47 protein-coding genes, 2 tRNA genes and 1 pseudogene are annotated in these 57,671 nt (G+C 71.0%); 16 read left to right on the top strand and 34 right to left on the bottom strand.

All coding sequences use genetic code 11. From position 1 onward, the window contains the following. Positions 1-143 precede the first annotated feature (143 nt). From ABD256_RS21805 to ABD256_RS21790, 4 genes are read left to right on the top strand one after another with little or no spacing between them, the layout of a single operon-like run. On the top strand, positions 144-581 hold the full coding sequence (locus ABD256_RS21805) for a helix-turn-helix transcriptional regulator (RefSeq protein WP_344421695.1): 438 nt from the start codon (positions 144-146) through the stop codon (positions 579-581). Beyond that, on the top strand, positions 574-1,383 hold the full coding sequence (locus ABD256_RS21800; protein WP_344421693.1) for an alpha/beta hydrolase: 810 nt from the start codon (positions 574-576) through the stop codon (positions 1,381-1,383). Before ABD256_RS21805 ends, ABD256_RS21800 begins: the two co-directional genes overlap by 8 nt. Then, entirely contained in the window at positions 1,380-1,925 is a 546-nt protein-coding gene (locus tag ABD256_RS21795) for a hypothetical protein (RefSeq protein ID WP_344421690.1), read from the top strand. The genes ABD256_RS21800 and ABD256_RS21795 overlap by 4 nt, the downstream gene beginning before the upstream one ends. After that, positions 1,926-3,071 carry an MAB_1171c family putative transporter gene (locus ABD256_RS21790; protein WP_344421687.1) on the top strand — a complete coding sequence of 382 codons (1,146 nt, stop codon included), beginning with the start codon at positions 1,926-1,928 and terminating at the stop codon, positions 3,069-3,071. A gap of 268 nt (positions 3,072-3,339) precedes the next feature. Here ABD256_RS21790 and ABD256_RS21785 read toward each other — a convergent pair. The 13 genes from ABD256_RS21785 to dnaA form a co-directional block, all read right to left on the bottom strand. Next, positions 3,340-3,412, bottom strand: a tRNA-Ala gene (locus tag ABD256_RS21785). A 31-nt stretch (positions 3,413-3,443) separates the two neighbouring features. Continuing rightward, positions 3,444-3,629 (bottom strand): DLW-39 family protein, encoded by a 186-nt coding sequence (locus ABD256_RS21780; protein WP_344421684.1) that lies wholly within the window; start codon positions 3,627-3,629, stop codon positions 3,444-3,446. Between the two features lie 96 nt (positions 3,630-3,725). Beyond that, positions 3,726-4,229, bottom strand: coding sequence for a hemerythrin domain-containing protein (locus tag ABD256_RS21775; RefSeq protein ID WP_344421682.1), 504 nt, complete (start codon positions 4,227-4,229; stop codon positions 3,726-3,728). 59 nt (positions 4,230-4,288) lie between these two features. Next, complete coding sequence (locus ABD256_RS21770) at positions 4,289-4,999, bottom strand: glycosyltransferase (RefSeq protein ID WP_344422045.1); 711 nt, start codon at positions 4,997-4,999, stop codon at positions 4,289-4,291. Between the two features lie 180 nt (positions 5,000-5,179). After that, a tRNA-Ile gene (locus tag ABD256_RS21765) sits at positions 5,180-5,253 on the bottom strand. Between the two features lie 50 nt (positions 5,254-5,303). After that, on the bottom strand, positions 5,304-5,972 hold the full coding sequence (locus tag ABD256_RS21760; protein ID WP_344421679.1) for a DUF3566 domain-containing protein: 669 nt from the start codon (positions 5,970-5,972) through the stop codon (positions 5,304-5,306). Between the two features lie 32 nt (positions 5,973-6,004). Beyond that, positions 6,005-8,569: a DNA gyrase subunit A gene (gene gyrA / locus ABD256_RS21755; protein ID WP_344421676.1), complete on the bottom strand. Its 2,565-nt coding sequence runs from the start codon at positions 8,567-8,569 to the stop codon at positions 6,005-6,007. 57 nt (positions 8,570-8,626) lie between these two features. Next, positions 8,627-10,597, bottom strand: coding sequence for a DNA topoisomerase (ATP-hydrolyzing) subunit B (gyrB, locus tag ABD256_RS21750; protein WP_344421673.1), 1,971 nt, complete (start codon positions 10,595-10,597; stop codon positions 8,627-8,629). A gap of 173 nt (positions 10,598-10,770) precedes the next feature. After that, positions 10,771-11,424, bottom strand: a complete 654-nt coding sequence (locus ABD256_RS21745; RefSeq protein WP_344421669.1) for a DciA family protein — start codon at positions 11,422-11,424, stop codon at positions 10,771-10,773. Between the two features lie 202 nt (positions 11,425-11,626). Further along, a complete protein-coding gene (gene recF / locus ABD256_RS21740; RefSeq protein ID WP_344421666.1) occupies positions 11,627-12,784 on the bottom strand; it encodes a DNA replication/repair protein RecF in 1,158 nt (385 codons plus the stop codon). A 19-nt stretch (positions 12,785-12,803) separates the two neighbouring features. Then, positions 12,804-13,694, bottom strand: coding sequence for a phosphogluconate dehydrogenase (NAD(+)-dependent, decarboxylating) (gnd, locus tag ABD256_RS21735; protein ID WP_344421663.1), 891 nt, complete (start codon positions 13,692-13,694; stop codon positions 12,804-12,806). Positions 13,695-13,752: 58 nt separating this feature from the next. Next, the gene (dnaN, locus tag ABD256_RS21730) at positions 13,753-14,886 is read right to left on the bottom strand and encodes a DNA polymerase III subunit beta (protein ID WP_344421660.1); all 1,134 of its coding nucleotides are present in this window, start codon (positions 14,884-14,886) and stop codon (positions 13,753-13,755) included. A gap of 891 nt (positions 14,887-15,777) precedes the next feature. Next, positions 15,778-17,421 (bottom strand): chromosomal replication initiator protein DnaA, encoded by a 1,644-nt coding sequence (dnaA, locus tag ABD256_RS21725; protein ID WP_344421657.1) that lies wholly within the window; start codon positions 17,419-17,421, stop codon positions 15,778-15,780. Positions 17,422-18,095: 674 nt separating this feature from the next. On the opposite strand from dnaA, the gene rpmH reads away from it, so the two are divergent. From rpmH to ABD256_RS21685, 8 genes are all read left to right on the top strand, one after another. Continuing rightward, positions 18,096-18,239 (top strand): 50S ribosomal protein L34, encoded by a 144-nt coding sequence (gene rpmH, locus ABD256_RS21720; protein ID WP_215548666.1) that lies wholly within the window; start codon positions 18,096-18,098, stop codon positions 18,237-18,239. A gap of 23 nt (positions 18,240-18,262) precedes the next feature. After that, positions 18,263-18,694, top strand: a complete 432-nt coding sequence (gene rnpA / locus ABD256_RS21715) for a ribonuclease P protein component (protein WP_344421654.1) — start codon at positions 18,263-18,265, stop codon at positions 18,692-18,694. Further along, positions 18,691-19,008 (top strand): membrane protein insertion efficiency factor YidD, encoded by a 318-nt coding sequence (gene yidD, locus ABD256_RS21710; RefSeq protein ID WP_344421651.1) that lies wholly within the window; start codon positions 18,691-18,693, stop codon positions 19,006-19,008. Before rnpA ends, yidD begins: the two co-directional genes overlap by 4 nt. Positions 19,009-19,012: 4 nt before the next feature. Then, positions 19,013-20,188, top strand: coding sequence for a membrane protein insertase YidC (gene yidC / locus ABD256_RS21705; protein ID WP_344421648.1), 1,176 nt, complete (start codon positions 19,013-19,015; stop codon positions 20,186-20,188). 30 nt (positions 20,189-20,218) lie between these two features. Next, positions 20,219-20,767: a Jag family protein gene (locus ABD256_RS21700; RefSeq protein WP_344421645.1), complete on the top strand. Its 549-nt coding sequence runs from the start codon at positions 20,219-20,221 to the stop codon at positions 20,765-20,767. 207 nt (positions 20,768-20,974) lie between these two features. Continuing rightward, positions 20,975-21,685 carry a 16S rRNA (guanine(527)-N(7))-methyltransferase RsmG gene (gene rsmG, locus ABD256_RS21695; protein WP_344421642.1) on the top strand — a complete coding sequence of 237 codons (711 nt, stop codon included), beginning with the start codon at positions 20,975-20,977 and terminating at the stop codon, positions 21,683-21,685. Between the two features lie 144 nt (positions 21,686-21,829). Continuing rightward, a complete protein-coding gene (locus tag ABD256_RS21690) occupies positions 21,830-22,750 on the top strand; it encodes a ParA family protein (protein ID WP_344421639.1) in 921 nt (306 codons plus the stop codon). Continuing rightward, complete coding sequence (locus ABD256_RS21685; protein WP_344421636.1) at positions 22,747-23,748, top strand: ParB/RepB/Spo0J family partition protein; 1,002 nt, start codon at positions 22,747-22,749, stop codon at positions 23,746-23,748. Before ABD256_RS21690 ends, ABD256_RS21685 begins: the two co-directional genes overlap by 4 nt. Positions 23,749-23,828: 80 nt before the next feature. Here the strand turns inward: ABD256_RS21685 and ABD256_RS21680 are convergent, their stop codons facing one another. Then, positions 23,829-24,779 (bottom strand): D-alanine--D-alanine ligase family protein, encoded by a 951-nt coding sequence (locus ABD256_RS21680; RefSeq protein WP_344421633.1) that lies wholly within the window; start codon positions 24,777-24,779, stop codon positions 23,829-23,831. Between the two features lie 51 nt (positions 24,780-24,830). Then, on the bottom strand, positions 24,831-26,159 hold the full coding sequence (locus tag ABD256_RS21675; RefSeq protein ID WP_344421630.1) for an aminotransferase-like domain-containing protein: 1,329 nt from the start codon (positions 26,157-26,159) through the stop codon (positions 24,831-24,833). 222 nt (positions 26,160-26,381) lie between these two features. Here ABD256_RS21675 and ABD256_RS21670 point away from each other — a divergent pair, with 222 nt between their 5' ends. Then, positions 26,382-27,026 (top strand): GNAT family N-acetyltransferase, encoded by a 645-nt coding sequence (locus tag ABD256_RS21670; protein WP_344421626.1) that lies wholly within the window; start codon positions 26,382-26,384, stop codon positions 27,024-27,026. 174 nt (positions 27,027-27,200) lie between these two features. Here ABD256_RS21670 and ABD256_RS21665 read toward each other — a convergent pair whose 3' ends face one another. From ABD256_RS21665 to ABD256_RS21625, 9 genes are all read right to left on the bottom strand, one after another. Next, entirely contained in the window at positions 27,201-28,349 is a 1,149-nt protein-coding gene (locus tag ABD256_RS21665) for an N-acetylmuramoyl-L-alanine amidase (protein WP_344421623.1), read from the bottom strand. Positions 28,350-28,618: 269 nt separating this feature from the next. Further along, entirely contained in the window at positions 28,619-28,942 is a 324-nt protein-coding gene (trxA, locus tag ABD256_RS21660) for a thioredoxin (protein WP_344421620.1), read from the bottom strand. Between the two features lie 31 nt (positions 28,943-28,973). Continuing rightward, positions 28,974-29,969: a thioredoxin-disulfide reductase gene (trxB, locus tag ABD256_RS21655; protein WP_344421617.1), complete on the bottom strand. Its 996-nt coding sequence runs from the start codon at positions 29,967-29,969 to the stop codon at positions 28,974-28,976. A 95-nt stretch (positions 29,970-30,064) separates the two neighbouring features. After that, positions 30,065-30,877: a hypothetical protein gene (locus ABD256_RS21650; protein WP_344421614.1), complete on the bottom strand. Its 813-nt coding sequence runs from the start codon at positions 30,875-30,877 to the stop codon at positions 30,065-30,067. Continuing rightward, entirely contained in the window at positions 30,874-31,512 is a 639-nt protein-coding gene (gene sigM / locus ABD256_RS21645) for an RNA polymerase sigma factor SigM (RefSeq protein ID WP_344421612.1), read from the bottom strand. Before sigM ends, ABD256_RS21650 begins: the two co-directional genes overlap by 4 nt. A gap of 82 nt (positions 31,513-31,594) precedes the next feature. Next, positions 31,595-33,187: a protein kinase family protein gene (locus ABD256_RS21640; protein WP_344421610.1), complete on the bottom strand. Its 1,593-nt coding sequence runs from the start codon at positions 33,185-33,187 to the stop codon at positions 31,595-31,597. A 74-nt stretch (positions 33,188-33,261) separates the two neighbouring features. Further along, positions 33,262-35,040 carry a murein biosynthesis integral membrane protein MurJ gene (gene murJ / locus ABD256_RS21635; protein WP_344422042.1) on the bottom strand — a complete coding sequence of 593 codons (1,779 nt, stop codon included), beginning with the start codon at positions 35,038-35,040 and terminating at the stop codon, positions 33,262-33,264. Positions 35,041-35,515: 475 nt separating this feature from the next. Further along, positions 35,516-37,648 carry a DUF6049 family protein gene (locus ABD256_RS21630; protein ID WP_344421608.1) on the bottom strand — a complete coding sequence of 711 codons (2,133 nt, stop codon included), beginning with the start codon at positions 37,646-37,648 and terminating at the stop codon, positions 35,516-35,518. Further along, entirely contained in the window at positions 37,645-38,175 is a 531-nt protein-coding gene (locus ABD256_RS21625) for an NUDIX hydrolase (RefSeq protein WP_344421605.1), read from the bottom strand. Before ABD256_RS21625 ends, ABD256_RS21630 begins: the two co-directional genes overlap by 4 nt. Before the next feature lie 220 nt (positions 38,176-38,395). Here ABD256_RS21625 and ABD256_RS21620 point away from each other — a divergent pair, with 220 nt between their 5' ends. After that, positions 38,396-39,787, top strand: coding sequence for a CCA tRNA nucleotidyltransferase (locus ABD256_RS21620; protein ID WP_425546495.1), 1,392 nt, complete (start codon positions 38,396-38,398; stop codon positions 39,785-39,787). A gap of 39 nt (positions 39,788-39,826) precedes the next feature. Beyond that, the gene (locus ABD256_RS21615; protein ID WP_344421599.1) at positions 39,827-40,687 is read left to right on the top strand and encodes a small ribosomal subunit Rsm22 family protein; all 861 of its coding nucleotides are present in this window, start codon (positions 39,827-39,829) and stop codon (positions 40,685-40,687) included. On the opposite strand, the gene ABD256_RS21610 is transcribed toward ABD256_RS21615, so the two are convergent. The 10 genes and pseudogenes from ABD256_RS21610 to ABD256_RS21565 all read right to left on the bottom strand — a co-directional run bounded on the left by ABD256_RS21610 (position 40,674) and on the right by ABD256_RS21565 (position 56,546). Next, positions 40,674-42,614 carry a TNT domain-containing protein gene (locus ABD256_RS21610; RefSeq protein ID WP_344421596.1) on the bottom strand — a complete coding sequence of 647 codons (1,941 nt, stop codon included), beginning with the start codon at positions 42,612-42,614 and terminating at the stop codon, positions 40,674-40,676. The genes ABD256_RS21615 and ABD256_RS21610 overlap by 14 nt on opposite strands. 41 nt (positions 42,615-42,655) lie before the next feature. Then, positions 42,656-43,145: pseudogene (locus ABD256_RS21605) on the bottom strand (ADP-ribosylglycohydrolase family protein). Between the two features lie 374 nt (positions 43,146-43,519). Then, positions 43,520-44,017, bottom strand: a complete 498-nt coding sequence (locus ABD256_RS21600; RefSeq protein WP_344421593.1) for an ADP-ribosylglycohydrolase family protein — start codon at positions 44,015-44,017, stop codon at positions 43,520-43,522. Positions 44,018-44,151: 134 nt separating this feature from the next. Beyond that, on the bottom strand, positions 44,152-46,185 hold the full coding sequence (locus ABD256_RS21595) for a YrhB domain-containing protein (protein ID WP_344421590.1): 2,034 nt from the start codon (positions 46,183-46,185) through the stop codon (positions 44,152-44,154). Then, positions 46,140-48,323, bottom strand: coding sequence for an ADP-ribosylglycohydrolase family protein (locus ABD256_RS21590; protein ID WP_344421587.1), 2,184 nt, complete (start codon positions 48,321-48,323; stop codon positions 46,140-46,142). Before ABD256_RS21590 ends, ABD256_RS21595 begins: the two co-directional genes overlap by 46 nt. After that, the gene (locus tag ABD256_RS21585) at positions 48,310-50,175 is read right to left on the bottom strand and encodes a TNT domain-containing protein (RefSeq protein WP_344421584.1); all 1,866 of its coding nucleotides are present in this window, start codon (positions 50,173-50,175) and stop codon (positions 48,310-48,312) included. The genes ABD256_RS21590 and ABD256_RS21585 overlap by 14 nt, the downstream gene beginning before the upstream one ends. Beyond that, entirely contained in the window at positions 50,175-54,497 is a 4,323-nt protein-coding gene (locus ABD256_RS21580; protein ID WP_344422039.1) for a WXG100-like domain-containing protein, read from the bottom strand. The genes ABD256_RS21585 and ABD256_RS21580 overlap by 1 nt, the downstream gene beginning before the upstream one ends. A gap of 8 nt (positions 54,498-54,505) precedes the next feature. Then, positions 54,506-54,724 (bottom strand): hypothetical protein, encoded by a 219-nt coding sequence (locus tag ABD256_RS21575; RefSeq protein WP_344421581.1) that lies wholly within the window; start codon positions 54,722-54,724, stop codon positions 54,506-54,508. Next, positions 54,724-55,203, bottom strand: coding sequence for a YbaB/EbfC family nucleoid-associated protein (locus ABD256_RS21570; RefSeq protein WP_344421577.1), 480 nt, complete (start codon positions 55,201-55,203; stop codon positions 54,724-54,726). The genes ABD256_RS21575 and ABD256_RS21570 overlap by 1 nt, the downstream gene beginning before the upstream one ends. 113 nt (positions 55,204-55,316) lie before the next feature. Continuing rightward, a complete protein-coding gene (locus tag ABD256_RS21565) occupies positions 55,317-56,546 on the bottom strand; it encodes an MFS transporter (protein ID WP_344422036.1) in 1,230 nt (409 codons plus the stop codon). A gap of 335 nt (positions 56,547-56,881) precedes the next feature. On the opposite strand from ABD256_RS21565, the gene ABD256_RS21560 reads away from it, so the two are divergent. Further along, entirely contained in the window at positions 56,882-57,463 is a 582-nt protein-coding gene (locus tag ABD256_RS21560; RefSeq protein WP_215548692.1) for a YqgE/AlgH family protein, read from the top strand. Positions 57,464-57,671: the final 208 nt, after the last annotated feature.

Raw genomic sequence — 57,671 nt, 5'->3', positions numbered from 1 at the left:
CCAGCGCCGCGTGACAACACCCCCGGCCACCCTCATTCCCCCCACCGAGATGCTCGGTAAACTTGACAAGATGCGATGACTGTAAGGTGCACTGATCACATCGTCAAGTTTACTGGACATATATTCCCTACAGTCATGCATGCATGGCACTCTGTTGGGGACTGGAGGGGGCGACCGTGGACGAGTCCGAAACACGCGGGCCGGTGTTCGCCGAGAAGCTGCGGCGGCTGTTCGACAGCGTGCGGCGCGAGGACGGGCAGAAGCACGCCAAGGCGGAGGTCGCCGAGGCGGTCGGTGTCTCACGCGGATACATGTACGAGTTGCTCAACGGCAAGTACGATCCTGGCTACGCTCTGGTGGTCAAGCTGGCGGAGTACTTCGAAGTCGACCTGGAGTACTTCGCGAACTCGGAGAAGAGCCGGGAGCTCAACCGCCAGTACGAACTGCTGGCCAAGCTCGGCGAGAACCAGGTCAACCGGCTGGCGACCCGCGCGAGTCAGCTGTCCCCGGAGGGCCTGCGCAGCGTTCTCGAGTTCATGGACTTCCAAGCCGAACGAGATCGAGGAGATGCCGATGGGTGAGGTGCGGTCAGGGACCGTCGAAGTACGCGGTGCGCAGCTGTACTACGAGGTCCGCGGCAGCGGCACCCCACTCCTGCTGGTCCAGGGAGGCATCAGCGAGGCGGGCGCGACCGATCAGCTCGCCACCGAACTGGCCCGGCAGCACGAGGTGATCAGCTACGACCGGCGCGGGCTGTCCCGTTCCACCGCCGGCGGCGAAGTGCCCGTGACGATGGCGCTGCACGCCGAGGACGCCGCCCGGCTGCTGGCCGCCGTGACCGATCGGCCCGCGCACGTCGTCGGGGCGAGCATCGGCGCCCTCATCTGCCTGCACCTGGCCGCCGAGCACCCGGCGAAGGTCGCGACCGTGATCGCGCACGAGCCGCCGATGTCCAGGGTCGTGCACGAGGACACCAGGGAGAAGGAGCTCGACACCGTCGCCGAGCTGGCCACCACCGATGTCCGCACGGCGATCCGGCACATGGTTTCGCTCGCGGGCGAGCGCCCGAAGCCCGAAGAAGGCGCCCGTCCCGCGCCGATGGTCGGCGACGTCGACAAGAACCTCGCCTGGTTCTTCGCCAACGACTTCCCCGCGGTCCGGGCCTCGGACCTCGACGCGGGCAAGCTGTCCGGCGCGACGATCCTGCCCACCGGTGGCGCCCAGTTCCCGGAGCGCTGGGAATACCGGTGCGCCCAGCAGCTCGCCCGCGAGCTGGACGTCGGGTTCACCGAGATCCCCGGCGGCCACGAAGCCCCGACCAGCCACCCGTGGGCCACCGCGGCGGTGCTCCAGCGCCTGCTCGCCGTCGAACGCGCGTCGTGAAAGCCGGTGCGCGGCGGCGGTGGCGGAACGACCTGCAGCTCCGGCGGGGCGTGAAGCAACTCCTGCGCGATCTCGACATCGGCGCGCCGCTCGACGTCCCGCTGCTCTGCGAACGCCTCGCCCAGCACCGCGGCCGTCCCATCCGGCTGGTGTCCTACCCCCTGCCGACGCCGGGCGCCTTCGGGCTGTGGATCGGAACCGCCGAGGAGGACTACGTCCTCTACCAGCGCGACACCACCCCCGCGCACCAAGAGCACATCATCCTGCACGAGCTCGGCCACATCATCAGCGACCACAGCAGCGACGAGGACGACGACGACATCTGGTCGCAGATCTTCCCCGACATCCCCACCGCGGTGGTGCTGCGGGCGTTGCGGCGGGAAGGCTACGACCTCGCCGCCGAACGCGAAGCCGAGATGGTCGCGACCGTCATCAAGGAGTGGGCGACCTTGCTGGACAGACTCGAAACCGGGCGCGGGAAGCAGACCGCGGCGGGACGGCGGCTGAGCGGCGCGTTCGACGACCACCAGGGGTGGCTCTAGATGGTCGTGGCCCTCGTCATGTGGGCCGCTGCCGCGGCCGCGGCAGTCTGGAAGTGCACTCAGCTGGCGCGGATGCCCCGCGACCGGGGGCTGCAGATCGTCACCGCGTGCACGGTACTGGTGCTGGTCGCGCTCACGGCCCAGCTCGTGGTCACCATCCCCGGCCTGGCCGAGCGGTTCCCGAGCCAGACCCCGGTACTGATCGAGTTCGTCCTGCTCAACAGCTTTTTCGCGCTGCTGCTCGGACTGCTGCACACCAGGGTCGCGCCGTCCAGGGCCGGCGTGCGCGGCTACCTCGAAATCGGGCTCGCCCTGCTGTCCAGCGGCATCCTGACCGCGACCTTCGTGATCACCGAAACGAGCGCCGGCGACACCGGCTACGGCGACTACACCGAAGCCGGCGTGCCCTCCGGCGTGCTCTTCTTCCACCTCGTCGGCAACCTCTACATGAGCTACGCGACCGCGCGAGGCGCCTACCTGGCCTGGAACTCCGCCGGGCACGTCCAGTCGCACACCGCACGGGGCCTGCGGGTCGCCGCCGTCGGCCTGGCCATCTGCTGCCTCGGCACGCACCTGCCCCGCGTCCTCGCCACCTCGGGCCTGCTGCTCCTGGACAGGGCCCTGATCCCCGGCACCGCCACCTGGACGTCACCACCGCTCGGGATCGGCGTCGCCATCTTCTTCCTCGGCGTCGGCTACCCCGGCGCCCGCACCGGCATCGCCAAGGCCAGGCTGTGGTTCGAGGCCCGCAGCCGCTACCGCCAGCTCCGCCCGCTCTGGTCGGCGCTGCACCAGCAGTTCCCCACCATCGCGCTGCTGCCGACCGCGGGCCCGGCCCGGGAACGCCTGCACGTCCGGCAGATGCGGCTGCGCTACTACCGCCGCGTCATCGAATGCCGCGACGGCCTGGTCTGCCTCAGCCCCTACATGGCCTCGCCCGTCGACGAAGCGGACTCCCCGGAACGACAGGCGGCCCTCGTCCGCGACGCCCTCGCCCGCTGCTCGCAGGACATCGACCTCGTCATGCCGTCGGTCATCGCGGCCCCCGCCAACACCGGCATGGAAGCCGACACCCGCGCGATCCTCGCCCTCTCCCGCGAATACGGCCGGACCACGAGCACGGCGCCCGAAAACAGTCCCCGCTGATTTGCCTCGAGGCCAGCCGCGCCGGCTACCGGCGTCCGCGTGATCATGATCCCGCAGCTCACCGCACCCCCGGCCCACTACGAATCAGGACGTGGGGAAGGTGGCCGAAGGCCACCGAACAGGGTGGACCCACCGTGTCAGCATAAGAACCACCACGCCCAAGGCGAGACGCATTGCGTGGCTGGGGGTCCGGGGGTTATCCCCCGGGAAGATACGGCGGGCACCAGGAGCGAAGCCGAAGGCATCGCGAACAGGAGTATCCGCCTCGTGGAGCTGAGGGGAATCGAACCCCTGACCCCCGCCTTGCAAAGGCGGTGCTCTACCAATTGAGCTACAGCCCCTCGCACGGGTGGCGATCCCACCCGTGGAAGATCAGTTGTTGCTGGCGGCGTCCGTGGCCTTCTTCGGCGCGCTGCCGTTGGTGGACACGCCCGCGAGCGGCTTGGTGGGGGCGGTGGCCTCGCGCCACAGGTCGGCTTCGGCCTTCGCGCTCTTGTTCCGCTTGACCACGAACAGCACGCCGCCCGCAACGGCGGCCAGTGCCAACAGCTTCTTCACGTGAAGCCCCCTCCTCGACGAGTTGCTCAGCTTGCCCTGCGATGTTACTGCACGCGCGCCGGGCGGGGTCGGGGCCCTTGGTTCCACGTGGAACGTTCAGCCGGTCCGCGAGGCCGTCTTGTCGACGACGAGGCGGAGGTTCTCGATCCGGCCGCAGTTCGTGTCGAGCAGTACCTGCCTCGCGGTGCGGAAGGCGACGCCGAGCTGCTCGCGTTCGGCGGCGGGGACGTGCTGCCGCGCGTCGTTGAGCAGGGTCTGCTCTTCCTCGTTGGTGTGGTGGTTGACGACTTCGACGAGGTCCTCGAGCGTCTCGTCGTACTCGTCGCCCTTCAGGTCGGTGAGTTCGGCGAACCTCAGGAGCGCCTCGTTGATCTCGGCGTGCTCCTTCTCGCCGTGCTCCACCTCGTCCTGGTCCGCCGCGTGCTTGCTCCGCAGCTTCGGGTACACCTCCTGCTCCTCGGCTTCGGCGTGTGCGACGAGCAGCGTCGCGAACTCGTCGCGAAGACGGCCGCGGTCAGCGGTGATGTCCCGGAGCCCGCGCATCAACTCCTCGAACCTGCGATGGTCGGTCAAGATCAGCTCGACGACGTCGTCGGTCATTACGGCTCCCGTGGTGGTGGGCAGTAGTCCGCCGGGTAAGTCCCCCGCCACCGCCCCGCTCAAACCCACCGCCACCCCTGCGCACGGATGTCCCGTGCCCGGCCCAGCACCGCCTCCACCCGGATGTCGTGCTCGTCCCAGTAGTTCTCGGCCGCAGTCGTCTGCGCCGGATGCTGCCGGTAGAGCATGCTCGGTTGGGCGATGAACTCCCCGGTCGCGACCGCTTCCGCCGCGAGCAGCAACCCGATGGTCTCCTGCCCGGTCAGCGCGGGCCACCCGCCCAACGCGCGTACCAGCCCGGTGTGCCCCGCGAAGTTCGCCGCCAGCACGGACAACTGCCCTCGCGCCTGCTCCTCGAAGAACCGCCCGTCAGCAAGCGCCCCGTCCGCCGGATCGTAAGGCCCCGCCGACGTCGACCCGTCCGGATGCAGGTCAAGCCCAGCCGAAACACACCATGCCACGCGTTGCAGCCGCTCGATGTCCCGCGCCAGCGCCCCTGGCAACAGCACGTCATCCGCATCCAAACACCTGACAACCTCACCCGAGGCCCGACTCAACCCCATCGTGCGAGCGACACCCGCGCGCCCAGCCAACCCCATCCCGGACAAGACCCGAGGATCCTCCGGCAACTCCCGCCCCGGCACCCCGCTATCCCCATCCTCCTGAACGCACCACTCCCACTCCCACCCCGAGGGAAGCTCCTGCTGAACCAGCGAGTCATACGCCTCGCGCAGATACCGGTGCCCGCCCGAAACCACCGGCGTAACCACAGAAATCAACCCCACACCGAAACCCTAACCGGACCGCGCGAAGCGCTGATCCAACGCCAACGCGACCAGGCCGTCAAGGTGAGGAGCTCGCACCGTGGGGGATGGGGGGCTCGACCCCCAGAAACGGCAAACGCCCGTGCGTGGTTCGCGCTTTCTGCGAACACGCACGGGCTACACGGGTGGGCCCACCAGGACTTGAACCTGGGACCTCTTCGTTATCAGCGAAGCGCTCTAACCGCCTGAGCTATGGGCCCGTGGAACGAGGAGAAGAATACAGGGCGGGTTCACCGCCCTGTCCACCGGGTTACTCCCGCTCCGAAAGGGTCACTTCGAGGCCGCCCGCGAGGTCCGCGGACACGTTGTAGATGAAGGCGCTGACGGTGGCCAGTGCCGACACCAGGACGATGTTGATGGCGCCGAGGATGGCCGCGATGCCGAACACGCGCCCGGCGCTGATCAGCGATTCGGACGGCGCGTTGCCGCCTTCGCCGGAGACGAGCGACGAGTAGGTGCCGTTCAGCTTGTCCCACACGCCCATGCCGTCGAGGACGGTGTAGAGCACGCCGACGGCGACGAGCCACACGAAGAACATGGCGACGCCGAGGACGAGGGACAGCTTCAGCACGGACCACGGGTCGAACCGCTTGATCTGCAGGCTCGCGCGGCGGGGGCCGCGGCCCGGCCTGCGCAGCGCGGTCGGCGCGGGGCGTTTCGCCTTGCCGTCGGCGCGGGGCGTTTCGCCTTCGACCGCGGGGCCGTCGCCGAACAGGCGGGGCGCCGCGGTGCCGGTGACGACGGGCTGTTCGGCCGCCTGCGGCGGGCCGCCCGACCACGCGTCGGTGCCGATGCCGCCGGCCGGGGCACCGTTGCCCGCCCCTGCTTCGGTGTCCTTGCCGAGGCGCTGCCACGGTGGCGTGTCCGCACCGGCCGCACTGGTCGATCCGCCCCGCTCGGGGTTCTCCGGTGGTGTCACGAACTCCTCAGTCCCTTACCTGCGCCGGCGAGCTACTGCTGCGCCGGTGCCTCGCTGTCGTCGCTGTTGTCCCGGCCGTCTGCGCTGTCACCGGTGGTGTCGTCGGTACCGGTGCTGCCATTAGCGACGTTCGAGGGTTCGTCCGCGTTGCGTGCGACCGCGAGAAGGGTGGTGCCCTCCCCGAGGTTCATCAGCCGGACTCCCTTGGTCTGCCGCCCCGCCTTGCGCACCTGCTCGGCTGGTGTCCTGATGACTCCGCCGCTCGAGGTGATGGCGTAGAGCTCGTCGTCGATGTCGACGATGAGCGCCCCTACCAGCCTGCCACGTTTGCGGTCGTGCTGGATGGTCAGCACGCCCTTGCCGCCGCGGCCCTGCACCGGGTAGTCCTCGATGGGCGTCCGCTTGGCGTAGCCGCCGTCAGTGGCGACCAGCAGGAACTTGTCTTCCGCGACAACGCTGATGCCGAGCAGTTCGTCGCCGTCGTTGAACCGCATGCCGAGCACGCCCGAGGTGGCGCGGCCCATCGGGCGCAGCGCTTCGTCGGAGGCGTGGAACCGGATGGACTGGCCTTCCGAGGACACGAGCAGGAGGTCCTGCTCCGCGGAGGCGAGCACGGCGCCGATCAGTTCGTCGCCCTCGCGCAGGTTGACGGCGATGAGCCCGCCGGAGCGGTTCGAGTCGAAGTCGGTGAGCTTGGTCTTCTTCACCAGCCCGCGCTGGGTGGCGAGCACGAGGTACGGGGCGACCTCGTAGTTGCGGATCTGGATGACGCTGGCGATCTGCTCGTCCGGCTGGAACGCGAGCAGGTTCGCGACGTGCTGGCCGCGCGCGTTCCGGTTGGCCTCCGGCAGGTCGTACGCCTTCGCCCGGTACACGCGGCCCTTGTTGGTGAAGAACAGGATCCAGTCGTGCGTGGAGCAGACGAAGAAGTGCTGGACGATGTCGTCCTGCTTGAGGGTGGCGCCCTGCACGCCCTTGCCGCCGCGCCGCTGCGAGCGGTAGAGATCGGTCTTGGTCCGCTTGGCGTACCCGGTGCGGGTGATGGTGACCACGACGTCCTCGACCGCGATGAGGTCTTCGACGGACACCTCGCCGTTGAACGGGATGATCTTGGTGCGCCGGTCGTCGCCGTGCTTCTCGACGATCTCCATCAGCTCGTCGCGGACGATGGTGCGCTGCCGCTCCGGCTTTTCGAGGATGTCCTTGAGATCGGCGATCTCCAGCTCGATCTCGGCCAGTTCGTCGATGATGCGCTGGCGCTCCAGCGCGGCGAGGCGGCGCAGCTGCATGTCGAGGATCGCGGTCGCCTGCTCGACGTCGATGTCGAGCAGCTCCATCAGCGCGGGGCGCGCTTCCTCCGCGGACGGCGACCGGCGGATCAGCGCGATGACCTCGTCGAGCGCGTCGAGCGCCTTGACGAGCCCGCGCAGGATGTGGGCCCGCTCCTCGGCCTTGCGCAGCAGGTACCTGGTGCGCCGGACGATGACCTCGATCTGGTGCTTGACGTAGTGCCGGATGATCTGGTCGATCCGCAGCGTGCGGGGCACGCCGTCGACCAGCGCCAGCATGTTGACGCCGAAGTTGTACTGCAGCTGGGTGTGCTTGTAGAGGTTGTTCAGCACGACCTTCGCGACCGCGTCCCGCTTGAGCGTGACGACGATGCGCATCCCGCTGCGGCTGTTGGACTCGTCGGCGATGTCGGAGATGCCGGTGAGCTTGGCGTCGCGGACGAGGTTCGCGATGTTCTCCACCAGGTTGTCCGGGTTGACCTGGTAGGGCAGCTCGGTGACGACCAGGATGGTGCGGCCCTTGGCGTCCTCCTCGACCTCGACGACCGCGCGCATGCGGACCGAGCCGCGGCCGGTGCGGTAGGCGTCTTCGATCCCGGAGGTGCCCAGGATCATGCCCTTGGTCGGGAAGTCGGGGCCCTTGATCCGCTGCAGCAACGCGGCCAGGAGCTCCTCGTCGGCGGCTTCGGGGTTCTCCAGCGCCCAGACGACGCCGTCGGCGACCTCGCGCAGGTTGTGCGGCGGGATGTTGGTCGCCATCCCGACCGCGATCCCGGATCCGCCGTTGACCAGCAGGTTCGGGAACCGCGCCGGCAGGACGTCGGGCTCCTGGGTGCGGCCGTCGTAGTTGTCCGAGAAGTCGACGGTGTCCTTCTCGATGTCCATCAGCATCGACATCGCCAGCGGCGCGAGGCGGGCCTCGGTGTACCGCATCGCGGCCGCGGGGTCGTTGCCGGAGGACCCGAAGTTGCCCTGCCCGTCGATCAGCGGGTTGCGCATCGACCACGGCTGGGCGAGCCGCACCAGGGTGTCGTAGATCGACGAGTCACCGTGCGGGTGGTAGTTGCCCATGACGTCGCCGACCACGCGCGAGCACTTGTTGTACCCGCGGTCCGGCCGGAAACCGGAGTCGTACATCGAATAGACGATCCGGCGCTGCACCGGCTTGAGCCCGTCGCGCACGTCGGGCAGCGCGCGCGAGACGATCACGCTCATCGCGTAGTCGATGTAGGAGCGCTGCATCTCGTGCTGGATGTCGACCGGCTCGACGCGGTCGTGGTCGGGAGCTGGCGGCAAGGTTTCCGTCATGAACACAGATCCTTCTGCATTGGACAGTCCGATGTGGACAGAAGTGGCCGGGGGTGACTACACGTCCAGGAACCGAACGTCCTTGGCGTTGCGGGTGATGAACGAGCGGCGCGCCTCCACGTCCTCGCCCATCAGCACGGAGAACAGCTCGTCCGCGGTGGCGGCGTCGTCGAGGGTGACCTGGCCGAGCAGCCGGTTCGCCGGGTCCATCGTGGTTTCCCACAGCTCGTCGGAGTTCATCTCGCCGAGACCCTTGTACCGCTGGATCGCGTCGTCCTTCGGCAGCTTCCGGCCGGACTCCACGCCGGCCTGGATCAGCGCGTCGCGCTCGCGGTCGGAGTAGGCGTACTCGGGCTCGGACCGCGGCCACTTGATCTTGTACAGCGGCGGGCGCGAGAGGAACACGTGCCCGTGCTCGATCAGCGGCCGCATGAAGCGGAACAGCAGGGTCAGCAGCAGCGTGGTGATGTGCTGGCCGTCGACGTCGGCGTCGGCCATCAGCACGATCTTGTGGTACCGGATCTTGCTGACGTCGAAGTCGTCGTGGATACCGGTGCCGAGCGCGGTGATCAGCGACTGGACCTCGGTGTTCTTGAGCACGCGGTCGATGCGCGCCTTCTCCACGTTGATGATCTTGCCGCGGATCGGCAGGATCGCCTGGAACATCGAGTCCCGGCCCTCCTTGGCCGACCCGCCCGCGGAGTCACCCTCGACGATGTAGAGCTCGCACTCCTCGGGGTTCGTCGAGCGGCAGTCCTTCAGCTTGCCCGGCAGGCCGCCGATGTCGAGCGCGCCCTTGCGGCGCACCAGATCGCGCGCGCGCCGCGCGGCCATCCGCGCCTGCGCCGAGGAGACCGCCTTGTTGATGACCGTCTTGGCCTCGCTGGGATTGCGCTCGAACCAGTCGGCCAGCCACTCGTTGGTCTTGCTCTGCACGAAGGTCTTCGCCTCGCTGTTGCCCAGCTTGGTCTTCGTCTGGCCTTCGAACTGCGGCTCGGCGAGCTTGATCGAGACGATCGCGGCGAGCCCCTCGCGCACGTCCTCGCCGGAGAGGTTGTCGTCCTTCTCCTTGAGGAGCTTCTTGTCCTTGGCGTAGAGGTTGACGACGCGGGTGAGCGCGGCGCGGAAGCCCTCTTCGTGCGTGCCGCCCTCGTGCGTGTTGATCGTGTTGGCGAAGGTGTAGACCGAGGGCGTGAACGAGTTGTTCCACTGCATCGCGACCTCGACCTCGAGGCCGTCTCCCTTGGCGTCGAAGGAAATGACGCTCGCGTGGATCGGGTCCTTGCTGCCGTTGATGTGCCGCACGAAGTCTTCGAGCCCGCCGGGGTAGTGGTAGACGCGCTCCTTCACGCGCGCCTGCTGACCGCCCGCGTCCTCCTCCGTCTCCTCTTCGGCGACGCGCTCGTCGCGAAGGGTGATCGAGAGCCCCTTGTTGAGGAACGCCATTTCCTGCAGGCGCCTGGCGACGGTCTCGGCGTTGTAGGTCGTGGTCTCGAAGATGGTCGGGTCGGCCCAGAAGGTGACCGTGGTGCCGGTCTTCGTGGTGGTGCCCTGCTCGGCGATCGGGGCGACCGGCTCGGACATCTCGTAGGTCTGCGTCCAGATCTTGCCGTCGAGGTGGATCTCGACGTCGAGCCGCGTGGACAGCGCGTTGACCACCGAGACGCCGACGCCGTGCAGGCCGCCGGACACCGCGTAGGACTCGCCGTCGAACTTGCCGCCCGCGTGCAGCTGGGTGAGCACGACCTCGAGGGTCGGCTTGTTCTCCACCGGGTGCATGTCGACCGGGATGCCGCGGCCGTCGTCGACGACGCGGACGCCGCCGTCGGCGAGCAGGGTGACCTCGACCTTGGTGGCGTAACCCGCCATGGCCTCGTCCACCGCGTTGTCGACGACCTCCCAGATAAGATGGTGGAGGCCGCGCTCGCCGGTCGAACCGATGTACATACCGGGGCGCTTGCGTACCGCTTCAAGGCCCTTGAGCACGGTGATGGACGATGCGCCGTAGGTGTTCGAGTTAGCTGTCACCGGCCTGATATCTCCTCGTCTTGCCCAAGGGAAATCCTCGGTCCCCTACATCCTACTTGGCCGCGTTCGCTCACATGCGGCAAGGACACCCCTGGTTTCGTCACAGACGAACGAAATCGACACCGGATGGGTCGGGTTGTAGCTGAGCGTCAGGCCGGGGCGCCTGGGGGAACTCACCCGTAGGTGTCGCGAGGTCCCCGTCCTGGCACATGGCGCAGCCCCTTGCGCCAGCTGGGGGCGGTCGGGCCGTGGATGCGCATGCGCTTGACGACACCGTGGCCGACCCCGGCCGCGATCTTCGCGATGAGCTGCCCCTGCAGCAACCTGAGCTGGGTCGCCCACGCGGTGGAACTGGCGCGGACGGTCAGTTCACCGTCCTTGAGCGCCACCGGCTGCGCGTGCTCGGCGACCTCTTCGCCGACGAGCCTGCCCCACTGGCCGAACACCTGCCCGTTCGCGAGCCGGGTGTTCCAGCCGCGGTCGACCGCGATGCGCGAGGCGATCCGGCCGAGCGGCTGCGGGTCGCGGAGATCGGAACCGGGCCCCGACCAGCGGCGGCGGCGCGGGTTCTGGGTGGCGCCACCGGCACCGGCCTGCCGCGGCTTGCGGACACCGGGCCCGACACCCCGCGCGCTCGCCTTGTCGCGCGCGGCCTGGAGCGCGGCGCGGGCGAGATCGCGGCCGGACTGCGGCTGGCCCTGTGGGGATTGGCCCTGTGGAGAGTTGTCCCCAGCCGAGGCCGTGCCGGGCGCGCCGGTCCCGTTCGGCCCAGCGGTGACATCACGCTCAGTGCCCGTGCGCGGGGTACCTCGGGCGGGTTCGCCCACGTGAGGGGTAGGAGACCCCCCATTTGGCCGTTCGGTCACGCCGGGCGATAACGCGTTCACGGTGTTATCCACACTATCCACAGAGTTGTCCCCAGATCGGTGGGTAAATGATGTGGCGCCGGTCACCCGGCGTGCCCGACTTGATCTTGCGGCGCCCGATTCGCCGCTGTCACCAGGCGGTTTCGGGTCCAGCGGGTGACCGTCAGGCACGGTTGACCTCACCTTCGGCGACGGTGAACCGGACACCGGTGAGCTCTTCGGGCACGTCTTCGTCCACCGCGGCCGTCACCAGCACCTGTTCGGCGCCGGCCGCCACCTCGGCGAGGCGCGCCCTTCTCCGGCGGTCCAGTTCGGCGAACACGTCGTCCAGCAGGAGCACCGGTTCACCGGCTTCCGCGCGAAGGAGCTCGTAGGAGCCTAACCGCAGCGCGAGCGCGAACGACCACGACTCACCGTGGCTCGCGTATCCCTTCGCCGGCGCCTCGCCGAGCACCAGGTCGAGCTCGTCGCGATGCGGCCCGACCAGGCTGATCCCGCGTTCCAGCTCCGACCGCCGTGCCGCGCCCATCGCTTCGAGCAGGACTTCGGTCAGCTTCTCGATGTCCGCGCGCTCACCGCCCGCGACGCCGTACCCCTCCGGCAGCGCGGCACCGAGGCTCGACCGGTAGCCGATCTCGGCGGGACGCGAGTCCGGCGCGACGCCCGCGTAGGCGGCAGACGCGTGCGGCCCGAGGTCCGCGACCAGGTCCAGCCGGGCCGCGAGGAGCTGCGCCCCCGCGGTCGCGAGGTGGTTGTCCCACACGTCGAGCGTGGACAGCGCGTACGGGTCCTCCTTGCCGGTGCCCTTGCGCTTGCCCGCGGTCTTGAGCAGGGCGTTCCGCTGCTTGAGCACCTTTTCGTAGTCGGCGCGGACACCCGCGTACCGCGGCGCGCGGAGCACGAGCAGTTCGTCGAGGAAGCGGCGGCGTTCGCCGGGGTCGCCGCGCACCAGCGCCAGGTCCTCCGGGGAGAACAGCACGGTGCGCAGGATCCCGAGGATGTCGCGCGGCCTGCCGACCGCGCCCCGGTTCACCCGCGCGCGGTTCGCCTTGCCGGGGGTGATCTCGAGTTCGACCGTCAGCTCGCGATCGGCGTTGACCACCGCGGCCCGCACCAGCGCGCGTTCGCACCCGTGCTTGACCAGCGGCGCGTCCGTGGCGACCCGGTGCGAGCCGAGCGTCGCGAGGTAGCCGATCGCTTCGAGCAGGTTGGTCTTGCCCCGGCCGTTCTGGCCGACGAGCACGGTGGGACCGGGTTCCAGCGGCAGGTCCGCGTGCCCCCACGAGCGGAAGTCGGTGACCTGCAGATGGCGGAGATACACGCCCTCGGTACCCGGCTGCCTAGCCGCCGGCCTTCTTGACCGCGTGCCCGCCGAACTGGTTGCGGAGCGCGGCCACGGCGCGCATCGCGGCGGAGTGCTCCTGGCGCGAGGCGAACCTGGCGAACAGCGCGGCCGAGATGACCGGCGCCGGTACCGCGTTGTTGATGGCCTCTTCCAGCGTCCACCTGCCTTCGCCGGAATCCTCGACGTAGCCTTCGAGGTCGTCCAGCTCCGGGTCCTCGTCGAGCGCGCGGACCAGCAGGTCGAGCAGCCACGAGCGGACGACGGTGCCCCGCTGCCAGCCCTTGATCACGGCGGGCACGTTCTCGACGATCTTCGAGGCTTCCATCAGCTCGAAGCCCTCGGCGAAGGCCTGCATCATGCCGTACTCGATGCCGTTGTGGATCATCTTCGCGTAGTGGCCTGAGCCGACCGAGCCCGCGTGCGAGAACCCTTCTTCGCGCGGCCCCTCCGGGCGCAGCGCGTCGAAGATCGGCATCGCGCGCTCGACGTCGGCCGCGGTGCCGCCGACCATCAGGCCGTAACCGTTGTCCTTGCCCCACACGCCACCGGACACGCCCGCGTCGAGGTAGCCGATGTTCTTCGCGGCGAGCAGGTCCGAGTTGAGCTTGTCGTCGGTGTACTTCGAGTTGCCGCCGTCGATCACGACGTCGCCTTCGGAGAGCAGCTCGCCGAGCTCGATGACGGTCTGCCTGGTCGGGTCACCGGCGGGCACCATCACCCAGACGACGCGGGGGCCGTTCAGCTTGGAGACCATGTCCTCGAGCGAGGTGGAGTCGCTGACCTCGGTGTTGCGGTCGTAGCCGACCACCTCGTGCCCGGCGGCGCGCAGCCGCTCGCGCATGTTGAAACCCATTTTGCCGAGGCCGACGAGTCCCAGCTGAACCATGGAATTCCCCTTACGGATCGTGCTTCGAAGCGAGTTCGTGTGGTGGCGCGAGGCCGAGTCAGCCGGGCAGGCGCACCGGCATCAGCAGGTACAGGTACCCGGGCACCGCGTTGCCCTCCTCGTCAGCGGGCTTCAACAGCGCCGGACGGTTCGGGGTGGTGAAGGTCAGCTCCGCGCGGTCGGCGTGCAGCGCGCCGAGCCCGTCGACGAGGTAACCGGGGTTGAAGGCGATCGTCACCGGGTCGCCCTCGTACTGCACCTGCAGCTCTTCTTCGGCGCTGCCTTCGTCGTCGCCACCGGCGGAGAGCCGGAGCGTGCCGTCGGCGAACTCGAGCCGGACCTGGGTACCGCGCTCGGCGACCAGCGACACGCGCTTGATCGACTCGGCGAGCGCGGACACCTCGATGACCGCGCGCGAAGTGTGCGAGTCGGGCAGGAGCCTGCGGTACGGCGGGAACTCGGCGTCGAGGAGCCGGGTCGTGGTCGAGCGCCCGGAGCCGGAGAGGCCGAGCAGCCCCTCGCCACTGGCCAGCGCGAGCGAGACGGTGGCGCCGCTCGCGCCGAGCGACTTGGCCGCTTCGGCGAGCGTGCGGGCCGGGACGAGCACGGCGGCGTCCTCGAGCCCGTCGGCGGGCTTCCACTCGAACTCGCGCATCGCGAGCCGGAAGCGGTCGGTGGCGACGAGGGTGAGCGAGGAGCCCGAGATCTCCAGCCGCATACCGGTGAGCATCGGGAGCGTGTCGTCCTTGCCCGCGGCGACGGCGACCTGGGTGACCGCCTGGCCGAACGCGTCACCGGTCAGCTCGCCGGCGTGCGCGGGCTGGCTCGGCAGCTGCGGGTAGTCCTCGACCGGCATGGTCGGCAGGCTGAACCGGGCACTGCCGCAGGTGATGGACGCGCGGGCGCCGTCGACGGAGATCTCGACCGGCTGCGCGGGCAGCGACTTGGTGATGTCCGCGAGCAGACGGCCGGACACCAGCATGCGGCCGCCGTCGGCGATCGTCGCGGAGACCCCCACGGTCGCGGAGACCTCGTAGTCGAACCCCGACACGGTCAGCGCGTCGGTGGCGCCGTCCGACCCGGCATCGAGCAGCACGCCGCCCAGCACCGGGACCGGTGGCCTGGACGGGAGGCTTCGAGCCACCCACGCGACGGCGTCGGCCAGCCCGTCGCGCTCGACGCGGATCTTCATGTGCCCATCCTTTCGGCAGCCGAGTGCTGCTCGGCTCGTGAAGGTCGGCAAACGGCCCCGGCGCGCACGCTGGAGTGCAGGCGCCGGAGAACTCGCCGGTGTGGTGTGGCCCGGGTGCCGGTGTCGCCAACGACGAACGGACCTGGTGTGGCCACCCACGTTAGAACGTGACCGCCACCCGCGTCATCCGGGCCCGCCCATCGACATGTCGACAAGACGACCCGGTCGTCCGAGCTGTCCCCAGATCCACAGCCCGCTTGTTTTTCTTTAAGAACTCTTCTTCCAAGAACTAAGGGCAGTAACAGTAATAAGCGTTGTGGATTGTGTGGACATCCCTTGTCGTCGCAGCTTGGACGGTGCGGCGTCCTGTGGACATCCAGGGCGGTGAACCCGTGGACAAACTCGGCGACCGGTGGAGAACTCCGGGCGTCCCCCGAACCGTCCACACCCATCCACAGTTGTCCCCACAGTTGTCCCCAGTTGTGGGTCGACCTGTGCCCAGGTTGTACCGGGGCACAGGTGCGGAAGAACGCGGCGAGAGCGTGACGTGGATCGCCCTCTTGAGTGACGGGCACACGCGAATTTCCTTGGTTTACAAGCGCTTCGCGCCCTTCGCGCGTCTCGCCCGCGTCGCGCGTGGCTGCTGCGCGTAAGCGCGCGAGGCGGTTTTCGTTGCCGTGAGCGAAGGTCGAGACGCCGTCTCGCGGGTTTCCCGGCGCGCCAAGGAGTCCGCCTGCCGCCGTTCGCCCACCGCGGGCGAGGCCGCTCGCGGGTGTCCGAAGTGGATCCGCACGGCGCCCCTCCAGATAGCGGCGTCTGAGGCCGGGAAAGACGCGCGAACGAAAACGGGGCCGCCGGATGTTCCGGCGGCCCCGAGGCGAAGACACGTGCTTACCGCGCGCGCTGTTTGATCCGCGACGTCAGTTCCTGCACCTGGTCGTAGATCCGGCGGCGCTCGGCCATCTCCTTGCGGATCTTCTTGTCCGCGTGCATGACCGTGGTGTGGTCGCGGCCGCCGAAGGTCTGCCCGATCTTCGGCAGCGACATGTCGGTCAGCTCGCGGCAGAGGTACATCGCGATCTGCCGCGCGGTGGCGAGCGCCTTGGTCTTGCCCGGCCCGCACAGCTCGTCGAGCGTCACGTCGAAGAAGTCCGCGGTGGCGCCCATGATCACCGAGGCGCTGATCTCCGGCGCCTGCGAATCGGGGATCAGGTCGCGCAGCACGATCTCGGCGAGCCCGACGTCGACCGGCTGCTGGTTCAGCGAGGCGAACGCGGTCACGCGGATGAGCGCGCCTTCGAGCTCCCGGATGTTCGCCGCGATGCGCGCCGCGATGAACTCCAGCACCTCACCCGGCACGGCGAGCCGGTCCTGGCCCGCCTTCTTGCGGAGGATCGCGATGCGCGTTTCGAGCTCGGGCGGCTGGATGTCGGTGATCAGTCCCCACTCGAACCGCGTGCGCAACCGGTCTTCCAGCGTTTCCAGCCGCTTCGGCGGCCGGTCGGAGGACACCACGATCTGCTTGTTCGTGTTGTGCAGCGTGTTGAAGGTGTGGAAGAACTCCTCCTGGGTCCCTTCCTTGCCCTCCAGGAACTGGATGTCGTCGACGAGGAGGATGTCGATGTCGCGGTAGCGGCGCTGGAAGGCGACCTTGCGGTCGTCGCGCAGCGAGTTGATGAAGTCGTTCGTGAACTCTTCGGTCGACACGTACCGCACGCGCATGCCGGGGAAGAGCCGCTGGGCGTAGTGCCCGACCGCGTGCAGGAGGTGGGTCTTGCCCAGTCCCGACTCGCCCCAGATGAACAACGGGTTGTAAGCGCGCGACGGCGCTTCGGCGACGGCGAACGCGGCGGCGTGCGCGAACCGGTTCGAGGCGCCGATGACGAACGTGTCGAAGTTGTACTTCTCGTTCAGGCGCGTCTTCGAAGTCTGCGGCTGCGCGGGCGCGGTGTAGGGCTGCCCCGCGATCGGCTGCCCGGAGAACATCGGCCAGATGTCCTGCGCGGCGGCGAGCGCTTCGCCTTCCTCGTCCACTTCTTCGTCGGCGCCGTCGGAACGATCGGAGCTGTCCGGCCCGGCGGTGTGCCGGGGGCGCTCGTCGCGCGGGGGCTCCGGCGCGGGCTGGAGGGGACGGGCACGCCGCGCGGGCGGGAGCATGCCGTCGTCGATCGGCGGCATCTTCGGCGGTTCACCGGTGGCGGGACGGCCGCCGTTTTCCACCCTCGCGGGTGACGAGGGATACACCGGCGGGGGACCCGGCGGCGGGCCGGGCTCGGACGCGTCGACCTTCACCGCGAGGGACACGGCCCTGCCGAGGCGGCGGGACAGCGCGTGGGTGATCGGCTCGCGCAGCGCGCGCTCGATGGCTTCCTTGGCGAAGTCGCTGGGGGCGGCGAGCAGTGCGGTGCCGTCGAGCAGGCCGATGGGACGCGTCACCCGCATCCACGCGCGCTGCTGCGGCGACAGCGTGCCGTTGGAGAGCTCCTTGACGACCTGCTCCCACACGACACCCAGATTGATCTGGTGCTCCGACACCTGGTCCGCTCCCCTCCCCCTGGTCTTCCTCGGCGGGCCACGACGTCTGTTCGCCCGATCCGCCCGCACTCCCGGTGGCGGTGGACCTCACTCCGCCGAACCGTAAACCGACTCCATCGAGCGGACATACCACCATGCCCAGTCACCGCGCGCAGCGGGTATCCACATAGTTGTCCACAACTGTGCACTAATTTACGGCGGCCCGCGGCCACTCCTACCGCGGGTGCAACCTACGCCAGGCGGCGGTACTTGGCCGCCTCCACACCCTCCGGCGACGGTGCCGAGCACCACGGACGGGTGACTCGGGAAGAGGCACGGTAACAAGCCCCGTGCGCTGCCACAAGGCGCCCATCGGGGCAAGCATTCCACGGCGGACGGCGTGTCGCCAATCGATCCCCCGGCGTGCCGGGGACCGGCGATCGAGCTGGTCGCGGTCCGTGTTCGAGGGGGCCGGTTCCGATGCCCGGCGAGCGGGTGCGTACCCTCGTAAGGTCTCCCGTTCGAAGCGGGTGCCCTTCGCGTGCCCGAGTTCGTCGGCACGAAAGTGTGCTCCCGTACCTCGTCCGTGTGACGAGGAGGAGACACCACAGACCTGGCGTGCGCGAGCACGACACGCCTGAACGCGGCAGCAGCCACTTGCCGGGTTCGCACCGACACACAGGAGAAGTTGAGCCGTGAGCAAGGGTAAGCGCACCTTCCAGCCGAACAACCGCCGACGCGCGCGGACCCACGGGTTCCGGCTGCGGATGCGCACGCGCGCCGGCCGGGCCATCGTCGCGGGCCGCCGCCGCAAGGGCCGCGAGAAGCTCTCCGCCTGATTCCGGCGTCGGCGAGGCGCGGCATGCTTCCGGCCGCCGCACGACTGCGGCGCAGCGAGGACTTCCGTCTGGTGATGCGGCGGGGCACTCGCGCCGGGCGTCGTCGCCTCGTCGTCCATGCGTTGACCACGAACCCGTCCGGTCCCGACGAGGGCACCAGGGCGGGTTTCGTGGTGAGCAAGGCCGTCGGCAACTCGGTGGTGCGCCACCGGGTGAGCAGGCGGCTGCGCCATCTCGTCGCCGGCAGGCTCGGAACGGTTCCGGCGGGTAGCGCGTTGGTAGTGCGGGCGCTACCGCCGGCCGCGTCCGCGTCGAGCCACGAACTCGCCGCGGACCTCGATGCGGCGTTGCGCCGGTTGGGCCTGCTGCCGGCACCCGGCAGCTCGCCGGAGCACGGGCGCCCCGGCGCCGCCATCGGAAGCAGTGCCAGCGAACAAGACGGATCAGCGGTGTGAACGGAAAGCAGGCGGCCACCAGCGAACGGCCCCCGGGCGAGCCCCGGCCGGGCCCGATCGCCTGGGTCCTGTTGCTGCCCATCCGGTTCTACCGCAAGGCCATCTCCCCCTTCTTGCCACCGGCTTGCCGGTTCTACCCGAGCTGCAGCGCGTACGCGGTCGAAGCACTGACGCGGCACGGCGCGGCCAAGGGCACGTACCTGGCGCTGCGCCGGTTGCTCCGCTGTGGCCCGTGGACACCGCCGGGCCGCGACCCGGTGCCCGAGCGGTTCAGCTGGCGCCACCAGAAACCTGGTTCACCAACCGAGGAGTAGCTCAGTGCTCGACTTCATCTACTACACGGTGTCCTTCATCTTGTGGTGCTGGCACAAGTTGTTCGGGTTCATCTTCGGGGAGTCCACGGCGATTTCGTGGATCCTCGGCATCATCTTCCTGACGTTCACGGTCCGCGGCATCATGTTCAAGCCGTTCGTGAACCAGGTCCGGTCGATGAAGAAGATGCAGGACTTCGCGCCGGAGCTGAAGAAGGTCCAGAAGAAGTACGCCAACGACAAGGCGCGCCAGGCGCAGGAGATGCAGAAGCTCCAGCGCGAACACGGCGTCAACCCGCTCGGCAGCTGCCTGCCGATGCTCCTGCAGATCCCGGTGTTCATCGGTCTGAACTGGGTGCTCCGCGCGTTCACCCACCCGCCGGAGGGCGGCGGCCCGAAGACCGAGAACTACTTCTTCGGCCAGCACGACGTCGATTCCTACGTCAACGCGAAGCTGTTCGGCGTCAACCTCGGCCAGGCCATCCACAACGGTGTCAGCGTCGTCGGCGGTAGCGGCGACACGGGCTGGCACTGGGAGATCGCGCCGGTCGCCATCCCGCTGATGATCGTCGCGGCCATCGCCACGCACCTGACCGCCCGCCACTCGGTGGCCCGGCAGAACGCGGCTTCGGCGACGCCCCAGACCGCGATCATGAACAAGCTCACCATGTACGTCTTCCCGCTCGGGGTGCTCGTCTTCGGTGCGCTCTTCCCGCTCGGCCTGCTCTTCTACTGGCTCGCCAACAACGGCTGGACCCTGATGCAGCAGCGCCTCGTCTACACCAGGATCGACAAGGAAGAGGAAGCGAAGAAGGCGGAGGCCATCGAGAAGCGCAGCGCGCTCGGCCCGAAGCCCGGCCAGAAGCCCGCCCAGAAGCCCGCAGTGGGCCAGAAGCCCGCGCAGCCGAAGAAGCCCGGCGCCAACGGCGGCAAGGGCAAGGCAGGCTCGCCCCACCACTTCGCGGAGCAGCCGAAGAAGGGGAACCAGCCGAAGCCCGGCCAGAAGCCGTCGAGCCAGAAGGCCCAGCCGAAGACCCCGTCGAAGCCCGACGCGACGAAGAACGGTGCGCCGGGCAAGACCGGCGACAAGAACTCGGAGCAGCAGAGCTCGAACGAGAACGGCACGGGTGTTCCCGGCCTGACCACCGACTCAACGAAGAAGCAGGGCCGGAAGCGTCGCTGACGCCGCCGAGGCCTGAGAGGAGACCAGAGAATGTCGGAGACGGTCGAAGCGATCGACACCGAGCAGGACAAGGTGGCGGACGTGGTCGAGGAGCAGGGCGAGAAGAAGTCCGGCGACGATGTGCTCGTCCAGGAGGGCGACATCGCGGGTGACTACCTCGAGCGCCTGCTGGACCTGTTGGACTACGACGGCGACATCGACCTCGATGTGGAGGCGGGCCGCGCGATCGTGAGCATCGACGGCGGTGAGGACCTCGAGAAGCTGGTGGGGACCCGCGGCACGGTGCTGGAGGCGCTGCAGGAGCTGACCCGGCTCGCGGTGCAGCAGGAGACCGGGACGCGGAGCCGTCTGATGCTGGACATCGCGGGCTGGCGCGCGGACCGCCGCGAGGAGCTTCGCGAGCTCGGCAAGTCGACCGCCGAGTCCGTGGTGTCCTCCGGCGAACGGGTTCGCCTGCAGCCGATGAGCCCGTTCGAGCGCAAGGTCGTGCACGACGCGGTCGCCGCCGTGGACGGGGCCCAGAGCGAGAGCGAGGGCGAGGACCCGAAGCGCCGCGTGGTCGTCTTCCCCGCGGAGTAGCCGAGGCAAGTGCGAAGAGCGCGGCCCACCGAATTCGGTGGGCCGCGCTTTTTTGTGCGCCGCGTTTCACGTGAAACTCGATCCGGCTCACCCTCGCGCCCGGGTTTCACGTGAAACGCGCATGGCGTCCCGGGGCCGATCTTCCCGTCGGGGACAATCGACGGAGACGCCGTTTCACGTGAAACGGCCGAGTCTTGAGGAGCGCGCGTGGAAGAGGTCGACGACAGCACCGGAGTCCCGGAGTCGGCGGCGAAGGTGTTCGGCGGCGGACTCGACCTCGCCCGCCGGTTCGCCGGATTGCTGGAACGCCACGGGGTCGAGCGCGGGTTGATCGGTCCGCGCGAAGTCGAGCGGTTGTGGGAGCGCCACCTGCTGAACTCGGCCGTGCTCGCGGAGCAGATCCCGCACGGTGCCCGGGTGATCGACGTCGGCTCCGGCGCGGGCTTCCCCGGTGTCCCCCTGTCGATTGCGCGACCCGATCTGGACGTCGTGCTGATCGAACCGATGGCCCGGCGGGCGGACTGGCTGGCCGAAGTGGTCGAGGCACTCGATCTCTCGGCTCAAGTGGTACGCGGTCGCGCGGAGGAAAAGACGGTGCGCGAAGATGTACCCGCGGCGGACGTGGTCACCTCCCGTGCGGTCGCTCCCCTGGCTCGGCTCGCCGGCTGGTGCCTTCCGTTGGCCCGGCAAGGGGGCGTGATGCTCGCGCTCAAGGGCAGCAGTGTGCGGGATGAGATCACCCGCGACCTCGACGCCGTGAAGAAGGCGGGCGGTGCGACCCCGTCCGTGCACGAATGCGGCGTCGGCCTGCTCGACACCCCGACGACCGTGGTGAAGGTGGAGCGAACCCGTCCCGCGAAGTCCGGTGGTCCTCGTCGCCGCGCGGGCGGGATGACCAAACCGAAGCGCGCGGGATGACAAGATGACGGCCAGCTACCGACGGCGGAGAGGGAAGCCGATCAGTATGGAGCGACGCATGTTCCACGTGAAACGGCGCGGAACCAGCGCCCCTGGCGCGACTGAAGCCTCGATCGAGACCTCGAACAAGGGAAGGCGGAACCGGTGACCCCTCCGAAGCCAGAGACCAGCCAGGAGATCGGCTGGACACCGATCGCCGAAGAGGCGGAGCGGGCGGCCAGGGTGCTGCACCCGGAAGGCAACACGCTCCCCCGCCCGCGGCGCCGTCGGGTGCTGACGGTGGCGAACCAGAAGGGCGGCGTCGGCAAGACCACCAGCGCGGTGAACCTCGCGGCGGCCCTCGCCGTCCACGGGTTGCGGACCCTGGTGATCGACCTCGACCCGCAGGGCAACGCCAGCACCGCGCTCAACGTGGAGCACCGGTCCGGGACGCCGTCCGTGTACGAAGTCCTCCTCGGCGAGGTGTCGCTCGCGGAAGCCGCCGCGGTCAGCGAGCAGTCGCCGAACCTGCTGTGCGTGCCCGCGACCATCGATCTCGCCGGATCCGAGATCGAACTCGTGTCCATGAGCTCGCGCGAGACCCGGCTGAAGGAGGCGCTGTCCGCGGAAGCGTTCGACGAGCTCCAGGTCGACTACGTCTTCATCGACTGCCCGCCGTCGCTCGGCCTGCTGACGGTCAACGCGATGGTGGCCGCCCAGGAGGTGCTCATCCCGATCCAGTGCGAGTACTACGCGCTGGAAGGTCTCGGACAGCTGCTGAGCAACATCGAGCTCGTCCAGCAGCACCTGAACCCGACGCTCGCGGTGTCCACGATCCTGCTGACGATGTACGACGGGCGCACCAAACTCGCCGACCAGGTGACCCAGGAGGTCCGCAACCACTTCGGCGAGGTCGTGCTGAAGACGGTCATCCCCCGCAGCGTGAAGGTCTCGGAGGCGCCCGGCTACGGCCAGACCGTGCTGGCCTACGACCCCGGTTCGCGGGGCGCCATGAGCTACATGGACGCGGCCAAGGAGGTCGCCGAGCGCGGCGCTGAACAGGGAGTGCGAGGTGAGTTGTCGTGACGCCGGAACGGAGAGGCGGACTCGGACGAGGACTCGCGGCCCTCATCCCGACGGGCCCGGTCAACGGCGAGACCGCCACGGTCGAGAAGAGCGCTGAAGGCCAGCCGCCGCAGGAAGGCGACAAGGGCTGGTTCCATGCCAACGGCACGGTGAACGTCGCGGGTGGTGAGGTGGCGGGCGCGGTCTATCGCGAGGTGCCGGTCAGCGCGATCAAGCCGAACCCGAAGCAGCCGCGGCAGGTCTTCGACGAGGACGCGCTGTCCGAGCTGGAGCACTCGATCCGCGAGTTCGGCCTCATGCAGCCGATCGTGGTGCGGGAGCTGCCGGGTGACGAGTACGAGCTCGTCATGGGTGAGCGGCGGCTGCGCGCGTCGCAGCAGGCGGAGCTGGAGGCGATCCCTGCGATCGTGCGCCAGACCGCCGACGAGGCGATGCTGCGGGACGCGCTGCTGGAGAACATCCACCGCGTGCAGCTGAACCCGCTCGAAGAGGCGGCGGCGTACCAACAGCTCCTCGACGAGTTCGCGGTGACGCACGAAGAGCTGGCAGGCCGGATCGGGCGCAGCAGGCCGGTCATCACCAACACGATCCGGCTGCTGAAGCTGCCCCTCCCCGTGCAGCGCCGGGTGGCCGCGGGCGTCCTCTCCGCGGGGCACGCCCGCGCGCTGCTGTCGTTGGAGGACGCCGACGCACAGGAAGAGCTCGCGATGCGCATCGTCGCGGAGGGGCTTTCGGTGCGGGCGACCGAGGAAGCGGTGACGCTCAAGAAGAGCGAAGCGCCGGCGAAGGCGAAGCCCCAGCCGCGCAAGCCGATCCAGGCGCCGGGTCTCCAGGAGCTCGCCACCCGCCTCTCGGACAGCTTCGACACCCGGGTGAAGGTCGATCTCGGGCGCCGGAAGGGACGCATCGTCGTCGAGTTCGGCTCCGTCGACGATCTTGAGCGGATCGTCGCGTTGATGGACCCGAACAAGACAAATCCGACACGAGAAACCGATTAGGGATCACCCCAGGGCCTTTCGTCACGGTGATGATTGCCGTGCGGCGGCCCTGGGCTACGGAAGGTGACTGCTCGGAGGGGTCAGTGCGCGCGGCTGATCGCGCGGTCGACGAGCGCGGCGAACACCGCACCGAGCGACTCGCCGGACGCCTCCACCGCCATCGGCACCGTGGAGGTTTCGGTCAGCCCCGGCGACAGGCCCACTTCGAGGAACATGACCGTGCCGTCGGCCGCGACGATCGCGTCGGTGCGCGAGATGTCGCGGAGCCCGAGCGTCCGGTGCGCCCCGACGGCGAGTTCGCCCGCCGCCTTCGCGGCGTCATCGGAGATGCGGGCCGGCGCGAAGAAGTCGGTGAGCCCCGCGGTGTAGCGAGCGGTGTAGTCGTAGACGCCGCTCTCCGGCACGATCTCGACGGCGGGCAGCGCGATCGGTTCGCCGTCGCGCTCGACGACCGCGACGGCCACCTCCACGCCGTCGACGAACCGCTCGGCGAGCACCGTGTCGCCGTAGGCGAAGCAGCCGACCATCGCGGCGGGCAGGTCCGCGGCGTCGCGGACGACCTGGGTGCCGAGCGCGGAGCCGCCCTGGTCCGGCTTGAGGATCAGCGGGAGCCCGAGCCGGTCGACCATCGCGTCGAGCACCTGCTTCGCGCCCAGCTCCCGGAATGTGCTGTGCGGCAGTACCACCCAGTCCGGCGTGGTGAACCCCGTGTCGGCGACGAGCGCCTTCGCGGTCGGTTTGTCCCACGCGCGGCGGCATCCGTGCGAGGACGTGCCGACGTAGGGCACCCCCAGCATCTCGAGCACCGTCTGCACCGAGCCGTTCTCGCCCTCGCCGCCGTGCAACGCGATGACGGCCGCGTCGGGCCGGGTCGTGCGCAGCCGGTCGAGCAGGCCGGCGTCGGTGTCCCACTCCTCGACGCCGAGGCCCTGTTCGCGCAGAGCCGCGGACAGCCTGCGACCTGAGCGCAGGGAAATGTCACGTTCGTGCGAAAGCCCGCCAGCGAGGACGGCAACGGTGCGTTCGGCCACGCCGGAACTCCTTGGATGTCTCTGCGGTGGATGGTGCGGGCCCGCCGGGGCCTACGCGGTGTCCGGGGACGGCGACTGCGGCCCGGAGACGGCACGCGGGGTCACCGTACCGAAGGTGCGCACCAGGTCCATTTCGGACTCGAGCACGGCGGCCAGCCTGCGCACCCCTTCGCGGATGCGCTCCGGCGTCGGATAGCAGTAGGACAGGCGCATCTGCCTGCTGCCGAAACCGTCGGCGTAGAACCCGGTTCCGGACGCGTACGCCACCCGGGCGGTGACCGCGCGGGGCAGCATGGCCTTGGTGTCCACGCCCTCGGGAACCGTTACCCAGACGTAGAAACCGCCGTCCGGATGGGTCCAGCTGCTACCGGCCGGCATGTGCTGCTCCAGCCCGGAGATGATCGCGTCGCGCCGCTCGCGGTAGTTCTCGCGGAAGGTCTTGATCTGGCCCTTCCAGTCGTGCGTGGCGAGGTAGCGCGAAACGATCATCTGGTTGAACGTCGGCGGGCACAGCGTCGCCGATTCCGCCGCCAGCACCAGCTTCTCGCGCACCGCGTGCGGCGCCAGCACCCAGCCGACGCGCAACCCCGACGCGAACGTCTTCGAGAACGAGCCGAGGTACACCACGTTGTCGGGATCGGTCGAGCGCAGCGCGGGGTAGGTCTGGCCGTCGAAGCCGAGCAGGCCGTACGGGTTGTCCTCGACGACCAGCACGTCGTGCGCGCGGCAGATCTCCAGGATCTCCTCGCGCCGCTCCACCGCGAGCGTCACGCCGGCCGGGTTGTGGAAGTTCGGGATGGTGTAGAGGAACTTGACCCGCTTGCCCGCCCGTTCGGCCTGCGTGAGCGCTTCGCGCAGCGCCTCGGGGACGAGCCCGTCGTCGTCCATCGTCACGTGCACGACGTTCGCCTGGTAGGCGGTGAACGAACCGAGCGCGCCGACGTAGGACGGGCCCTCGGCGATCACGACGTCACCGGGGTCGCAGAAGAGCCGGGTGACCATGTCGAGGCCCATCTGGGAGCCGACGGTCACCACGACGTCGTCGGGATGCGCCGAGATCCCCTCCATCGCCATGATCTCGCAGATCTGCTCGCGCAGGGCCGGCACGCCGTGCGCGGACCCGTACTGGAGCGCGACGAGCCCGTCCTCGGCGATGATCTCGGCCACCTGTGCGGACAGCGAGTCCAGCGGCAGCGCGGCGAGGTTCGGCATGCCGCCCGCCAGCGAAACCACCTCGGGCCTGCTCGCCACCGCGAAGAGCGCCCTGATCTCGGACGCCGTCATCCCCGAGGTGCGCGCCGCGTACCGGTCGAGGTGCGGGTCGAGGTTGTGGCGCCCGGCCTGAGCCGGGTTCTTCTCGGGCGATCCGGAGGCAGTCATCGGCACTTCACTCGGTCGAAGGGGTTCTACCGGCAGGTAGATTCCTCCGAGTGTAACCACCCACCCTTGTGACGAGGCCGCCCTTTCGGCGCTCGTCACATCGGCCTATCCTCGGACGTGGCCGTTCGGTCATGGTGAGCCGCGCCCGCTCGGGCCCGCGGCTCGGTATCTCGCCGGTTGCGGAAGTGCTGTGCAAGTTCGGGGCAGGTCAGGGAGGGTCGTGTGTCGCGACGCGTCGTGGGCGTGACGCTGGACAACCTGGAGCAGCTGCCCCTGCGCTGCCGCCGGTGCGTCTACTGGGAGGTGGCACCCCACCTCAAGACGCAGGCGGAGGAGTACGGCGAGACCGAGGTCGAGAAGGAGTCCTGGGTGTCCAGCGTGCTGCTGGAATGGGGCTCGTGCGGCCGGATCGTCTACAGCGACACCCTGCCGGTCGGGTTCGTGCTCTACGCCCCGCCCAACGCGGTGCCGAGGTCGAACGCCTTCCCCACCTCACCGCCCGGTCCCGACGCGGTCCTGCTGACCGCCTTCCACGTGCAGCCCGAGTTCCGCGGTGGCGGGCTGGGCAGGATGCTCGTGCAGGCCGTCGCGAAGGACCTCACCCGGCGCGGCGTCCGCGCCATCGAGGCGTTCGGCGACGCGAAGGCGGGGGCCGACGAGTCCGATCGCGAGCACAGCTGCGTGGTGCCGGCCGAGTTCCTGCAGAGCGTCGGCTTCAAGACCGTGCGCCCGCACCCCCGGTGGCCCAGGTTGCGCCTGGAGCTGCGTTCGGCGAGCACCTGGAAGGAAGACGTCGAGGCGGCGCTCGAACGGCTCCTCGGCCACGTCAGCATCTCCACCGCCGAGCCGAGCGTGGCCCGCGCCTGACCTCCCCCGCGCGATTCCGCGGTGCCGGTGCCCGAAGGACGCGGTGGGCGCATCCGGCACGGCGGTCTTCGCAGAATGAGAACCCGGCCCGGTTGTCCACATTTTGTGGACACCATCGCCGGTTGTCCACAGGTGTGGTGGTGAAGTGGGCCGTTCGCGCTCGCGGCGGGTGCGCTACTCGGCCTTCGCCAGCTCGTGGGCGAGCACGTCCGCGAAGGTGAAGGTGCCGGTCGGCTGGTCGCCCTCGCCGAGCAGGTAGAGCCGCTTGACGGCGATCAGGATGCCCTCGGTGACCACGTCGCGGAACGCGGGGTCGGCGAGCCTGCGGCTGTCGCCGGGGTTGGTCAGGTACCCGATCTCCATCCGGACCGCGGGGCAGCGGGTCAGCCGCAGGATCTCCCACGTCTTCGCGTGCGTGCGGCAGTCCAGCAGGCCGGTGCGGGCCGCCAGCTCGCGCTGGATGAACCCGGCGAGCAGCTCGCCGACGGTGGACGTGGTGCCGTGGCCGTTGCCGAAGTGGAAGCTCGCGACGCCGTGCGCGTGCGGCGAGGGGTTTCGGTCGCAGTGCAGCGACAGGAACAGGTCGGCGCCCGCCTCGTTGGCGAACTTCGCGCGCTCCGCCTCCGTCGGGCCGTGCTCGCGGCCGCGCGAGATGAGCGCTTCCATGCCCGCGGCCTTCATCCGGCCTTCGAGCCGCCGCGCCAGGTCCCAGGCGAGATCGGACTCGCGCAGCCCGGAAGCCTCGATCCCCGGGTCGGCGCCGCCGTGACCGGGGTCGATCACGATGCGCTTGCCGCGCAGCCTCGGCCCGGCGCGCCGCACCTGCTCCTGCTCGCGCAGGAACACCGGGCGGCCACCGCGGGCCCTCGGGGAAAGCTGGCGCAGCGCGCGCACCGTGGCCGCGCCGCAGATGCCGTCGATGATCAGGCCGTAGTCGCGCTGGAAGTCCCGCAGCGCGCGCTCCGTCGACGCGCCGAACACGCCGTCCGGCCTGCTCGCGTCGTAGCCGAGCTCGGTGAGGCGCTCCTGGAGCGCGAACACGTCGTCACCGGTCACCGGTGCCGACATGAGATGTGCCAGCGGCCTGCTGCCGAGGTGGTAGCTGGCGCCGCGGAGCACCCGGTAGGTGGCCGGTCCGACCACCCCGTCGGTGATCAGGCCCCTTCGCTGCTGGAACCCCCGGACGGCCTGCTCGACGAACGGGTCGAACTGGTCGGCGGACCCGTTCGCCGCCGCTCCCGAGGGGAGCAGGCCCAGCGCCGACAGCATCGACCTGATCTCGGCGACGTCGGCTCCGGCGTCACCGCGGCGGAGTACCCGCATGCACTCCTCGCTCTACCTCGGGCACCGAGCTCGATCCGGTGCAGTACGGAAAGTCCTTGAGCACTTACTCAGGACTCCTATTGTGCCCTGTGAACTCTCGGTGAGCGCGCAGGGCCGGTCGGAGCGTCGGGTCTCGCCACATCCGGTAACGCATCCACCGGTAGTGACGATGGCGGTGGCCGCCGGTGACGCGAAAAGGGCCCGGAAACCATGCCGGGGGCGGGCCGGATGACCGGCCGCCCCCGGGTTGACCTGGTGTTTCGGTGTGCTCAGAGCACGTCGGCGAGATCGGAGAGCAGCGAGGACTTCGTCTTCGCGCCCACGATCTGCTTGACCGGTTTCCCGCCCTGGAACAGGATCAAGGTCGGGATGGACATCACCTGGTAGTCACGCGGCGTGTGCGGGTTCTCGTCGATGTCGATCTTCGCGATGGTGAGCTTCTCCTTGTGCTCGGCCGCGATCTCCTCGAGCACCGGCGCGACCATCTTGCACGGGCCGCACCAGGTGGCCCAGAAGTCGACGAGGACCGGCTTGTCGCTGGTCAGCACATCGTCGGCGAACGTCTTGTCGGTCACCTTCACGGTGTCGGTCATGGTTTCTCCTCTGGGTGGGAAGGCGGCGGGGTCAGGAACCGGAGGCGGCGTACCCGCCGCCGACCAGCTCCGGCGCCTCGGCGGCCGCGTCGGTCACCTGGTGCTCGGCGAGCCAGCGTTCCGCGTCGATCGCCGCGGTGCAGCCCGAGCCGGCCGCGGTGATCGCCTGGCGGTAGGTGTGGTCGACCAGGTCACCGGCGGCGAACACGCCGTCGATGTTGGTGTAGGAGCTGCGGTCCTTCGTGAGCACGTAGCCCGCGTCGTCGAGGTCGACCTGGCCGCGCACCAGCTCGCTGCGCGGGTCGTGGCCGATCGCGACGAAGAAGCCGGTCACGTCGAGGGTCTTCTCCTCGCCGGTGTTCCGGTCGGTCACCTTGAGGCCCTCGACCTTGCCGTCGCCGACCACCTCGGTGATCCGCGAGTTCAGCTGCCACTTGATCTTCTCGTTGGCCTTCGCCCGTTCGAGCATGATCTTCGAGGCGCGGAACTCGTCGCGGCGGTGCACGATCGTGACCGATCGGGCGAACTTCGTCAGGAAGGTCGCCTCCTCCATCGCCGAGTCGCCGCCACCGGCGACCACGATGTCGTGATCGCGGAAGAAGAAGCCGTCACAGGTCGCGCAGGACGACACGCCGCGCCCGAGCAGCTCCTGCTCGCCGGGCACGTTCAGGTACCGCGCGGCGGCACCCATCGACAGGATGATCGCGCGGGCGCCGTACCGCTTGCCGTTCACCGTCGCGTACTTGACGTCACCGGTGAGTTCGAGCGATTCGACGTCCTCGGCCCGCAGCTCCGCGCCGAAGCGCTCGGCCTGGCTGCGCATCTGCTCCATCAGGTCGGGACCCTGGATCCCCTCGCGGAAACCCGGGTAGTTCTCCACCTCGGTGGTGGTCATCAGCGCGCCGCCGAACTGCGTGCCCTCGAAGACCAGCGGCTCGAGCTGCGCCCGCGCCGCGTACACCGCCGCGGTGTATCCGGCGGGACCCGATCCGACGATGATCAGGTTCCGAATGTCGTCTGCAGCCACCCCGTGACCTCCGCTCGTTGTGACCCGTCCACCGGATCAACACGATCGTAGGTGGCCGTGTTCCCTCGCGTGACCGCCGCCATGGGGCAGTGCGGTCACCTCGCCCCGATCAGTTCGTCGAGCAGCTTGCCGGGTTCGCCCGGCCCGCACGTCGGCGACAGCACCACCAGCCGGAACTGGGCGAGCTTGCCGGTCGTGAAGAGCACCATCACGCCTGGCTTGCCCTCGTACGTCACCGGCCGCACTTTCACCGGACGGAGGCTCGGGTCGATGCCGTTGGCCGAAAGGCACGCGTCGAGCTTCTCCTCGCTGCCGAGCGGCCCGAAGTCGCGTACGCCCTGCGGGCCGCCGAGCGCGCCGCCGAGATCGTTCTTCTTCAGCGCGAGGGGTGGCTCACCGCCCGGCTGGCTCGTGGGGGGCTGCGCCATGTTCCCGTCGGAGCCGCTCTGACCGCCCGGCACGATGACCGCGACCGCGACGACCGCGGCCGCCGCCGCGGCGACCAGCCCGGTGCCCCAGCCGAGCAGCTTGTTCCGCTTGCGGCGGGCGGCCGCCAGGTCGGTCACCGGGGCCACCGGCAGGTCCGGCGGTGGCGGTGCCTGCTGGGGCGGTGCCTGCTGGGGCGGGCCGCCGAACGCGCGCTGTGCTTCTTCGGCGATGGCCGCGTCGAGCCGGGCCGCGAACTCCGCGGGCATCGGCTCCACCGGTGCCGAGCCGAGCGCGTCCAAGTCGGCCGTGGTCGCTTCGAGCGCCTCGATGATGGCCCGTGCTTCGGCGTCGGCGTTCACGCGAGGCCACAGCTCGGCCGCTTCGCGCTCGTCGAGCACGCCCGCGTGAAGGTCGGCGAGTACGTCGACAGACCAGGGCGGACCCACGGTTCCGCCGAGCCCCCGACTCTCGTCCGTCATCGCCCCTCCCCCTGCTGCTGCGTGCGCGACGCCTGCCGCACCCGGCTCGATTTGCTTTCGTGAGGTAGGACGTTCGCATCTGCATCGGGGTTCCGTAGATGTCCCAGAACCTTTGCGAGCTTGCCGCGGCCCCGCGCGCACCGGCTCTTCACGGTGCCTTCCGCGATGCCCAGCATCTTCGCCGTCTCCGCGACCGAGTACCCCTCGACGTCGACCAGCACGATCGGGGCGCGCTGGTCCTCGGGCAGCTCGTCGAGCGCGGCCTTGATGACGAGTTTGGTTTCCTTGTCCGACATCGAGTCGCGCGGCGACGCGGGCTCGTTGAACCCGGTCTCCGGCAACGGCACCGTCGGCCTCGCCTGCTTGCGGCGCATCCGGTCGAGGCAGGCGTTCACCACGATCCGGTGCAGCCACGTGGTCACCTGCGACTCGGCGCGGAAGTTCCCCGCCGCGCGGAAGGCCGAGATGAACGCGTCCTGCAGCGCGTCGGCGGCCTCTTCGGGGTCGCGGAGGGTGCGCAGGGCGACGGCCCACATCCGGTCTCGATGCCGCCTGACTATTTCACTGAACGCGTGCTGATCCCCCGCGGCGTGCGCCGCTATCAGGTCAGCGTCCGTAGGTGCTGCTGCGGTCACCCGGGAGAGCCTACTGACCGCGTGAGACCCCGGTGAAAATGCCCACACCCTGCACGAACAGCCAGTGCGCGGGCACCGCGCGTCACTTCGCGGGCAGGAAGGTCAGCTCCCCGATCTGCGACGCGAACTTCTTCCCGTCGCCGCCGAGCTGGGTGATCCACACGACGAAGAACCGCCCGCTCTGCGGCTGCTGGAGCGTGACGTCGGCCGAGTCGCCGCCGATGTCCGCCGATCCGACCACCCGGGTGTCGTCGAGCTGGGCGTTCTTCGTGTCGGCGACCCTGATCTCGACCTTCGTGCCCGCCGTCGCGCCGGCGATCTTCACCTGGGCGAGGGTGATCTGCCCGTCGAACGCGGCGATCAGCCCCACGCCGGGCTTCACCTTGGGGAACTGCTGCTGGTACTGCTCGGTCTTCCACGCGGTGCCGGGGTCGCCGTCGGTGGCGTTGCGCGCGCGGCCGGGGTTGTCGCCGTCGCCCTCGGGGTTGTAGACGGTGACGCCGGACGGTTTCGCCGGTTCGCCGAACTGGCCTTGTGCCGGTGCCGGGGACGCGGGGGGCGCCGACGAAGCCGGTGGCGGCGGCGCGGACGTGGTGGTCTGGGCGACGTTCATGTTCGGCCCGTTGGCCGCCTTGTCGCCCTGGAAGAAGCTGATCGCCAGCATGCCGAGCCAGGCGAGGATGCCGACCGCGAGCACCACCAGCACGGTGACGCCGAGCGCGAGCTTCCGCCTGCGCACGGCGTCCTTGACCGGCTTCTTCGTGGTCCACACGCCGTCGTCGGGCTCGGGCTCCGCCTCGGGGCCGACCTGCTTGATGAACTGGGTGCGCTCCTCGGCCTCGGCGGCCTGGTCGAGCGCGCGGAGGATCGCGGCGCTGGTGCGGATGCCGCCGTGGTCGCCGTCCTCGATGGTGCGGACCGCGAGCGACGACAGCGCGGCGGGCACCCTCGGCCGCAGCGAGTGCGGCGGGACGATGCGACCGGCGGGGGTGTGCGGCGCGGCCGGGATCGCGGGCGGCCCGCCCGGCAACGCCCAGCGGCCGGTGAGCAGCAGGTACAGCACGGCGCCGAGCGCCTTCACGTCGTCGCGCAGCGTCGCGTCCGGCAGCGGGCCGGGGAACGCGAGCCGCAGCGCGCCCTCCGGGGTGACCCGGAGCCGCTGCGGGTGGTCGAGGCCGAGCACGAGCCCGGACTGGTGCGCGCGGTCGACGGCGGCGGCCAGCGCCTGCACCATGCGGGCCGCGACTGCGGGCGAGACCGGCTCCTCGGCGGTCACGTCCACCAGGTCGGTGCCCTTGGTCCACTCCGCGACGACCACGCCGAGCAGGCCCTCGCCGGAGGTCACGCCGCTGCCGAGGCTCAGCACGTCGAGCACCCTGGCGACCCCGTCGTGGCCGAACTTCGCGGCGTGCGCGGCGCGTTCGAGGGTGCGGCGGGCGAGCCGCGCGGACTCGGCGTCCGCCGGGTCGCCGACCAGCAGGGTCAGCGCGACGTCGCGCCGGAGCTGCCCGTCGCGCGCGCGCCACAGGTGGGCGCCTGCCCGCTCGTCGATCCCGAACTGGGCCAGCAGGCGATAACGGCCGTCGCCGACGACGCCGCCGGGCGCCAGCGATCCGCCCCTGACCCGGCCGCCTGCCCTGGCCGTCTCGGCCTGGTCACTCCGCTTGGTGTTCACCGCACTCTGGCCCTCCTCCGCACCGAGGGTACGTGAATACGACCCGTGTACGGGGGTTATCTGTGCGTAAAACGTTACCCACGCTTGACCAAGCGGGTGAATCTTCTGGTAACAGGTGAGAGCTCGTCGACCTTCAACGCGATGAGCACGCCGAACGAAACAACGATGCCGACCACGCCCTGGAGGAAGAGTTTCACCCAGGCACCGATGGTGGGCCCGAGCGACGACGGCACGATCCAGCCGACCACCCAGGCCGCGGCGACGCCGAGCGCGCTGGCGAACAGCGTGAACAGGATCACCCCGAGCACGCGCTTGCTGCGCAGGTTGCCGAGCCGGACCCACAGCCACACCTGGCCGAGGATCGCGCCGACCACGAACGTCATCGCGTTCACCATCATCGCGCCGAGCACGATGTGGTCCGGGTCGAGCAGCGCCGGGCACAGGTAGAGCAGCGGGATCTTGACCACGGTCATCACGATCATGATCAGCGTCGGCGTCCTGGCGTCCTTCATCGCGTAGAACACCCGGAGCTGGAGCATCACCAGCGCGTACGGGAGCAGGCCGAACGCCGAGATCGCCAGCGCCTGGCCGAGCCGCTCGGCCGAGTCGAGGGTGCCCTTGCCGAGGGTGAACAGCGCGATGCCGATCGACGAGCCGACGATCGTCATCACCGCGGAGATCGGCACCAGCGTCACCGTCGACAGGCGCGAGGCGTAGGACAGGTCGGCGATCAGCTTGCCGTTGTCGCCGTCCGCGGCGGCCCGGCTCATCCTCGGCATGATCGCGGTCAGCAGCGACACCCCGATCACGCCGTACGGGAGCTGGAACAGCAGCCACGCGTTGCTGTACGCGGTGACCCCGCCCTGGGTGCCGCTGGTGAGCACCCGGGTGTTGATGGTGAACCCGATCTGGCTCACCGCGACGTACCCGAGGATCCAGCCCGCGAGCCCGCCGAACTCCTTCATCCGCTTGTCGATGCCCCAGCGCCATTTGAACCGGAACCCGGTCCGCAGCAGCGGCGGCACCAGGATCACCGCCTGCGCCACGATGCCCGCGGTGACGCCGAGCCCCAGCGTCAGCAGCTTCGCGTCGCCGAGCTTCACCGGGTCGAGCGAAATCTCGCCCGGCATCACCGCGACCACGATGATCGTGATGATCACGACGAGGTTGTTCACCACCGGCGCCCATGCCGCCGGCGCGAAGACGTGCTTGGCGTTCAGCACGGCGGAGAGCAGCGCGAACACGCCGTAGAAGAAGATCTGCGGCAGCAGCAGGTAGGCGAACGCGGTGGCGAGCGCCGGGTTCGCCTGCCCGGAGCTGTCCACGTAGAGCGAGGTGAACAGGGGCGCGGCGGCCACCGCGGCGACCGTGCCGAGCAGCAGGAGCACCGATGCCACCGTCATCAGGCGCTGGACGTAGGCGGCACCGCCGTCGGGATCGTCCTGCGAGCGCACCAGCAACGGCACCACCACGCTCGACAGCACGCCGCCGAGGAGCAGCTCGAACACGATGTTCGGCATCGTGTTCGCCACGTTGAACGAGTCGTTCACCACGCCGATGCCGACCGCCCAGGCCAGCATCACCTTCCACAGGAACCCGGTGATCCGGCTGATCAGCGACGCGATCGCGATCCGGCCGCTGGCCTTGACCAGCGACTGCGGCTTCTCCTCCGTCTTCGGCTCGATACCGGAAACCGGTGGCGGGGTGTCGCCGAACGGCTCGGCCGTGCGGGGCGCGTCGAGCACCCTCGGCAGCATCCGGGTGGCGAGCTCGTCGTAGGGCCGCAGCACGTCGGGGTCGGCCATCGGCCAGCGCACGCCCGGCGGCATCCCGCGGTCGCGCGGGATGAGCATGGTCGCGTCTTCGCGCCGCGGCGGTGGTGGCGGTGGTGGTGGTGGTGGTGGGGCGGCCTCCTGGCGCCACGGCCGGACGGGTTGCTGGCGCCTCGGCGGAGCCGGCTGGCGCCTCGGCGGGCGCTGACCCTGCGGCAGCGGTTGCGACGGCGGTGGCGGTGGCCGCCGTCCGCCCTGCCTCGACGGCGGTGGCGCGGCGGGCGGGAGCTGACGCGTCGGCTGCTCCGGCGGTGGCGGCGTGCGGCGGCGGGGCGGCGGCTGGGCCCGGTCACCGGACGGCGGGATGCGGCGCGGCTGAGCGCGCCGGGACGCCGGTGGCGGTGGCGGTGGCTGCGACGGGGGCGGCTGGGCCCGGTCGGGGTGGGGACGCCCGGCACGTTCGGGGCGCTCGGGCGGCGAGCCCGGCTCTCTGTCCAACACGTGCCCAATCCTCATCGCGACTGTTCTGGCCAGGCCAGGGTAGTCGTCGCGGGCGTCAGGCCGCCTTCCGCTCCTTGACCCGCCGGTAGATCCGGCGGCCGGAAAGCAGCAGCAACGCCACCCCTGCCGTCGAGGTCACGATAACGGTCACGATGCCGTATTCACTGGAAGTGAGTTCGAATCGCGCCGCGGGCCCGAGCTGAGTGCCCTGCGAGGTGGTCAACGACACGTCGAGGCTGAAGCGCCCCGCGCGCAGCGCTTCGGCGGGCACCCGGACCGGCAGGGTGCTGTTCCTCGGGATGTACTGGTCCGGCACCGGGTCGATGCGCAGGCCCGAGTTGTCCCGGAAGCGGAGCCGGACGGTCACCGCGACCGGCAGCTTGTTCTGCATCGCCACCGGGATCGGCGACGAGCCGGACGCGAACGAGAACGGCTGGCCGGGCGGGATCACCGCGACCCGCCCGCGCAGCTCGTCGAGCTGGTCGCGCGCGGTCGACGCGGCCTGGTCGGCGCCGCCCGGCACCACCCGCCACGCCGTCGACGTGGCCCTGATCACGGCGTCGTGCACCGGTTTCACGAGCAGGTCGGGGTTCACCTTGTTCGCCGAGTCCGGTTCCATCACCGAACGGACGTCCGCGGCCGCCGAGTCGATATCGGCGAGGTTGCCCGGCAGCGCGCCCTCCGCCGGGGCGTAGGTCATCCGCGCGACGCCCGACTCGCCCGCGGCCAGCTGCTGCTGCAGCGGCAGCCCGGTGAGCATGTTCCGCGAGATGAGCTCGTCGATCGAGTCGAAGAGCCGGTCGAACTCGCGGTCCGGCACCGCCCAGCGGCGCGGCGGCGCGACCAGCAGCGGCTTGCCCGAATCCGCCGTCGACGTGCTGCGGTAGGCGAGCACCGCGAGCCCGTTCTGGGTGCCGACGTCGGGATCGTCGGCGGGCGTGGTGACCCCGGCCGACGAGTCCGGCCGCCCCGACGTGCCGGCGAACGCCTTCGCGAGCAGCGAGTCGTAGGACTGCGCGCGCACCGCGCTGCCTTCGACGCCGACCCCGCCGCTGACCAGCTTGGTGGACTCCAGGTACTCCGTGTCGGCGAGCACGGTGTGCACGCCCGCCTCGGCGACGGTGCCGAGTGTGCCCGTGTCGAGCGAACCTTCCGGCCACAGCACGCCGTCCGCGGGGTCCGCGTCGAGCAGGGTCCGCAGCCTGCTGTCGTCGACGGCGGCCTTCGCGAGGTTCTTCCCGCCGGGGCCGAGCTGGGTGAGCTGGGAGAGATCGGCGTCCGACGACGGCATCGCCACCGTGCAGTGCCCGCCGACGAGCCCGCGCACGCCCTCGATCCAGTTCATCGCCGCGTCCTTGCCGCGGCCGGGCACGTTGCCGCCCCACGGGGTGCGGACCTGGTAGCCGCGGGTCATCGCGCTGACCGTGCCGATCAGGTCGGGGTCGATGCCGAAGCACAGGGCGTTGAACACCTTCGGGTTCTGCTTCGCGCGGCGGGCGCCGGTGAGCAGCGCGCCGAGCCTGCCGGTGGGCGCGAGATCGTCGGCGAGGTGGTCGTCGCCGAGGACGACGGACTCCCCCAGCGGCGCCGAGACGATGTTCGGGCGGGTGTCGGCCAGCGGCCACAGCAGCGTGAACGGGGTGGCCTTCGCCGGGTTCGGCGGCGCGGGCTTGCCGGGCACCGACAGCACCGGGAGCAGCAGGCTGACCGCGGCGAGCCGGGTACGGCCGCCGAAGTCGGGCGTGCCGTTGACGTTGACCAGCAGCGGGTAGACGCCCGGCTTCGAGATCTCCAGCCCGGATTCGCCGCGCAGCGAGGCGTTGACCGTCAGCGGCGCGGACTGGCCGGGTTCGAGCGAGGCCGCCACGTCGACGAACTGCGAGACCGACGAGTCGGTCGCGGGCGACTCCGCCAGCGCCTGCTTGAGCTGCTTCTCGGAGGTCTGCCGCTCGCCGAGCTGCAACTGCACCTTGATGGTGGTGAGGCGGCGGTCGCCGGTGTTGGTGATCCGGCCGGAGATGCCCAGCGTCGACGACGTCGAGGTGACCAGCCTCGGGTTCATCTGGTCCACGTCGAGGTGCAGCCTGCTCGGCTCGGACTGGTCCGCGGGCGCGGCGTCCGCCGGGACGAACCCGGTGAGCGTGGCGGCGAAGAGCACGGTCAACGCGATGGCGGCGAGCCGCTTCACTCGGAAGCTCCCTCGGGAAGATCAGCGTCTTGGGCGGCGAACAGGGCGCGCGCCTTCCGGACGAGCGTCCGCTCGTCGGCGTAGGCGAGCTTGGCTTCGAGCTCGGCGATCGGCACCCAGGCGACCTCGGTCACTTCGACGTCCTCGTCGGACAGCTCGCCGCCGATGGCTTCCAGCAGGAAGTGGTGCACGGTCTTGTGCACCCGGCGTCGTTCGGCGACGAACCAGTAGTCGATCGTGCCCAGCGGCCGCAGCACGTGCGCGGAAATGCCGGTCTCCTCCTTCACTTCGCGCACCGCAGTCTGCTCGGTGGTCTCGCCGTCCTCGATGTGGCCCTTCGGCAGCGACCACAGGAGCTTGCCATGGCGGTCCAACCGGCCGATGAGCGCCGCGTTGGCGCGCTCGGCGTCGACCACGAGACCCCCGGCGGAGGTCTCGGCGACGGTGGTCAGCTTCCGGCCCCGGTGGCGCCGCGATCGGCGGCGTCCTGGCTTCGCGCCACCGGAACGACCGGCCGATCCAGACATGCTGTGATGCTAGTGCCTGCCGTTCACACGCGGTCGCGAACGCGGAGCCAGGCGCCGCTCACTCTCTGGTAGCACCTCGGCGCTGCTCGTCGGCGGCGCGTTCGGAGTACCCTGGTCGCTCGTGTCTTTGTTCGCGGGTGCGCTGCTTCCAGTGCACCTCTTTCGTGGTGGGATCTGAGTGAACGAGCTGGCCGTCAAGAAGAACGCGGTGACCGAACCGATGCGCATCCCCACGCTCGCCGACGAGCTGGCCGCGCTGTTCGGCCGGGCGGGACACCGGCTCTACCTGGTCGGCGGCAGCGTGCGCGACGCGATGCTCGGCCGCGACTCCGCCGATCTCGACTTCACCACCGACGCGCGCCCCGACACCGTGCTCAAGATCGTGTCGGGCTGGGCGGACGGCGTGTGGGAGGCCGGGATCGCGTTCGGCACGGTCGGGGTCACCAAGCGCGGCACCACGCTCGAGATCACCACGTTCCGCGCGGACAGCTACGACCGGATGAGCCGGAACCCCGAGGTCACCTTCGGCGACGCGATCGAGGGCGATCTGCTGCGCCGCGACTTCACCGTCAACGCGATGGCGGTCGATTTGGAGACGAAGCAGCTCGTCGACCCGTACGACGGCATGACGGCGCTGCGCCGCGGCATCCTCGACACGCCGGCCCCGCCGGAGGAGTCGTTCGCGGACGACCCGCTGCGCATGCTGCGCGCGGCGAGGTTCACCGCGCAGCTCGGGTTCTCGGCGTCGCCGCGGGTGGTGATGGCGATGACCGAGATGGCGGGGCAGCTCACCCGGATCACCGCGGAGCGGGTGCAGGCCGAGCTGTCGAAGCTGATGGTGGCCGCCGACCCGCGCTCGGGCCTCGAGCTGATGGTGGAGACCGATCTCGCCGACCACGTGCTGCCCGAGGTGCCGGGGATGCGGCTCGCGATCGACGAGCACCACCAGCACAAGGACGTCTACGAGCACTCGCTGACGGTGCTGCAGCAGGCGATCGACCTCGAACGCGGCGGCGAGCCGGACCTGGTGCTGCGGCTCGCGGCGCTGCTGCACGACATCGGCAAGCCGGCCACGCGCGAGTTCCAGCCAGGCGGCGGGGTGAGCTTCCACCACCACGAGGTGGTCGGCGCCAAGATGACCCGCAAACGCTTGCGGGCGCTGAAGTACTCGAAGCAGATCGTCGACGACGTGTCCCAGCTCGTGTTCCTCCACCTGCGGTTCCACGGGTACGGGAAGGGCGAGTGGACGGATTCGGCGGTGCGCCGGTACGTCACCGACGCGGGCCCGCTGCTGGACCGGCTGCACAAGCTCGTCAGGGCGGACTGCACGACCCGCAACAAGCGCAAGGCGGCCGCGCTGCAGCGCACCTACGACGATCTCGAAGAGCGGATCGAGCGCATCCGCGCCGAGGAGGACCTCGCGAAGGTGCGGCCCGATCTCGACGGCAACGAGATCATGAAGCTGCTCGGCCTGCCGCCGGGCCCGCTGGTGGGCGAGGCGTGGAAGTTCCTCAAGGAGCTCCGGCTCGACCGCGGCCCGCTCGACCACGACGAGGCCGTCGCCGAGTTGCGCGAGTGGGCGGGAGAGCAGGGCATCACCCCCGCGGATTAGTACGTGACGCAGGGCATCACTTCGGCGAAACTTTGCACCATGACGAGCACGACGGCGGGCGCCTTCGAAGCGCTGACCGCATTGCACTCCGGCGAGCGGGACACCGCTCGCGAGCTGGCCGCCCGCGCAGGCGAGAACGGTTCCCTGCTCGGTGCCGAGCTGGCGCGCTTCCTCGGCGCCGGGTCGAACGGGGACGTGTACCGCGAGCCCGAAGCGTTCGCCGCCTTCATCAGGGGCGGCGGGAACGTCGAGCTGTACCGGCGGCTTTCCCAGGAGCTGGCCGCGAGCTACGACACCCTCAAGCCCGGTTCGCTGCTCGACCTCGGCTGCGGCGACGGGCTGGCCATCGGTCCCGCGCTCGACCAGGCGAAGCACCTGCCCGCCGAGATCGACCTCGTCGAGCCGTCGGCCGCGCTGCTCGACGTGGCGAAGACGCGGGTGCCCGGCTCGCCGCGGTTCTGGGCGAAGACCGCGCAGGAGTTCCTCGACGAGACGGAGGGGAAGCACTGGGCGCTGGCCCAGTCGACGTTCGCGCTGCAGACCATCCCCGAGGCCGAGCGCGGGGACCTGCTGCGCCGGGTGCGGGCGCGCACCGGCCGCCTGCTGATCGCCGAGTTCAACGTCCTCGCCCCGGCCGAAGGCACCGAGGAGCACCTGCGCGCGCTCGCCACCCGCTACGAGCGCGGCATCCGCGAGTACGCCGGCGACGCCAGCCTCGTCGCGCAGGGCTTCCTGCTGCCGATGCTGGTGGGCCAGCTCGGCGGCGGCACCCGGAACAACTGGGAGCAGCCGGCCGTCGCCTGGCGCGCCGACCTGGAGGAAGCGGGCTTTTCCTACGTCGACATCGAATCGCTCGCCGACTACTGGTGGTCGCCCGCCGTCCTGATCAGGGCGTGGTGACCCGTTCCAGCGCACCGGTTTCGAGGTGGTGGCCGACCGGGCGCGGCAGGAAGTAGCCGACCGCGCCACCGGGCATCGGGCCCCACGGCAGCGCGACCCCGGCGAGGACCCGCAGGGGCCGCCGGACGACCAGCGCCTGCCGCAGTCCCTGGCGGTCCGCGGGCAGCGAGGTCTCCGGGAAGGTGACCGTCTCGTCGTGCACGAGGTTGCCGCCGTCGGGGCCGTAGCGCACCAGCGCGGTGCCGGGGGCGAGCACCACCAGGCGCTTGCGCCGGAACAGGAACAGCGGCGGCTCGCCGCGCAGCGGGACGATCGGCCAGTCCGGCATCCGGTCGGTCGGCTCGGCCGGTTCCGGCGAGCCGGCGAACGCGCGCGCCGGGTACAGCAGCAGCGTGCCGAGCAGGAAGCGAGCGGCCTCTTCGAGATGCGCGAACGCGGCGGGGTCCTCGTCGTCCGGGCCGGACACCTCCCAGCTGTGCTCGGTCCGCGCGAGCGACCACACGCCCTTGGCGCGCTTGCCGATCGAGTACGCGCTCTCCGCGACGCCGTGCTCGGCGAGCCGGCGCCGCAGGATGGTCAGCACGTCCGAGGCGAGCAGCGTCCGCGGCCACTGCCCGCGGTCGACCATGTCCGGGGTGCTCGGCTCGGCGAGGTCGGCCACCGAGTGCACCGGCCGTTCGGCGCCGGCCAGCTCGGCTTCGGCCGCGGCGCGCACCGGCTCCGGCACGTACGGCGGGCGGAACCCGGCGGCCCTGATGTGGTCGAGCAGCTCCGGCTGCGGTGGCACCCGGTACTTGCGCAGGTAGTGCGGTACGGCGGCGGGCCAGATCCAGGTGCCGTCGGTGTGGAACGCGTCCGGCACGTCCGGTTTCCCGGTCGGGGCGAACAGGTCCGGCAGGCGGCCCTGCCTGGCGAGCGCCACCGGCGAGCGGAACAGGTAGTCCAGCACGCCCCGCATTTCCTCGCGCGGGACCGGCGGCCGGTTGACGGTCGGCTTGTCGCCTTCCGGCGGCCCGTCGACCACGGCCGCCTGCCGGAACGCGACGGCCACCGGCAGGCTCGCCTTCGCCGCGAGCCACGGCGGGATGTTCCCCGGCTCGCGGGGGTAGCGGGCGAGATCGGCGGAGTAGGCGGCCGGCGCGGGCTGTGCCCCGACGTGCGGCGGCTGGCGCCAGTCCGGCTGGCGGTCGAGGTCGTAGTCGAAGTCGAACTCCCGCGACGACTTCAGCACGAACGTGCTCTGGAACCAGGTCCCCGCGCCCGGCTCGTACATCGCCGCCCGCAGCGCCGCGAAGAGCTGCGACAGCGCGGGCGGCGGCGAAAGGAAGGTCACCTCGTCCACCGGGTCGCCGAGCACCGACCGCACTTCCAGCTCGGCGTAGCCGCCGACCTGGCGGTACTGCGCGGCGAGCGAGTTCCACTTGGCGGGCGCGATCTTGAGCAGGGCGCGCCCGATCCCGCGCAGGAACGGGTTGGGGTCCCCCGGAGACGACGCCGCGGGTTCCGGAGGTGAGGTCGGGTCGGTGAAGTCGTGCCGCTCCTGCCAGAGCGCCGAGAGGCCGTCGAGCGCGGCCTTGGTGCTGAAGTCGGTGAGCCCGAGCTGCGCGGCGAGCGCTTCGTCGGTGCCGGACCAGCGGAGCACGAGCGGACCGGGCGAGCCGCTGTCGCCGGGCGAGACCCGGTAGACCTCGTCGTCGAAGACGCAGTGGGTCTGCAGGCTGAAGGTGGCGCTGACCTCGGCCTCGGGCACGATCTTCGCCTGCCTCGACTCCCACGTGGTGTCGAACTCCGGCGGCGCGTCCTCGCCGGGCAGCGCGGCCAGCAGCACGGTGCCGTCCGCCGTCGACCGCTGTGCCTGGTACACGCCGCCCTGCCACACGGTGTACTGCCCGTCCGGCCGCTCGGCCGCTTCGACTCGGTAGTGCATGCCCACTTCTCCCCCGCGAACGAAACTCGACCGCTGTAAACCTAGTCCGGTGGGTACCGCGCCACCCAGCGATCACCCGAAGGCGCGCCGGGGCCGAACTCGGCGAGCAGGTCCGTGGCCACGCTCGTCACCACGTCCCGCAGTTCGAGCCGGTCGAGCCAGCGCCGGTCGATCACCTGCTCGCCGTACCGCGCGCCGGTGGAGTCGCTGTCCCCGCTGTGGTCGACCGCGACCAGCAGTGCCGCGTTCAGGTCCGGTGTGGACAGTGCGGCGCAGATCCCGATCGCGAGCGCGGTTTCGCCGACGTTCCCGCCGCCGAGCGTCGCCACCTTCTCCGGCGAGCGCGATCGCCGCGTCGATGGCGCCGTGGAAGTCCGCGCCCCGCAAGAGCTGCTGGACGATCACCGCGAGCGCGCCGGCGGGCAGGTACCCGCTCGGGTGGCTGTGCGTCAGCGCGCCGCTGACCGCGCCCAGCTCGAACACCCGCGCCGGATCGGGCGACCACAACGCGATCGGGGCCGCGCGCAGCACGCCGCCGCAGCCCTTGGAGTTGTTGATGGTCGCGGTGAAGGATGCTCCTATAGAGGCCGAGGTGAGGTCCGCTGCGCATGCCCTGAAGGTGCCCTTCGGGGAATCTGACGCCGCGAAGGTGACCTTCAGGGCATGCGCTGGGATTTCGCCGCCCGCGCCTCTTCCCCCGTCCGCGTCCAGGCCCCTGCAGGGGCCTTCATAGGCGTGAATGCCACGGATGCGGCCTTCACGGACCCGCTCTGCTCCGGGCGCATGCCCCGAAGGGGCCCTTGAGGGAATGTGATGCCGTGAAGGGCCCCTTCAGGGCATCAGCACCACCACGCCGCACGCCGCGAGGGGCGAGATCGCGGCGTCAGATTCCCCGAAGGCGCCCTTCACGGACCAAGGCCCCGACGGCTCCACGCATCCGCCACCCACCTCGCCGGAACCGACGCGCACACATCACTGTGGCTTCCTGCCCGCTCTGCCCGTACCCCTTCAGCGCGAAGAACGTGGTGGCGCCGGGCGCGCGGCACGCCCTGGGTGTGCAGCCACCGCTGGTAGGCGAGCTGCGGGCTGCGCCGGGGATCCGCGGTGCCGCCGTGCCGGACCGCGGAATGCGCGCGGATCAACGCCTCCGCGGTGAACAGCGTCATCCGCGTGTCGTCGGTGATGGTGCCGATCCCGTCGTGGGCCGGGATGAAGTCGACGAGGCCCTGCGGCGTGGTGCGTTCGCGGATCTGCTCGATCGGCCTTGACTCGATCGGCTTTGACTTGATCGGCTTTGACTCGCTCGGCGCGCCGAGCGAGTCCCCGACCGCGCCTGCCAGCATGCTGCCGCGCCAGCGGTCCGCCGGGATCGGCCGGGGCGCCTCCTCCGGTGCCGCGCGCACCGTTTTCGACGCGGTGCACCGAGACGGGCGGGGTGAGCGGATACGGGCGCCCGTCGATTTCCCGCTGCCTCGCCTGAAGGCGCGCGAGCACCGCGAGATCGTTGTCGCTGAGCCAGTGATCGCCTGCCATGACCTCATCCGCGCGGGTAGCGCTGCCGTTCCCAGTCGTGCCGTGCCGACGGTTCGCGCCGCACGCCGAACCGCGTGAAGTTCCAGAACGCGTCGCTCGCCACGTTCTCCACCAGCCCGATCCTGCCCACCGCGGCCACCGCGCGGCGAGGCAGCCCCGGGATTCCGCCGCGCGCGCCGAGCAGCGCGCCGGTCAGCGCCGAGACGAGCGGATCACCGGCGGCGGCGTCGAACGCGGCTTCGGCGTCGTAGTGCCGCTTGCCCGCCGCGAACAACGCGCGCCCCAGCAGGGACAACGGTGTGTGGCCGTCGCCGATGGTCTCGATCTGCGCGCGGTCGTCGGTGTCGCGGTCGTCGCGGAGTTCGAGGACGGTTCTCGCCAGTTCCCCGATGCCGGGGCGCTCGTCGCGCGCGAACGTGCGGAGGTGCACGTACACCGGCAGCGCGTAGTCGCCGGGTTTGAGCAGCTCCCACAACACATCGATGAGCGCGTCGAGCGAGTCGAGCGCGTCGAGCGCGGTGGCCGTCGATTCGGTGAGCGTGCCCGCCATGTCGCGGGCGATCGCCTTCGGGTAGTCCTGGCTCATCCCGGCGACTTCCGCGCCGGCGGCCGTGATCGCGGCGAGCGGCAGCAGCAACGGCGACAAGGCCGGTTCGGCTTCGCGATCGTCGCCGAGTGCGACCGCGAGCCAGCTCGACGGCGACGCGGGCGGCGGGAAACCCGGTGGGATGTCGAAGGTTCGGGGAACCTGCGGCAGGCCGCGGAGCACCGATTCGGTGTGCCGCAAGAGCTGTCTCGTCAGCGGCCCGAGCCCGTCGCCCGACACCAGCGCTTCACCGGCGGCGAACCCGGCGAACGCGCCGACCAGCCGGTGCCAGGCGAAGGTGCCCGGCGGCGTGTTCCTCGGGTCGAACTTGCCGAACGTCCACGGCACCGGTGACGGCGCGCCGAAGTGGTCGTAGTGCGTGGTCAGGCCGTTCGCTTCGAGATCGGCAGGCCACGACGGCCCCCGGTTCCGCCGGATCCCGCGCAGGTTCGAGAACCGCACCGCGTACCCGGTGAGGTAGCTCTTCGCCTCGTCGATGCTCAGCTCGTAGCCGGTGTTCCTCGCCCAGCCCGCGACCGCGGTGAGGTGGCGGCGCAACAGGCCGGGGGCCTCGATCCCGAAGTCCGCGGTCAGCCGCTCCGCCAGCGCGAGCACCTCCGGGCTCGCCTCGGCGGCGACCTCCTCGACGGGCTCGCCCGGCGGCGGCAGCGGTACGGCCCGCACGTACCGGGCCGGCAGCGAGTAGCTCAGCGCCCGGCCGGGGTCGAGGACGAACCCGACCGGGGCTTCCGGCCGCAGCAGGTGGCCCGCGAGCATCCGGCGCCAGCGCGTGACCCCCGCTGGAATCGTCCCGGTCGACGTGCAGACCGCCACCTCGTACCGGTCGTCGACACCGCGCAGCGCGGGCGATTCGCCGTCGTCGACCGGGACCACGACCTCGGTCATGGCGAGGCATTCGGCGAACTGCGCGACGCTGATCCAGTCCGCGTTCAGGTAGTCGAGCAGCTTCCCCGCGGCGGTGTGCCGCGCCGGGAAACCGCGCCACACCGGCGAAACCGTGTACGCGGGGTTCGGTTTGACCTCCCCGGTGCGCTGCCCGGTCCCGGTGACCGCTTCCCAGTGCCGGATCGCCTTGACCGGGACCTGCCGCCCGTGCAGGAGCGCGGGGTCCAGCTCCGGGTCGGCGACCTCCTCCCACAGCGTCACGGGGGCCCGCGGCGACGGCGTCATCACGTCCGCCGCCATCGTGATCGTGCCGCCGTCGTCGGGCACGAACACCGTCGGCGCCGGGAAGAGCCCCTTGCCGACGTCCGTGCCGTCGAGGTAGGCGGCGGCGTTGTACGGGACGTACCAACCGTCCGCCGCCCTGGCCGCGAACTCGGGCTGCACGCGCAGCTCCGGGTCGTCGAGCCACTGCTCGACCCGTGCCACCGCTTCCGCCGCCTTCACCACTGCGGGTACCGCGCCTTCCAGTGCTCGGGGTCGTGCCACAGCGCGGAATGCCGGTCGTAGTGCCAGAACGCGTCCGTGGCCACGTTTTCCACCAGGTGCCGCAGTTCGAGCGCGCCGACCCAGTCCGCCGGCAGGCCGGGGATGCCGAGCCGCGCGCCCAGCAGCGCACCCGCGAGCGCGCCGGTCAGCGCGCTGCGGCCGGAGTGGTTGACCGCCCGCCGCAGCGCGCGGCGGGGGAAGTTCTCGAAGCTCCCGACCGCGGCGATCGTGCGTCCCAGCACGGACAGGGTGTCGTGCCCGTCGCCGATCGTCTCCGGGTCGCGTGCCGACGGCAACCCGTACGACGGCACCACCGGCGCCGCCGCCTCGACCGCCGCGCGGATCCGGTCCCACGCCGGGCCGTGCTGATCGGACCGGGACGGGCTGGCCGTCTCCTTCGCCTGCACGGCCGCGGGCAGCACGATCGCCTTGCTGCTCAGCATCTCCTGCCACACCCAGGTCAGGTAGGTGACGGCCTCCAGATCGTCCTGGTCGCGGGTGGTCTGGCCGGCCATCAGCCGCGCCGCCTGCCGGGTGCCGCCGTCCAGCCCGCTGCCGGGACCCCCGTCGGTGAGCGCCGCGGGCAGCGCGGCCAGCAGCGACGTCGGGCCGGATTCCAGGTCCGACGGCTGGGGGTCCCGTTTGACGTGCAGCTCCGGCCTGCGCAGCAGCCAGCCGTCCACGCGTTGCAGCGGCACGCCCTGGGTGTGCAGCCAGCGGAGCACGCCGTTGCGGGCCACTTCGCCGAACTTGCCTTCGAGCTGGTGGTCCTCGCGGTGCGGGCTGCGGATCACGGCCTCGGTCATGAACAGCAGCCGCTGCGTGAGCGGGCCGAGCTGACCCGGTTCGGTGTAGGCGGTTTCGAACCCGGTGACGCCCTCGGGCCCGTACCGCGTCGTGATCTCGTGGAGGCTGAGCTTGTCGACGGCCGCGCCGAGCGCCTCCCCGATCGCGAACCCGACGTAGGCGCCGGTCACGCGTTCCCAGCCGTACCGGAACCCGGGCAGCCCGAGCGGGAAGTACTTCCCGAACGTGTCGAGCGCGGGTTCGACCCCGCCGTCGTTGCCGTAGCCGGGCACCAGGCCGTTGGCCGCGAGATCGGCAGGCCAGTCCGGCGGGTCCGGCTGCCGTCGCCGCGCGAGCCACGACTTGCCGAGCACGGTCCGGCGGCACTCGTCCTCGGTGAGTTCGAACCCGCGCTTGCGGGCCAGCGTCGCCGCGCGCACCGGCGGCTCGACGGGTTCGGCGAGCCCGAGCTTCCCGGCCGCCTCGGCCGCCGCCGCTGCCACCGGCTCGTCCGACTCCGGGCAAGCGCCCCGTACGTCGACGGGTTCCGCCGCGCGCGGCCATTCGGCGCACGCCTCGGCGAGTTCGGTGCCGGTGAGCACCGTGTGCATCGTCGGCGGGCCCCAGAGGTCCAGGTCCGGCGGCGGGGTCATCGCGGCGAGCCGCGCCACGTCGACGTGCCACCAGTGGTGCACGTCGGGCGGCAGCCAGCGGGTCGAGGTGAACACCTGCAGCTTCGGCGTCTCCTGGCGGTAGTAGCCGCGGGGGATCTCGCCGCTCTCGGGGTCGAGGGGGACGACCACCTCGGCACCGGCGACGCCGGTCAGCACCTGCGCCCTGGACAGCCACTTGCCGACGCCGAACAGCAGCACCGTTTCGAGGAAGTTCTCCGGCCGCGGGTACCCGCGGCGGATCGGGCCCGTCCGGTAGGCCGGGTTCTCCTTCTGCTCCCCGGTCGCCTGCCCGGACGCGTCGACGCGCGCCCAGCCCGCGATCACCGCTTCGGGCACGCCGAACAGCCCGACACCGGCGTCGGCGTACTCGGGGTCGACGATCTCGCGCCAGTGCTCCGTGCCGGGGAACGCCAGCGGAACGCTGATCCCGCCCGGTTCCGGCGCGGCCAGGCGCAGCTCGCCGTCCGGTTCGGTGACGACGATGACCGGCGGCGGGAAGAGCCGCCGGTCGGCCGCGCCCTCGTCCAGCCAGGCGACCGTGTCGTACGGGACGGCCCAGCCTTCGGGGACGCGGCGCACGCGGTCGTGGTCGGCGCGGATCGCCGTGCCACCGGGATCGGCGGCACGGGCGGCGGCGAGCCAGTCCTCGGCGCGCGTGACGGCTTCAGCTCGTTCCACGGCTACCTCGACGCTCCACACTGCCGTCCGCGATGTGCGCCGCGATCGGTTTCGGGAGTACGTAAGCGACACCGCCGCCCGGCTGGCCCGCCCACGGCACGGTCACGCCCGTGATCACGTAGAGCGGGCGCGCGAGCGCGTAGTCGCGGTGCTGCCCGGCGCGCCCGATCGGCAGGGACGTCCGGTCGAACCCGGTGCCGCGGGCGAACGCGAAGTTCCCGTCGGTGCCGCCGTAGCGGGTCACCACGGTCCCTTCGGCGAGCCGGATCATGCGCTTGTTCCGCAGCAGCGTCAGCGGTGGCTCGCCCTCGACGGGCTGGACGGGCCAGTCGGCGACCTGCTTTCCGGTCTCCAGCGCGGTTTCCCGCCCCGCCCACGGCCGGGCGGGAAGGAGCAGCAGCGCGCCGAGCAGTTCCTGCACGGCTTCCGCCGGATGCGGGAACAGGCTCGGGCGCACCGGTTCGCCGTCCTCGTAGCGCGCGACCTGCCACTGCCCGCCGACGCGTTCCAGGCACCAGAGCCCGTCGGCGTGCGATCCGATCCGGTAGGCGCCGGGCGAGACGCCGTACTCGCCGAGCCGGTTCGCGAGGACGGTGAACAGGTCGACCGTCGTCAGGTCGGGGTCGAGCGCGGACCCGTCCTCGGCGAGCGCCAGTTCGCTCGGCTCGGCGAACTCAGGGCCCCAGCCGGTCGGGCGCGGCAGGCCGAGCAACTCGGCTTCGGCGGCGGCGCGCACGATTCCCGGCGGCCACACCGGCTGGTATTCGCGCTCGCGGATCCGCGTCAGCAGCTCGCCTTCCGGCGGGACGCCGTGCTCGCGCAGGTAGTGCGGCACGGCCGCGGGCCAGATCCAGCGGCCGTCGGTGTGGTACAGCTCCGGCACGTCCGGCTCGGTGCCGGGGGCGAAGAGGTCCTGGGTGAACCCGCGCCCGGTCAGCACCACCGGGCAGCGTTCGAGGTAGCGCAGCACCTTCGCGGTTTCGTCCTCGGGAACCGGTGCCCTGTCCACCACGGGCGGTTCGCCCCCGGTGTGCGAGTCGACGACGCGCGCGTGCCGGAATTCGGCCGTGTACGGCAGTTTCGCGAGCGGGCGCCACCAGTCCGGGATGTTCTCGCCGGCGCGCGGGAAGAACTCCAGCTCCTTGTCGTAGGTGCCGGGGACCGCGTCGATCGGCAGCCTCGGCGGCTGGTCCGCGTCGAAGTCGAAGTCGAAGGTGCCGTCGGCGCGCAGCGTGAACCCGGCGTTCGTCCAGGTCCCGAAGTCCGGCACGGACATCCCGGTGCGCAGGCCCTGGAAGTGCTGGCCCACCTCCGGCGGCGCGGACCACCACAGCACCACGTCGTTCCGGGTGGTGGCGACGGTCAGCACGGAGACCTCGCCGACCGCGCTGAAGACCGCGTCGACCCGCTCCCACGGTTCGCCCCGCGCGGCGAGGAAGTCGCGCAGGGTCCGGCCGATCCCGATGACGAGGTCCTGCTGGGACTCCTCGGTGAGCCGTTCCGGCGGCGGCACCAGCGGGCCGATCTCGGTGCGGACCTGGTCGAGCCCGGTGATCTCGGCGGGGTCTGCCGAGACGCGGTACTCCACCGCGCCGTGCTCGCCGGGGAAGCCGGGGAGCCCCATCGCTTCACCGAGTTCGACGGCGGCTCCGAGGGAGAGCTGGAACCTCCCCGGTGCGTCGGGGTCGACGGTCGCCCCGAAGTGCGGCTGCCCGGCGAAGGTGGCCCTGGTGCGCAGGACGAAAGCGCGCTCGGCGGCCGGATCCGGGGCGCGGACGATCCGCCCGTCGTGGACGCCGTACGAGCCGTCCGGCAGCTCGTGCGCCCTGGTTTCGTAGCGCGGTTCGGACATCAGTTACCGGTGCCTTCCTCGGCGGCCTTGCGGTCGTCCCATTCCTGCTCCTCGTCCCGGCCGGACCAGGCCAGTTCGGTCGGCGGGTCCTCGCGCGGCGCCGGGCCGAGGTCCTCGTCGTCGTGCCGCGTGGTCGGCTCCTCGGCGAGCACGTCGTGCCGCGCCACCAGTTCCGCGTCCGGCGCGGGCTCCGGGCCCAGGTCCGCCGGTGCGCGGTGGTGCTCGGCGGCTTCCGGCGCGCGGGCGGGTGGCTCGGGTTCGGGCCGCGCCACCGGGTCCGCGTCGAATCCGGCGAGCCGGTCGGTGATGGCGGCACCGCCGTGGACCGGCTCGGCGACCTGCCGCCCGGCGTTCCGGCCGTCGGAGCCGAGCAGGTCGGCGAACCGCGTGCTCCCGCTTTCCGCGTACTGGTGCGCGGTCTCGGCGTACCGGGCCCGGCGTTCGGCCATCTGCTGCTTCGCGGTGTCCTGGTCGAGGTGCCTCGGATCGCCCGGCAGCACCTCCTCGGCGTGGATGACCCACTTCTTCCCGCCACCGGGGAGATCGACGAGTTCCTTGCTGTGCACGAAGAGCTGCGTGCCCGGCTTGGACAGGCCCTCCCGCTCGGGGTTCCGCGCGAGCGCGCTGATGTCCTTCACGTTCTTCGAGCCGACGTGGATCTCGACGTCGTACCCGAACTTCGGCGCCTCGACACCCTCGTCCTCGATCGTGGCGCCGCTGAACGAGGTTTCGACGTTCACCCTGCCCGGCACGTACTGGTCCGCGGTCAGCTCCGCGAGCCGCGCGTCGCCGTGGTGGTCGATGCCGCGCACGGTTCGCGCGGTCACGCCGGGCACTTCGTCGAGCGCCGCCGCGAGCGCGCGGGCCTGGCGCTCCCGCATTCCTTCGGGCGCGCCCGAGCGGTGCGCGTCGTTGAGGTCGTAGGCGAGATCGTGCGTGGTGAAGGCACGGAGCGCGGTCGCGGCCTCGTCGCTGACGTGCTGGAGCTTTTCGCTGCGGTCCCTCGCCGCCAGCGCTTCGCGGTGGAGCCGGTCGAACGCGTCGGCGTCCTCCATCGACCGCCGGATGGCGTCGTGGTCCGCCGCGGTCGCCCGCGGCTCGGGTTCGGGTTCCGGGTGGTGCTCCGGTTCGGCGACGGGTCCTTCGTGCGCGCGCTCGGTGATCTCCGGTTCCCGGTGCGGCGCCGCGTCGCTCTCGGGCAGGCCGCCTTCGCGGTGGTACGGCAGCAACTGCACCTTGGCGTGCCCCTCGGGCAACGCCGCGAGCCGGTTCGCCGTCGGGTCGACGATCGCCACCCCGTGCTCGGTGTGCGCGACCGTCACCATCCGGTTGGGCTCACCCGCCGCGGCCTGGAACGCCAGCACGCCGCGTGAACCGACCGGCCACGCGCCGATTTCCCTGATCGCGCTGCCGAAATCGGGGTGCTCCGCCCATCGCCCGCCGAGCTTCTGCCGCACCGAGTCGAGGGAACCGACGTCGTCGGGGAGCGCGGGCGAGGCCGCGCGCGGCCTGCCCTGGAAGCCTTCCTCCAGCGCGACGACGGCGTCCGCGTCGTTGCCGTGGAAGCCGTTCTCCCGCGCGTCCGGCGCGTAGTAGTTGTGCGCGTTGACGTTCGCGACCTCGGGCAGGTGTTCGCGGAGGAACCGCACCTGCTGCTCGGGGCTCCGCGCCGTGCCGTCGTGGATGGCGGGCTCGCCCGGCGGCGTGGTCGCCCGGTTCAGCTCCGCCCAGCCGCCTTCGGGTTCGTGCGTGCGGTGGTACTCGGCCTTGCGTTCCTCGGCGGCCGCGGCTTCCTCGCGGTTCTCCCGCTCGATGTCGGCGTTCGTCTTTTGGCGCTGTTCCGCCATTCCCGCCGGACCGAGCGCGCTCGCGACCGACTTCGCCGGCCTGCGGTCGTCCGCGGCCTGGCGCTCCCGGCGCTCCTGGACGTGCTGGTCCGCCGCCTCCTGGCCGAGGTGCCTCGGGTCCCCGTGGAGCACTTCCTCGGCGTGGACGACCCACTTCTCCCTGCCGTCCGGGAGGGTGACCAGCTCCCTGCTGTGCACGTGGAGCTGGGTTCCCGGTTTCAGCAGCACTTCGCGTTCGTCCCGCACCGAGGCGATCCCGGAGATGTCCCTGCCGGTCTTCGACCGGATGCGCAGTTCCACCTCGCCCTCGAACGCGCTGTCCCGGTCCTCCGCGGTGACCTGGGAGGTGCTGGAGAACTGGCTCTCCACGACCGTCTTGCCCGGTTCGTAGTGCGCGGCCGTCACCGCGGCACGGCCGTGGTCGCCGTTGTGGTTGACCGTCCGGACGACCTCGCCCTCGAACGGCGGCAGCTCGGTGAGCCCGGACACGATCGCGCGGACCTGCTTGGCCAGCGCGGGCAGGCCGAACCCGGTGCGCAGCGCGGCGTTCACCCCGCGGAAGACCTCGTGCCGCGTGTAGCTGTGCACCGCGTACGCGCCGTCGTCGGACATGTGCCCGTAGCGCGGATCCCGTGCGCGCAGTTCGAGCGCGTCGCGCCGCACCTCCTCGTGGCGCAGCTCGCCGTGGTCGCCGATCTGCCCGGTGTCGAGCTGGATTTCCCCGAGCGCGTCGAAGTCCGCGCGACGATCGGTGCGGAACTCGCGCCCGGAGTGCTCCCCGGCAGGCGGCGGACCCGTTTCGTCCTTTGTGGACGGTGGTTCGCCCTGCTGGTGCTCGGTGCTCTCCGGCGGTTCGGCAGGCGCTTCCGGTTCCCGGTGCGGACCTTCCGGGCGCGGCGGCTGGCCGGGCCTGCCGCCGTCGGGGCGGCGCGGACCCGGCTGGTGACCGGGCGGACGGGCCGGGCCGGGTGGCGACCCGGCGGGCGGGCGACCCGGCTCCGGTGGCAGCGGCCTCCCCTGGCGAGGACCGGGAGGCGGGAAGCCGCCACCGGGAGGCCGCTGCCCCGCCGGTGGTGGTGCGGGCGGGCGTCCACCGGGACCGTGCGGCTGGCCGTGGCGCGGCGGACCGCCGGGCCGATCGGGACCGGGTTGGCGCTGCCCCTGCGGTTGCTGCCTGCCGGGGAAGTCCTGTCCGGGGCGGGGAAAACCGGGTGGCCGCGGCCCGCGTGCCGGGGTCGCGGGACCTTCGGGCGGGCAGTGGCCACCCGGCGCCGGTGGCCGCGGCCCGGCCTGGCGGGGCGGGAGCTGGCCTTGGTTCGGCGCGTGCTGGCCTTGACCGGGCCGGCGCTGCCCTTGCGCGTTCGGGCCAGGCCGTTGCGGGCCTTGCGGACCACCGTGCCCTGGCCTGCCGTGGCCCTGCGGCGGGCGCCCGCCGGGTGCGTCCTGGCGGCGCGGGTCGAATCCGGGCGGCGGCCGTCCCGGCCCCGACGGTGCGCGGCCGCCCGGCGGGGGCGCACCGGGGATTCCGCCTGGTGGCGGTCCTCCCGGTGGGTGCTGTGGCGGCGCGGTGAAACCGCCGCTCGGCGGAACGAACCCCACTGGGCCGCTCCGCGGTCCGAAACCCTGGGGGCCAGCGCTGCGCGGTGCGTTCTGGGGAGGAGGCCCGCCCGGCTGCTCACCGGTCGGCGCCCGCCCCGCGGCACCGGCGGGAGGCCCTCCGGACGGCGCCGGGCTCCCGGCCGACAGCGGCGGCGCGGCGTGCGCGATATCAGGGGTATCGCGAGTGCCGGGGGTGTCCGGCAGCGCGGCTGTGGCCCGGTTGAGATCGGCGTCGTGCCTGCCGATCGCACCGCCGACCTCCTTCGCGTGGCCCACCGCGCCGCTGACGGCCGCGTCCTCGGTCTTGCCGAGGTTCATGCCGGCGTTCTCGAGCACCTCGGCCGGCACGCGCTGCAGGACCTTCTTGACGACCTGCTTGTGGCCCATCTCCACGAGCTTCGCGAGCAGCTCCTTGACCATGGCCTCGATGGCGGTCCTGGTGAGCGCCTGCGCGACCGGGATACCCGCCGTCGACGCGCCGAACGTGCCGAACGCGGCGGCGATCATCGCGACGATCTGCGCGAGCAGGATCAGCAGCGACGCGATGATCAGGTACTTCGTGTATTCGACGTCGAGCGCGGTCTGGTCGCACAGGTCGCCGAGCGCGTTCGCGGCCTCGGCGAGGGACTTCGGGTATGCCTCGTCGCCTTCGGCGAACTTCTTCCAGAGCTCTTCGAACGCCTCCGCCGACTCGCCGGTCCAGGCGGTGACCGCGGCGCTGACGGCCTGGTCGCCCGCGTCGGTCGCGGGGGCGACCGCTTCGGCGGCGGTGTGCCACGCGTCGCCGAGCTCGCGGAGCTTCGTCTCGTCGCCCTCCGGCCAGCTCTGGCCCACCACGATCGGGAGGAGCCACTTGACCGCGTCGGGCATCTCCATGCCCACGGCTAGGTCGTCTCCGTGCGCTTGAGCCGCGCCCGGGTTTCGGCGCCGCGCCCCTCGTGCGCGTCCGCGGCCTCGTCGGCTTTCTGCTTCAGGCCGAGCATCGCGTCGGCGAGCTGCTGTTCGCCCGCGTGGCGGAGTGCCTCGGAGCCACCGGTGAACTTCGCGGCGCCGGACCTGACCGCCTCGGGATCGAGTTCGAAGCCCTGAGCCGAACCGGCCATCAGCCCTGGCCCTTGGTGAGCGGGGCGTCCTGCTGGCCGTCTTCGCCTTCGGGCTCCAGCTCGGGGAACTTCGGGATCAGCGCCCCGAGCGACGGCGCGCCTTCGAAGAGGTCGGAGAGATCGGGCAGGCCGGTGGTCATCGGCGCCATCAGCTCGGTGACCTGGCGCTTGACCTGGACCGTCGCCTGCTGGACGAGGGCTTGCACGGTGCGCGCCAGCGATTCGGGACGGCTGCGCTCGAACGCGTTCTGGGAGAACTCGAGCTCGGTGAGGACGCCGGCCGAGTTGACGGTCACGGTGGCGAGGCCGTCCTTCGACGTCAGCGTCGCCGTCACCCGCGAGGCGTCGGCCTGCGCCTGCTGGAGCCGTTCGGTCTGCCGGGTGACGCCGTCGAGCAGCCGGTCGACCTGGTCCTTCATCGCGGCGTTGCGCGCTTCGAGGGCCGCGCGGTGCTCTCCTGGCGGCCGTCCGTCAGGCACTGTCAAGGGTCCCCCGCCGTGTTCTTGCCGTCACTGCGGGAATCACCCTAATGCCACCCGGTTGGCGGCATGCGGGGTTCCGCCCAACGGGTGGCTCTATTTGCGCCAGCGAATCAGTCGCGGCGGACGATCGCGAGGTAGCCCGCCGCGCCTGCCAGGTACACGGCCGTCGCGGCGGCGAGGAGGCCGGGCGAACGGCCGTCGAACGGGGTGATCGTGGCGGCGATCGCGACGGCGACCACCTGCGTGATGTTGAACAGCGTGTCGTACAGCGCGAAGACGCGGCCGCGGGATTCGTCGCGGATGTCGTGCTGCACGGCGGAGTCCACGCTCAGCTTGAGCACCTGCCCCGACGCCATGATCAGGAACGAGGCGAGCAGCACGGTGGGCAGCGTCATCGGCAGCCCGAGCCCGAGCTGGGTGACCGCGGCGACCACCAGCGAGCCGACGGTCGTCCGGCGGCGGCCGAACCGCGCGACGAGCTTCGGCGTGCACAGGCCCGCGACGAAGATCCCGGCGCCGGCCAGCGCCGCCATCTGCCCGAGTCCCGGCAGACCGGCCCGCAGCAGGCCGTGGCTGGTGAACGAAAAGCGCAGCAGCAGCACGGACAGCAGCAGCGAAACCCCGAACGACGCGCGGTGCGCGAACAGCGCGACGAACCCGCCGGTGACGTTCTTCGAGGTGCGTGCGGCGCGCGCGCCGTCGGCGAGCCCCTTGGCGACCGCGAGCACGACATCGGGCGGCTCGTCGACGGAGGACGGGCCGAGCGCGCCCTTCGCGAACTTCGCCGCGATCATCGCCGCGACGACGGTGCCGAGCACGGCGGCCGACGTCGTCCACGCGGACCCGGCGTTCCCGCGGCCGACCAGTTCGCGCAGGCCGATCGCGCACCCGCCGCCGAGCACCGCGACCAGCGAGCCGAGCGTGGTGGCGACCGCGTTCGCGGACACGATCGCGTGCTCCGGCACCAGGTGGGGCAGCGAGGCGGACATCCCGGAGCCGACGAACCGGGAGATCCCTTCGGCGACCAGCGCGAGCGCGAACAGCCCGAACCCGCTCGCGCCGAAGCCGACCGCGAGCGCGGCCGCGACGACCGCGACCGCGCGGACGAGGTTCGCGAACACCAGCACCCGGCGGCGGTCCCAGCGGTCGAGCAGCGCGCCCGCGAACGGGCCGACGAGCGAGTACGGCAGCAGCATCGCGGCGAACCCGCCCGCGATGGCCAGCGCGTCGGCGCCGCGTTCGGGGTTGAACAGCAGCGCGCCGGCGAACCCGGCGCGGAACACGCCATCCGCCCACTGCGAGGCGAAGCGCGAGAACAGCAGCGTCCGGAACCCCGGCATGGCCAGGAACGCGCGCGGGCCGGTCCTCGCGGCCGAGCCCTCGGCTTGCGTGGTCACGATTTCCCAGCATACGGCGGTATACCGGGCATGGTCACCATCGTGCGGGAGGCCGGTACGCGAACGTCCGGCGAAGAGGTGGGCTGGCGCACTTGGTCGCCTCTCGGCGGGTATGCGCAGTGTGGCTCCAGCCGAACGGTATTCCACAAAGGCGGTTCTTCAGTGAGCCCGGGGGACACGGAGTGCGCCAGCCACCCACTCCAACGGTACCGCGTGCCGCGTTGTTCCCCCGCCTTTGTTCTCCGGCCCCGGTACTTCCGGTCACGGGCAGTGGGATCATGGGCGGCGTGCCTGCGGACGCCGAGGTTGAACCGGGAACGCTCCTGGTCGCCGCCCCCACGATGTTCGACCCCAACTTCCGGCGAACGGTGGTGTTCGTCATCGATCACCGCGACGAGGGCACGCTCGGGGTTGTGCTGAACCGGCCGAGCCAGGTACCGGTCGACGACGTGCTGCCCAACTGGGGGCCGCACGTGGTGGAGCCGTCCTCGGTGTTCGTCGGCGGCCCGGTGGAGAAGAAGACCGCGCTGTGCCTCGCCGCGCTGCGCACCGGGGAAAGCGCGTCCGCGGTGCCCGGCCTGATCGCGGTCCGCGGCCCGGTCGCGCTGGTGGACCTGGACACCGATCCGGATCTGCTGGTGTCGAAGGTCAGGGGCCTGCGGGTGTTCGCGGGCTACGCGGGATGGGACTCGGGCCAGCTCGACGGCGAGATCGCCCGCGACGACTGGCTGATCGTCCCCGCGCTGCCCAGCGACGTGCTGGCGACACCGGAACGGGACCTGTGGGGCCAGGTGCTGCGCCGCCAGGGCGTCCCCATGGCCCTGCTCGCCACCCACCCCGGCGACGTCCAGCGAAACTGACCCGCGCTCGCCTGCCCCGAAGGCGACTTTCAGGGACCCCAACGCCGCGAACTCCACCCTCGTAAGGGCCTCGTGCGGTCTCGGCGGGGCCCGCAGATGCCCCGAAGGACGCTTGGGTTCATGGGGTCGTTGCAACACCGGTTGTGATCGGAGGTTGTGATGGTGGTTCGGGCGCGGTTGCCGCGTGGTGTGCAGGTGAGGTTTTGGG

This window comes from Amycolatopsis minnesotensis, assembly GCF_039529815.1.
GTDB classification, from domain to species: domain Bacteria; phylum Actinomycetota; class Actinomycetes; order Mycobacteriales; family Pseudonocardiaceae; genus Amycolatopsis; species Amycolatopsis minnesotensis.
This window is presented reverse-complemented; position numbering and strand designations above follow the sequence as displayed.

Excerpts from the sequence above, each read along its gene's own strand:
- ABD256_RS21800 (WP_344421693.1), top strand. The coding sequence starts at position 574 with ATGGGTGAGGTGCGGTCAGGGACCGTCGAAGTACGCGGTGCGCAGCTG.
- ABD256_RS21775 (WP_344421682.1), bottom strand. The coding sequence starts at position 4,229 with ATGACCGACGACGTCGTCGAGCTGATCTTGACCGACCATCGCAGGTTC.
- ABD256_RS21610 (WP_344421596.1), bottom strand. The coding sequence starts at position 42,614 with ATGCACTACCGAGTCGAAGCGGCCGAGCGGCCGGACGGGCAGTACACC.
- ABD256_RS21650 (WP_344421614.1), bottom strand. The coding sequence starts at position 30,877 with ATGACGGACGAGAGTCGGGGGCTCGGCGGAACCGTGGGTCCGCCCTGG.
- ABD256_RS21700 (WP_344421645.1), top strand. The coding sequence starts at position 20,219 with ATGTCGGAGACGGTCGAAGCGATCGACACCGAGCAGGACAAGGTGGCG.
- murJ (WP_344422042.1), bottom strand. The coding sequence starts at position 35,040 with ATGCTCATCCCGCGCGACCGCGGGATGCCGCCGGGCGTGCGCTGGCCG.
- gnd (WP_344421663.1), bottom strand. The coding sequence starts at position 13,694 with ATGGTTCAGCTGGGACTCGTCGGCCTCGGCAAAATGGGTTTCAACATG.
- ABD256_RS21805 (WP_344421695.1), top strand. The coding sequence starts at position 144 with ATGGCACTCTGTTGGGGACTGGAGGGGGCGACCGTGGACGAGTCCGAA.
- ABD256_RS21625 (WP_344421605.1), bottom strand. The coding sequence starts at position 38,175 with ATGTCTGGATCGGCCGGTCGTTCCGGTGGCGCGAAGCCAGGACGCCGC.
- ABD256_RS21675 (WP_344421630.1), bottom strand. The coding sequence starts at position 26,159 with ATGACTGCCTCCGGATCGCCCGAGAAGAACCCGGCTCAGGCCGGGCGC.
- ABD256_RS21580 (WP_344422039.1), bottom strand. The coding sequence starts at position 54,497 with ATGGAGATGCCCGACGCGGTCAAGTGGCTCCTCCCGATCGTGGTGGGC.
- ABD256_RS21790 (WP_344421687.1), top strand. The coding sequence starts at position 1,926 with ATGGTCGTGGCCCTCGTCATGTGGGCCGCTGCCGCGGCCGCGGCAGTC.
- ABD256_RS21560 (WP_215548692.1), top strand. The coding sequence starts at position 56,882 with ATGGGCGGCGTGCCTGCGGACGCCGAGGTTGAACCGGGAACGCTCCTG.
- gyrA (WP_344421676.1), bottom strand. The coding sequence starts at position 8,569 with ATGACGGAAACCTTGCCGCCAGCTCCCGACCACGACCGCGTCGAGCCG.
- ABD256_RS21565 (WP_344422036.1), bottom strand. The coding sequence starts at position 56,546 with ATGCCGGGGTTCCGGACGCTGCTGTTCTCGCGCTTCGCCTCGCAGTGG.
- trxA (WP_344421620.1), bottom strand. The coding sequence starts at position 28,942 with ATGACCGACACCGTGAAGGTGACCGACAAGACGTTCGCCGACGATGTG.
- ABD256_RS21665 (WP_344421623.1), bottom strand. The coding sequence starts at position 28,349 with ATGCGGGTACTCCGCCGCGGTGACGCCGGAGCCGACGTCGCCGAGATC.
- ABD256_RS21620 (WP_425546495.1), top strand. The coding sequence starts at position 38,396 with ATGCGCATCCCCACGCTCGCCGACGAGCTGGCCGCGCTGTTCGGCCGG.
- ABD256_RS21615 (WP_344421599.1), top strand. The coding sequence starts at position 39,827 with ATGACGAGCACGACGGCGGGCGCCTTCGAAGCGCTGACCGCATTGCAC.
- ABD256_RS21585 (WP_344421584.1), bottom strand. The coding sequence starts at position 50,175 with ATGTCCGAACCGCGCTACGAAACCAGGGCGCACGAGCTGCCGGACGGC.
- ABD256_RS21575 (WP_344421581.1), bottom strand. The coding sequence starts at position 54,724 with ATGGCCGGTTCGGCTCAGGGCTTCGAACTCGATCCCGAGGCGGTCAGG.
- dnaN (WP_344421660.1), bottom strand. The coding sequence starts at position 14,886 with ATGAAGATCCGCGTCGAGCGCGACGGGCTGGCCGACGCCGTCGCGTGG.
- rnpA (WP_344421654.1), top strand. The coding sequence starts at position 18,263 with ATGCTTCCGGCCGCCGCACGACTGCGGCGCAGCGAGGACTTCCGTCTG.